The organism is Streptomyces sp. NRRL B-1347 (genome assembly GCF_000720325.1).
In the GTDB taxonomy this organism is placed as follows: Bacteria; Actinomycetota; Actinomycetes; order Streptomycetales; family Streptomycetaceae; genus Streptomyces.
Genome location: NZ_JOJM01000019.1, coordinates 114,111 through 159,289 on the forward strand (window position 1 = coordinate 114,111; position 45,179 = coordinate 159,289).

Sequence of the window (45,179 nt, forward strand, 5' to 3'; positions counted from 1 at the left end):
CGCGAAGGTCGCCGAGGAGCTGGGCAAGCTCAGCAAGAGCGAGAACACGGCCCAGAAGCAGCTGGAGGCCGGGGACGTCGGCAAGGCCATGCGCGAGCAGGACAGCTGCAAGGCAGGAAGCTCGCCTTCGGCGACCTGACGGCTCGGCAGGCCGCGGGGCCCACCGGCGTGTAGGGCTCACCGGCGTGTGGTGCTCACCGGCGTGTAGTGCTCACCGGTGTGTAGGGCTCGGCGACGCGCAGGGCGCGGTGGCCCGTAAGGCTCGGCGACGCCCGGTCCGCGAAGTGTGATGAGGGTGCCTCCTGGGAAGGAGGCACCCTTTTCGTGTCCTGCGTCCTGTGTCCTGCGTCCTGCGTACGCGCCGCCGCTCGGCTTCTAGGCGCGGACCGCCGTGGCAGCCACCGTCGTGTACCGCATCGTGAAGCCGCCCCCGGCCGCGTCCACGGCGGCTCCGACGCCCGCGAGGACCTCCTCCAGGTGGGCCGCCGGGAGGCCGGTGTGGCCTCCGGTCGTGGGCAGCTGGTCCAGCCACTCGTCCCGGGTGTAGTGCCGCTCCCAGGTGAAGCGCCACTGCTCCGGCGCGCCGAACGCGCCCGCCGCCCGCATCCCGTCGGCGGCCTTCCGGGCGAGGGTCGCGTACGCGTCCACGGCGGACATCGTCCACTGGCGGGCGGCGAGCGAGTCGGGCAGCAGGCGGCGGTAGACCCCGACGAAGGCCTCCACGAGGCCGGCCGGGGGCTCGCCCGCGTTCCAGAACACCGCGAGGCGGCCGCCGGGCCGCAGCGCGCGGGCCGCCTGCCCCGCGCCCGCGACCGGGTCCACCCAGTGCCATGCCTGGCCGGAGACGACCGTGTCGAAGGTCCGCCCGGCCGGGTCCCACTCCTCGAACGCCGTGACCTCGACCGTGAGGCCGCGCCGTCGTGCCAGGGCGGCCATCCGCGCGTCCACCTCGACCCCGAGCACCCGGCACCCGGCCGCCTGGAACTGGCGGGCGGCGATGCCGGTCCCCGTGCCAACGTCGACGACGGCGGGGCCGGGGCTCGCGGCCACGACGCGGGCCACCAGGGCCCGGGGGTAGTGGGGACGGGCCCGGTCGTAGCGGGCGGCGTCCGTGCCGAACGACTCGGCCACGTGGCGGTGTTGATGGGGCGTCGGCTCGCCGAGGGGGCCCTGTGCCGCGGGCCCCGGCGGTAAAGTGGGCATGCGCCCACTATGAGTGGGCGATCGCCCACTCGTCAACGGGCCGGCGGCCGCAAGGTCGCAAGGCCACAGAACCGCAGAACCGCAGAACCAACGGCCACAGGGGCCGCAGAAACAGAAGGGAGAGACCCGGTGCCCACAGGAGTCGCCATCCGCGACGCGCGCGAGCAGCTCTTCGACGCCGCCGAGCGCGTCCTGCTCCGGGACGGGCCGAGCGCCCTGACCAGCCGGGCGGTCACCGCGGAGGCGGGCTGCGCCAAGGGCGTGCTGCACCGGCACTTCGCCGACTTCGACGCCTTCCTCACCGAACTGGTCCTGGACCGCGTCGCCCGGGTCGACCGCCAGGCCGCGGAGCTGTGCGCGGCCGCCGGGACCGGCACCGTCGTCGGCAACCTCGCCGACGCCCTGACGGAGCTGTTCGGATCGGTCGCCGTGGCGGTGGTCGGCCTCGTCACCTCGCGGGACGAGCTGCGCGCCCGGCTGCGCCGGACGCGGCCCACCGGGGTCCCGGTGCTCGCGGAGGCCACCGCCATGGTCGCCGCGTACCTCTGCGCCGAGCGCGAACGGGGCCGGCTCGCGGCCTACGCCGACGTCGACACGCTCGCACCCACGCTGATCGGCGCGGGTCACCTGCTGTTCGCCGACCGCAAGGGCGCCGCGCCGGAGGCCCAGGCCGTCGAGAAGGTCGTGCGTACGGTCGTCGCGGGCGTCGTGCGCGGACCGCTGGCCTGAGAACGGGTCACAATGTGGGCGTGAGCCATGCCCTGCCTTTGTCTGATCGTTCCGATGTCACCGCGCGCCTCAGGGAAGCCCTCCTGGAGGCCGACTTCACCGCGGACGGACTCCTCGAACTCCTGGGGGCGTCCGCGTACGCCGCGCTCGCGCGCAGCGAGACCGTGCCCGCGCTGCGCGCCACCCGGGGCGACGGCGACCTGGAGACGCTCGTACGGCTCTTCCTGTTGCAGCGTTCCGTGCCGCACACACGCGTGGAGCGCGTTCTGCCCGTCGGCCCTCTCCTGGAGTGCGGTTGGCTCGCGGAGGACCGGGCGCCGGGCGAGGACGGCGCCCTCAAGGCCACCGTCGACGTACGCCCGTACGGGGGGCCCGCCGGTGAGGACTGGTTCATCGTCTCGGACCTGGGGTGCGCGGTCGGCGGGGCCGGGGGCATCGGCAGCCGCGACGAAGGCGTGGTGCTCGGTGTCGGCGGTGCCTCCACCACGCTCGCCGGGGTCACCGTGCGCACACCCGTGGCCAGCGCCCTCGACGTCGGTACGGGCTCCGGCATTCAGGCGCTGCACGCTGCCCAGCACGCCACCCGGGTCACCGCGACCGACCTCAACCCCCGTGCCCTGCACATCACCCGGCTCACGCTCGCGCTCTCCGGAGCGCCGGACGCGGACCTGCGGGAGGGCTCGCTGTACGAGCCGGTCGAGGGCGAGACGTACGACCTCATCGTGTCCAACCCGCCGTTCGTGATCTCGCCGGGCGCGCGGCTCACGTACCGCGACGGCGGCATGGGCGGGGACGATCTGTGCCGCTCGATCGTTCAGCAAGCGGGGGACAGGCTGAACGAAGGGGGGTACGCGCACTTCCTCGCCAACTGGCAGCACGTGGAAGGCGAGGAGTGGACCGAGCGCGTCCGCTCCTGGGTGCCGCGCGGCTGTGACGCGTGGATCGTGCAGCGCGAGGTGCAGGACATCACGCAGTACGCGGAGCTGTGGCTGCGCGACGCCGGGGACCACCGCACCGACCCGGCGGAGTACGCGGCGCTGTACGACGCGTGGCTCGACGAGTTCGAGGCCCGCAAGACCAAGGGCGTCGGCTTCGGCTGGATCACGCTGCGCAAGTCGGGCGCCGCGGAGCCGTCCGTGACCATCGAGGAGTGGCCGCACCCCGTCGAGCAGCCCCTCGGCGAGACGGTCCGGGCCCACTTCGCCCGCCAGGACTACCTGCGCGCCCACGACGACGCCGCGCTGCTCGCCGACCACTTCAAGCTCGCCGCCGACGTGGTGCAGGAGCAGGTCGGCATGCCGGGCGCCGAGGACCCGGAGCACGTCGTGCTGCGCCAGCACCGCGGCATGCGGCGGGCGACCCGCGTGGACACCGTGGGCGCGGGCTTCGCCGGCGTGTGTGACGGCACGCTCGGCGCCGGCCGCATCCTGGACGCCATCGCCCAGCTGATGGGCGAGGACCCGGTGGCGCTCAGGGACCGCACCCCGGCCCAGATCCGGCTCCTGGTGGAGCAGGGATTCCTGGAGCCGGTGGGGCAGTAGGGGCGGCCGTGCCGACCGGGGGCGCGTCTCGTACGGGCCCCGGTCGGTCACGTACGCGGCGTGAGCAACTTCTGTACGCAACGTGACGAGGGCCTGTCACCACGGGGAGCCGATCCTCCTACCCACCCGGAGCCAGCCCTTCCGCGTATGGAACCGGCCATTGTCGTCCCGCCCCGCCGCCCGTCGTTCACCCGGATTTCGTGGTTCCGCCGCCTGGGCGTGCCAGCGTCCCCAGCCGGGGCATCCCACAGGTGCCACGCAGGGGACGGCACGGGGAGGCCAGGCCATGGAGAGCGGACCAGCGATCTTCGCCGGGACGGTGTTCGCGCTGTTCGGCGCCGCACTGCTGCTGTGGACCGGCACCCGGGTCGCCCATCGCGCCCCCGTGGCGCACGGCGTGCAGCAGACCGCCGCCGCCACGCTGGCCTCGCTCGCGGGCCTCGGCGCCCTGGCCCTTGCGGTGTGGTCCTTCACACGCGTGTGAGGCCGGGCGGGCGGCGCGTCGGCCTCCGGCCCCTCGCCGGGCGCCCCGCCGTGTCCCTCCGCGTGCTCCGCGCGCGGGTGCCCCTTCCCGGAACTGGGGCTCCGCCCCCGGACCCCGGAAGCGGCCTGCGGCCGAGCGCGTAGCACGAGCGGCGGCCACTGGGCGGTCGGCGCCCGCCGGGCCGGGGCACAGTGCACGGTTCACGGCCCCGGGGCCAGCCCAGGCGGCAGGAATGGCGGTAGTCGGGTTACCGTTCGAGTGGCCGTTGCGGGCTTTTCCCGTTTGACACGGGGGCGGGATGTACCGTCACACTCCGCAGCGACAGCGCAACCGCAAGCGCAGTCGCGGCGACCCCCCAGGGGGCGCCGGGCACCGCACTGCCAACCGAGCGTCGACCGGAGAGAAGAGCGAAGTTGTCCCCGACCAGCGAGACCGCACAGGGCGGCCGCCGACTCGTCATCGTCGAGTCGCCTGCCAAGGCGAAGACGATCAAGGGCTACCTCGGCCCCGGCTACACCGTCGAGGCGAGCGTCGGGCACATCCGTGACCTTCCCAACGGCGCCGCCGAGGTCCCCGAGAAGTACACGGGCGAGGTCCGCCGCCTCGGCGTGGACGTCGAGCACGACTTCCAGCCCATCTACGTCGTCAACGCCGACAAGAAGGCCCAGGTCAAGAAGCTCAAGGACCTCCTCAAGGAGTCCGACGAACTCTTCCTCGCCACCGATGAGGACCGCGAGGGCGAAGCCATCGCGTGGCACCTCCTCGAGGTCCTGAAGCCCAAGGTCCCGGTCAAGCGCATGGTGTTCCACGAGATCACCAAGGACGCGATCCAGGGCGCCGTCCGCAACCCGCGCGAGCTCAACCAGCGCATGGTCGACGCCCAGGAGACCCGCCGCATCCTCGACCGCCTGTACGGCTACGAGGTCTCGCCGGTGCTGTGGAAGAAGGTCATGCCGCGCCTCTCGGCGGGCCGCGTGCAGTCCGTGGCGACCCGGCTCGTCGTCGAGCGCGAGCGCATCGCCTTCCGCTCCGCCGAGTACTGGGACCTGACGGGCACCTTCGGCACCGGCCGCGCCGGTGACCCGAGCGACCCCTCGCAGCTGGTGGCCCGCCTCACCACGGTCGACGGCAGGCGCGTCGCCCAGGGCCGCGACTTCGACTCCCTCGGGCAGCTGAAGAGCCAGAACACGCTGCACCTGGACGAGGCCAACGCCCGCGCCCTCGCCGCCGCCCTGGAGAACACCGATTTCTCCGTACGCTCCGTAGAGTCCAAGCCGTACCGCCGCTCTCCGTACGCCCCGTTCCGTACGACGACGATGCAGCAGGAGGCCTCGCGCAAGCTCGGCTTCGGCGCGAAGGCCACCATGCAGGTGGCCCAGAAGCTGTATGAGAACGGCTTCATCACCTATATGCGTACGGACTCCACGACCCTGTCCGACACGGCGGTCACGGCGGCCCGCAAGCAGGTCACGCAGCTGTACGGCAGCGACTACCTGCCGGACAAGCCGCGCACGTACGCCGGGAAGGTCAAGAACGCGCAGGAGGCGCACGAGGCGATCCGACCGTCGGGTGATCGTTTCCGCACGCCCGCCGAGACCGGTCTGACCGGTGACCAGTTCCGGCTCTACGAGCTGATCTGGAAGCGGACCGTCGCCTCCCAGATGAAGGACGCGACGGGCAACTCGGTCACCGTGAAGATCGCCGGCCGCACCGCCGACGGCCGCGACGCCGAGTTCAGCGCGTCCGGCAAGACCATCACCTTCCACGGCTTCCTCAAGGCCTACGTAGAGGGCGCCGACGACCCGAACGCCGAGCTGGACGACCGCGAGCGCCGCCTGCCGCAGGTCTCCGAGGGCGACGCGCTGTCCGCCGACGACATGTCCGTCGACGGCCACGCCACCAAGCCCCCGGCCCGCTACACCGAGGCCTCCCTGGTCAAGGAGCTCGAAGAGCGCGAGATCGGCCGCCCGTCGACGTACGCGTCGATCATCGGCACGATCCTCGACCGCGGCTACGTCTTCAAGAAGGGCACGGCCCTGGTGCCGTCCTTCCTCTCCTTCGCCGTGGTGAACCTCCTGGAGAAGCACTTCGGGCGGCTCGTCGACTACGACTTCACCGCCCGCATGGAGGACGACCTCGACCGCATCGCGCGCGGCGAGGCCCAGGCCGTGCCGTGGCTGCGGCGCTTCTACTTCGGCGAGGGCGAGGGCACGGGCGGTGCCGCCGACGCCGGGAACGGCGACGGGGACCACCTCGGCGGCCTCAAGGAGCTCGTCACCGACCTGGGCGCGATCGACGCCCGCGAGGTGTCGTCGTTCCCCGTGGACCAGGGCATCGTGCTCCGCGTCGGCCGCTACGGCCCGTACATCGAGCGCGGCGAGAAGGACTCCGAGAACCACCAGCGCGCCGACATCCCGGACGACCTGGCGCCCGACGAGCTGACCGTCGAGTACGCGGAGGAGCTGCTCGCCAAGCCGAGCGGCGACTTCCAGCTCGGCACGGACCCGGAGACGGGCCGCGAGATCGTCGCCAAGGACGGCCGCTACGGCCCGTACGTCACCGAGATCCTCCCCGAGGGCACCCCGAAGACCGGCAAGAACGCGGTCAAGCCGCGCACGGCCTCGCTCTTCAAGACGATGTCCCTGGACACGGTGACGCTCGCGGACGCGCTCAAGCTGATGTCGCTGCCGCGCGTCGTCGGCACCGACGCCGAGGGCGTCGAGATCACCGCCCAGAACGGCCGCTACGGCCCGTATCTGAAGAAGGGCACGGACTCGCGCTCCCTGGAGACCGAGGACCAGCTCTTCACCATCACCCTCGACGAGGCCCTGGAGATCTACTCCAAGCCGAAGCAGCGCGGCCGCGCCGCCGCCAAGCCGCCGCTCAAGGAGCTCGGCGAGGACCCGGTCAGCGGCAAGCCCGTCGTCGTCAAGGACGGCCGCTTCGGCCCGTACGTGACGGACGGCGAGACCAACGCGACGCTGCGGGCGGCCGACTCCGTGGAGGACATCACCCCCGAGCGCGGCTACGAGCTGCTCGCGGAGAAGCGGGCCAAGGGCCCGGCGAAGAAGACCGCCAAGAAGGCGCCCGCGAAGAAGGCCACCGCGAAGAAGACGGCGGCAAAGAAGACCGCCGCCAAGAAAACGACGGCAAAGAAGACGGCCGCCAAGAAGACGACGACTACGAAGAAGGCCGTCGCCAAGAAGACGGCCGCCGTGGAGAGCACCGACTAACCGTCCGGTTCGACGAGCACCGACTGACCGTCGGTTCGGCGAGTACCGACTGATCGTCGGTTCGACGCGTACCGACTGACCGTCGGTTCGACCGTTGGCCCACGCCTGCCGAGCCCCTGACCGTTCACGGCCAGGGGCTCGCGTGGTGCCGAGCGCCCCGGCGGCCTTCCGGTACTCCCCATGGGCGACGCCCGTATGTTCGGGCGTCGCCGCTGCGAAGGCCTGGCCTCCAGATAGGCTGGACGGATGACGCGTGCCGAGCAGCCACCCGCCATGACCACGGTTCCCGACGACTCCCTGGCAGCGGATTCCCGCGAACGCGCGGTGCGTGCCCTGCTGCGCGTACCGCAGCTGAAGCGGTTGTGGAGCGCGCACCTCGTCGGGAGCGTCGGTGACGCCCTGGCGCTGCTCGTCCTCGTCGTCCTCGGGCTCCAGGCGGCCATCGCCGAAGGGGCCTTCGGCGGCGGCTACCGTGGCGTCGCGATCGCCGTGACCGCCGTCTTCGGAGCCCGCGTCCTCGCGACGCTGCTCTTCGGGGCGGTCCTGCTCGGCCCGCTGACGACCCTCACCTCGCCCGACGGGCCCCTCGACCGCCGCTGGACCATGATCGGCGCCGACGGCGTGCGTGCCGCGCTCCTCATCTGCGCCCCCCTGTGGATCGTCTGGACGCCGGCCAACGCGCTCGCGCTGCTCCTGGTGACGTCCTTCGTCGTCGGCGTCAGCGAGCGCTTCTGGACCGTCGCCCGCGAGAGCGCCGCGCCCGCGCTGCTGCCCAACCCGCCGCCGGAGGGCGCCGCCGTGCGCCCGCTGCCCGACCACCTGGACGCGCTGCGGCGCCTGTCGCTGCGCACGGGGTTCGTGGCGCTGCCCCTGGCCGCCGTCGCCCTCGTCGCGGTCGGGCTCGTCAGCAACCTCCTCGGCTCGGGCGTCGACTGGTTCGAGCGGCACCAGGTGGGCCTTGCCGCGTTCGTCGCCGCCGGGCTGTTCGCCGCGTCCGGCTCGGTCGTGTACGCCATCCGGCTGCCCGGCACGCAGACGCCGCGCCCGCGCAGCCCCCTGGAGGGCCTGCGCAGGCCCCGAACGGGCACCGGCACCGACAAGGGCCGCACCGGCGCGATCCCGCTGCTCGTCGCCGCCTGCACCGCCGTCGCCGGGGCGGTCGCCGCGGCCGTCGCGGTCACCGTGCTGCACGCCAAGGACCTCCAGGGCGGGCCGGTCACGTACGGCCTGTTCGTCTTCGCGCTGACCGGTGGCACGGTCGCAGGCATCCGCCTCGCGCCCGCGCTGCTGCCCTCGCTCTCGCGCCGCCGGCTGCTCGCCCTCGCCATCGCCGTGACCGGCGTCGCGCTCCTCGCCGCCGGGCTCGTGCCGGACGTGACGAGCGTGCTGCTGATCCTGCTGCTCGCGGGCGTCGCGGCGGGCGTCGCCGCGAACACCGGGCACGCGCTCCTCGACCAGGAGGTCGAGGACTACCGCAAGGCCCGCACCACCGAGCACCTTCAGGCGGCCGTACGCCTCTTCGTGGCGCTCGCCGTACTGGTGGCGCCGCTGCTCGCGGCCGTCATCGGGCCGCACCGGATGGTCAACGGCAAGTTCGTCTTCGACCACGGCGGCGCCTCCTTCACGCTGATGCTGGTCGGCGCGCTGCTCCTGCCGGTGGCCGCGCTCGTCCTCGCCAAGGCCGACGACCGGCAGGGCGTACCGCTGCGCCACGACCTGCGGGACGCGCTGCGTGGCGGCGACGACCCGGTGCAGACGCCCGCCGACTCCGGCTTCTTCATCGCCCTGGAGGGCGGCGACGGCGCGGGCAAGTCCACCCAGGCCGAGGCGCTCGCCGACTGGATCAGGGCCAAGGGCCACGAGGTCGTCGTCACGCGCGAGCCGGGCGCCACGCCCGTCGGCAAGCGGCTGCGGTCGATCCTCCTCGACGTGTCGTCGGCCGGTCTCTCGCACCGCGCCGAGGCACTGCTGTACGCCGCCGACCGCGCGGAGCACGTCGACACCGTCGTACGGCCCGCCCTCGCGCGCGGGGCCGTGGTGATCTCCGACCGGTACATCGACTCGTCCGTGGCGTACCAGGGCGCGGGCCGCGACCTGTCGCCCACCGAGGTGGCCCGCATCAACCGCTGGGCCACGGGCGGCCTGGTCCCGCATCTGACGGTCCTGCTCGACGTGGCCCCCGAGGCCGCGCGCGAGCGCTTCACCGAGGCGCCCGACCGCCTGGAGTCCGAGCCCGCCGAGTTCCACGCGCGCGTGCGGTCCGGCTTCCTCACGCTTGCCGCCGCCGACCCCGGGCGCTACCTGGTCGTCGACGCCGCCCAGGAGCCGGAGGCCGTCACGACGGTCATCCGGCACCGGCTCGACGTCGTCCTGCCGCTCTCCGAAGCCGAGATCAAGGCCCAGGAGGAGGCCCGCCGCAAGGCGGAGGAGGAGGCCCGGCGCCGCGCCGAGGAAGAGGCGGCCCGCAAGGCCGAGGAGGAGCGCAAGGAGCGCGAGCGCCAGGAGCAGCTCGCCAAGCTGCGCGCCGAGGAGGAGGAGCGCAAGCGGCGCGAGCTGGAGGAGGCCCAGCGCCGCGAGGCCGAGCGCCAGGCGGAGGAGGCTCGGCAGCGCGCCGAGGAGGCCCGCCGCAAGGCCGAGGAGGAGGCCAGGCGCCGCGCCGAGGAGGAGGCGGCCCGCAAGGCAGCGGAGGAAGCGCGGCTGCGCGCCGAGGAAGAGGCCCGGCGCAAGGCCGAGGAAGAAGCCCGGCTGCGGGCCGAGGCGGAGGCCCGGCGCCTGGAGAAGCAGCGCAAGGCGGAGGAGGCGCTGCGGCGGGCCGAGGAGGCCCGGCGGCTCGCGGAGGCGGCCGCTTCCGCGGCGGCGTCCGCGGCGGTGACGGCCACGGCCGCGGAGGCGCCTCCGGTTCCGGCCGCGCCGCCCGCGCGTCCTGCCCCGGCGCCGAAGCCGGACAAGCGGTCCCCGTCCGCAGACCGGTCCTCTTCGGCCGGGCAGTCCTCCGCGGTGGATTCCGGCAGGCCGACCTCGCCCGACAACGAGACCACCGTGGCGACGCCGGTCGTGGACCCGAAGACGCTGGGCGCCGCCGACGAGACGGCGAAGCTGCCGCAGGCCACGCAGGGCCCGGTAGCGGGCTCCGCCGACGAGACCACCGTGCTGCCGCAGGTGACCGTGGACGGCGCCGCGGACGAGACGACCGTCCTGCCCGCCTTCCGGGACGACGCGCCTGCACGGCACGAGGCGGGCGTACGGGACGACGCGGCAGTCCGGGATGACACGGGCGTACAGGGCGAAGCAGGCGTACAGGACGAAGCAGACGTACGGGGCGACGTGTCGGACCGGGTGCCGCCCGGCTACTTCCGCGACGAGCGCGCGCACCACGCCGAGCCGGACGACCTCGGCCCGAACGACCGTACGCGCGAGCTGCCGCAGGTCGACGAGAACGGCGCCCCGCGGCGCCAGCGCTCCGAGTGGGCGGAGGAGACGCCGATGGACGACCTGCCGTCGCTCGCCGACGAGCTCCTCGGGTCGCGCGAAGGCGCGCATGAGGGGGCGCACGAGGGCGCGTACGAGGACGAGCCGGAGGACCGGGGCAAGCGCCGCCGCCGTTGACCGTGCGGCGGGGCATAAGCGCAGGTCAGCGAGTGCGCGGCCGGGGTTGTCAGTGCCGTGCCCCACAATGAGTTCCGACAGCGCGACGTGCGTTGTGACGGCGACCGCGTTCCACGGTGACGTGCGTGCGACGGCAAGGCGAAGGCGGTGACCCATGCCGGTATGGGACGACCTGGTGGGCCAGGAGAAGGTGAGCGTCCAGCTTGCGGCCGCCGCGCGCGACGCCGACGCCCTGGTCACCGCCGCCGACACCGGCGCCCCCGCACCCGAGTCGTCGAAGATGACGCACGCCTGGCTGTTCACGGGCCCGCCCGGCTCCGGCCGCGCCGACGCCGCCCGGGCCTTCGCCGCCGCCCTGCAGTGCGTGAGCCCGGACCGCGCGCTCGGCGGCGAGCCCGGCTGCGGCTTCTGCGACGGCTGCCACACGAGCCTGATCGGCACGCACGCGGACGTGGAGGTGGTCCGCACCGACCTCCTCTCCATCGGCGTCAAGGAGACCCGCGAGCTGGTCCGCCGCGCCCAGCTCTCACCCGCCGTGGGCCGCTGGCAGGTCATCGTCCTGGAGGACGCCGACCGCCTCACCGAGGGCGCGGGGAACGTCCTGCTGAAGGCCGTGGAGGAGCCCGCCCCCCGCACCGTGTGGCTGCTCTGCGCGCCCTCCCTCGAAGACGTGCTGCCCACGATCCGCTCCCGCTGCCGCCATCTGACGCTGCGTACGCCGTCGGTGGCGGCGGTCGCCGACATGCTCGTGCGCCGTGACGGCATCGAGCCCGACGCCGCCGCGGCCGCCGCCCGCGCCACCCAGGGGCACATCGACCGGGCCCGCAGCCTCGCGACGGACGAGCGCGCGCGCCAGCGCCGGGCCGCCGTGCTCAAGCTGCCGTTGCGCGTCGAGGACATCGGCGGCTGTCTGCGGGCCGCGCAGGAGCTCATCGACACGGCCGCCGACGAGGCCAAGCAGGTCGCCGAGGACGTCGACGCCAAGGAGACCGAGGACCTGAAGGCGGCGCTCGGCGCGGCCCAGGGCGGCCGGATGCCGCGCGGCACGGCGGGCGCGATGAAGGAGCTGGAGGACAAGCAGAAGCGCCGCAGGACCCGTACGCAGCGCGACAGCCTCGACCTGGCCCTGATCGACCTGGCCGGGGTCTATCGGGACGTCCTCGCGCTCCAGCTGGGCTCCCGGGTGCCGCTGGCCAACACGGAGGTGCAGGACATGCTGGAGCGCCTGGCGCGCGGCACCTCGCCGGAGTCCACGCTGCGCCGCATCGAGGCGATCGGCGCCTGCCGCACGGCGCTGGACCGCAATGTGGCACCGCTGCTCGCGGTGGAGGCGATGACGGTGGCGCTGCGGGCGGGGTGACTGTCCGCTGCCGGTGGGCAACCGCCGCCGGGAGCCGGGAGCCGGGAGCCGGGAGCCGGGAGCCGCGAGTCGCGGGTCGCGAGTCGCGAGTCGCGGGTCGCGAGTCGGGAGGCCGGGGTCGGGGCCCGTGCCGGGGCCGGGGAACCTCGCGCCGGACGGCCGACGGTCACCCAAAAGGGCACGCATGGTGATCGCGCGACACCGGAGCGTTACTCTCGCGTGATGGGAACCACCAGCCGCGCCCGACACCCCCGCCCCCCAGGTCGCCCTCGGGCGCCCCGCCGTCGCCGCGGTGCCCTCGCGCTGCTGGCCGCCGCGCTGCTCATCTCCGGCTGCTCGTCGGGCGGTTCGGGCGATCCCACGGCGAACGTCGCCCTGGCCGCGCTGCCCCGTGCCACGCCCAAGCAACTGGCGTCGTACTACGAGCAGAAGCCGCGCTGGCGCGACTGCGGAGTGCCCGACTTCGCGTGCGCGACGCTGCGCGTGCCACGCGACTACGCCGCCCCGGACGCGGGCGACCTGCGCCTCGCCGTGTCCCGCAAGCGGGCGACGGGCAAGCCCGGCGACCGCCTGGGCTCGCTCCTGGTCAACCCGGGCGGCCCCGGCGGCTCGGCGATCGACTACCTCCAGTCGTACGCGGCGCTCGGCTACCCCGACAAGGTCCGCGCCCGCTACGACATGGTGGCGGTCGACCCGCGCGGCGTGGCCCGCAGCGAGCCCGTCACGTGCCTGGACGACCGCCAGATGGACACGTACACGCAGACGGACGTGACGCCCGACGACAAGGCCGAGACGGCCGGGCTCACCGCGTCCTACCGGAAGTTCACGGCGGGCTGCGAGCAGCGGGCGGGCGGCCTCCTGAAGCACGTCTCCACGGTCGAGACGGCCCGGGACATGGACATCGTGCGCGCCGCCCTGGGCGACCGGAAGCTGACGTACGTGGGGGCGTCGTACGGCACGTTCCTCGGCGCGACGTACGCCGGGCTCTTCCCCGACCGGGTGGGCCGCCTGGTCCTGGACGGGGCGATGGACCCCTCGCTCACGGCCCGCCGGATGAACGAGGACCAGACGGCGGGCTTCGAGACGGCCTTCCAGTCGTTCGCGAAGGACTGCGTGGCGCGCGCCGAATGCCCCCTCGGCCGCAAGAGCCCCGCGGACGCGGGCCGCCGCCTGAAGGCCTTCTTCACGGACCTGGACCGCGCCCCGATCCCCGCGGGCGACCCGGGCCCGGCCGGCGGCCGCACGCTCGGCGAGGCGCTCGCCACCACGGGCGTGATCGCCGCGATGTACGACGAGTCGGCGTGGCCCCAGCTGCGCGACGCCCTGGACGCGGCGATGCGCGACCGCGACGGCTCGGCCCTGCTCGCCCTCTCCGACAGCTACTACGAGCGCGACGGCGACGGCGCGTACTCGAACCTGATGTACGCCAACGCCGCCGTGAACTGCCTGGACCTCCCCCCGTCCTTCGCCTCCCCCCAGGACGTGAAGGCCGCGCTCCCTGCCTTCAGGAAGGCCTCGCCCGTCTTCGGCGAGGGCCTCGCGTGGTCGGCCCTGAACTGCGCGTACTGGCCCGTGAAGGCCACCGGCGAGCCCCACCGCATCGAGGCGAAGGGCGCCGCCCCGATCCTCGTCGCCGGCACCACCCGCGACCCCGCCACCCCCTACCGCTGGGCCAAGGCTCTCGCCTCCCAGCTCTCCTCGGGCCGCCTCCTCACCTACGAGGGCGACGGCCACACGGCGTACGGCCGGGGCAGCCGCTGCGTCGACGACACGATCAACGCCTACCTCCTGGAGGGCCGCGCCCCCCGCACCACCAAGCGCTGCGCGTAACCCCAGCTCACACCCCTCCGCCCACCCGCGCGGAGGGGTGTACGGAGCACCCCCGGAAACTGTGTAGACTTGCTGACGTTGCTGATCGCACCATAGGTGCGGGACGCGCGCCGCCTTAGCTCAGATGGCCAGAGCAACGCACTCGTAATGCGTAGGTCTCGGGTTCGAATCCCGAAGGCGGCTCCGCTGGGACCCCAGGTCGTGTAGATCACGGCCTGGGGTTCTTTTGTGTTTGCGGGTGTAGCGCACGTGCTCGGTGGGTGGGGGTGTGTGCAGTGGACAGATCCGGGGCCTGATCCGTGTGCTGTGGCGTCATGTACGGCGGCTGTGGGGGTCTGCCTACGATGCGCCGACGACGAGAGGTGGCGCGGGATGGGTGTGGGTGGGCGCGGGGAGAGGGCGGGCGTCGGGTTCTGGGCCGTGGCTGCGGAGTGGCCGGAGCGGGTCGCGGTGGTGGACGTCGATGGCGCCACGATGACGTACGGGGAGCTGGAGCGGCGTGCGCACCGGCTGACGCGGGCGCTCGCGCGGCTCGGGGTGCGGGCGGGGGAGTGCGTCGCCGCGATGCTGCCCAACAGCCGCGCCTTCTTCGAACTGCGGCTCGCCACCGGGCAGTCGGGGCTCTACTTCACGCCGTTCAGCCATCACTTCACCGTTCCCGAGGCCGAGCACGTGCTCGTGGACAGCGGGGCCCGGGTCGTGGTGGTGGACGCGGGGCTGCTCGATGTCGCCGGGCCCGCGCTCGACGCGGCGGGGGTGCCGCCCGAGCGGCGGATCGTGTGGGGCGGCGTGGCGCCGGGCTGGGTGGCGTACGAGGAGCTGCTCGCCGCCGAGCCCGCCACGCCCCCGGCCGAGCGGCGCGCGGGCGGCGTCATGCTCTACACCTCCGGCACGACCGGCCGCCCCAAGGCCGTGCGCAGGCAGCTGTCGGCGGCGCCGCCCGGGCCCAGCCCGTACGAGCTGGACTTCATGACGCGGTGCGGTGTCGGGCCCGGGCCGTTCACGCAGCTGTGCGCTGCGCCGCTGTACCACGCGGCGCCCGGCCTGTTCGCGAACATGGCGCTCCAGCTCGGCCACACCGTCGTCCTCGCGGAGCGCCCGTGCACCGAGGACTGGCTGCGGCTCGTCGACCGGCACGGTGTGGACTTCCTGTTCACCGTACCTACCGTTCTGCACCGGCTGCTGCGGCTGCCCGCCGCTGTCCGCGAGTCGTACGACACGTCCAGTCTGCGCGCCGTCGTGCACGGGGCCGCGCCCTGTCCTGAGGACGTGAAGCGGCGCGCCATCGACTGGTTCGGGCCCGTGCTGTACGAGTTCTACGCGGCCACGGAGGGCGGGGTGACCGCCGTGACCAGTGCGGACTGGCTGGCCAGGCCCGGCACGGTCGGCCTGCCGATGGCCGACGTCGACATCCGCGTCCTCGACGAGGACGGGCGGCCGCTGCCCGCGGGGGAGACGGGCGGGGTGTACTTCCGGCCGGTGGTGCCGTTCGCGTACCACCAGGACCCGGACAAGACCCGGCGGTCTATGCGCGAGGAGTACTTCACGGCGGGGGACCACGGGTACCTGGACGCCGACGGCTGGCTCTACCTGCGCGACCGGCGCACCGACCTCATCGTCTCCGGGGGCGTGAACGTGTACCCGGCCGAGGTCGAGGCCGTGCTGCTCGCGCACCCCGAGGTCGCCGACGCGGCCGTCGTGGGCGTGCCGGACGAGGAGTGGGGGCAGCGGGTCGCGGCCGTCGTGCGGCCCGAGGCCGGTGCGGCCGCCGCCGACGGGCTCGTGGAGCGGCTCGTCACGCACTGCCGGGGCGCGCTCGCGGGGTTCAAGGTGCCGCGGGTGATCGAGGTGCGGGCGGAGGTGCCCCGGTCGGAGGCCGGAAAGGTGCTGCGGCGGGAGATCCGGATCACCGCCGAGGGGTTGTAGGTCCGGATCGCCGTCGAGGGGTTGTGGGTCCGGATCGCCGCCGAGGGGCTGTAGGTCCGGATTACCGTCGAGCGGCCGTAGGTCCGGATCGCCGTCGGGCGGTCGTAGGTCCGGATCGCCGGCGGGCGGCCGCAGTCACGTCCCCGTCGACGTCAACCACGCCGCGACGTCCGTGAGTTCGTCGCGGTACAGCCGCTCCGGGTCCGTGATCTGGGGGCGGAGCAGGCCGTCGATCTCCAGTGTGACCAGGCCGTGCAGGCGGCCCCACAGGCGCAGTGAGCGGGCGAGCGTCGCGGGGGTGAGGTCCGGGAAGGCGGCGCGCGCCACCTCCGTGAAGGCCGGGTCGAAGTCGTCCCAGGAGTACGGGGATCCGGCGTCGGCCCGCGCGGTCGCGGCGATCTCCACGATGCCCAGGCACAGTTCGTACTCGGCCTCCGTGCTGTCCGGCGTCTGCGCGTGCGGGCTGCGGCCGCTGAAGAGCAGCCGGAACTCCTGCGGGTGCGCGAGGGCCCACGCGCGGTAGGCGAGCCCGTGCGCCAGGGCGCGCCCGGCGGGCTCCCGCGCCCCCTCGCGGGCCGTGCGCAGATGTGCGGCGAGCGCGCGGTAGGCGTCGGCGGCGAGCGCCGCGAGGAGGGCCTCGCGGGTGTCGAAGTAGCTGTAGAAGGTGCCGGGCGCCATGCCCATGTCCCGCGCGATCCCGCGCAGTGCGACGGCGTCCGTACCGCCCTCCACCAGGTGTTTCAGCGCGGTGGCCTTGATCTCGGCGGTGGTCTGGGCACGGTGGCGCGCACGTCTGCTGGCGCCTTCCTTCGGGCTGGTCATGGACACCATGGTACGGCGGGCAAAGATTGAACACTGTTTGGAGTTTGGTCGGTGTTCGGCATACGGTCGTGGCGTACGGCGACGGCGCGACCCGCGCCGGCCGCCGCGTACCCACCCATGCCTTAAGGAGTGCCATGACCACGCACGCGTACGGACCCGGCCCGATCAAGGGCTACGACGTCGGCCCCCTCTCCATGGAGGCCGCGTTCACCTCGGACTTCCCGCTCGCGGACGGCGTCGGCGTGCAGGAGATCGTCGACAAGCAGGAGGTGGAGCGGCGCGTGATGGACGCGCGGCCCGGCATGTACGCGAAGTACATGCCGAGCCGGTTCGACCCGTTCGGCGGGCGGCACTTCACCGGCGGCCGGTACCTCTTCGAGACGTGGGCCGACGTGCTCGACTACGAGCGGTTCACCAGCCAGGAGCTGGAGTTCGAGCCGGGCGTGAAGTTCTGGAGCCGCCCGTTCTTCCTGGACGTGGAGCGGTACGTGTGGCGGGTCGCGGGCGCCCACAACTTCGCGCCGCTCGACGCGCACCGCGTCAGCCGCTTCGAGCGGTTCCGGTACGAGGGCGACGCCGAGGCCGCCCTCGACCGCGTCTGGGCGCGCGTGCGGGACGAGGCCGGGGCCCGGGGTCTCGGCGGCGCCTGGCTGCTGCATCAGCCCGAGCACCGCCTGATCGGCCTGCACACGATCGCCGCCGGGGCCGACGAGCTGGCGGGCCCGTCCCTGCTGGGCCCGCTGCTGCCCGCGGCCCTGCCCGCCGAGCCCGTCTTCGACCGGGTCAGCGCGGTGCTCTCGCTGTGGCTGCCGAAGTCCCGGCACGCGGGCGGCGCGCCCTCGGCGTACCCGATGTCGCCGCCGCTGCCGCTGCCCACGGTGGCTCCGCAGGAGGTGTAGCCCGCCCGCGTGCCCGCCGCGCCGCCCTCGCGGGGCCTACATCCACACCCCGGTGAGGAAGGAGTAGGCGTCCGTCAGCTTGGCCGGGCCCTGCACGAGCTTGCCCTCGCTCACGATGACGAACTCCTCGCCCTTGACGAGGAAGAAGTGCATCTCGTCCTCGACGGAGACGGCGGTGGCCGTGTCGAGGTCCGTCCGGAAGGCGTCCGGCGCGTGCGGCAGGCGGAGTTCACCGGTGGGGCGCAGGGAGCCGTCGGTGACCACGATCGTCTCGCCGGTGAAGAACGCGACCGTCTCGCCCTTGGCGTCGGCGATGGTGGCCGCCTTCACCGGAAGGCGTTCGCGCAGCTCCCGCGGCAGGATGCGCGGCGTGTCGCTCGCCGACCGCTCGGAGAACTCCAGGAGTTCGTCGCGGATGAGGGCCGCGTGGGTGTGGCCGCTGCCCCGGCGCGCGGGCAGGACGTCCTCGTAGTCGGTGCGGAAGCCCCGGGGCGGCCGGGTGAACTGCTCGCTGATCTTCTTGGGGCCCGCCTCGATGCCGTGGCGCTGGGAGAAGCGGATGAACTCGTCCCCGCGGAAGCCGTCGAAGCGCAGATAGGGGGCCTTGGGGTCGGTGACGACCTTCGCCATCGTCTCGAAGACGCCGCCGCCCGCGTCCAGGACGCCCTTGGCGAGGCCCGTCAGGCCGCTGAGGGTGGCGCCGATGGCGCCGCCGTAGCCGGAGACGACCGACGCGGTCAGCGCGTCGAAGCCCTTCGGCTCGCCGCGCGCGGGCACCCGTTCCAGGCGCCACGCCTGCGTGCCGCGGTCCTCGCCCTGCCGCGGCTCCGCCTGCTCCAGGGTCGCGTTCGCCTCGTGGCTCTCGCCCTTCACGGCGAGCACCTTGTCGCTGTAGCCGTTCGTCAGCGCGTACACGTCCTCGCTGACCTGCTGCGGGCGCCACAGCTGCGAGGCCAGCAGGTCGTCGCGCGACTCCGCCGCGCACTGCTGGATCGCCGAGCCCGCGCGGCCGCGGCCCGCCATCACGTCCATCAGGTACGTGCTGTGCACGTTCCGCAGGGTCCACGCGCCCTCGCGCGCGCTGTGCGGCCGCGCGTGCCACAGCTGGCCGTGCCGCGCCGCGCCTTCGCCGTGCAGTTCCTCAAGGACGACCTTGGCGCTCTGCTTGGCCCCGGCCCCGGGCTGCACGGTCGCGTACAGCCCGCTCGCCTCGTTCTTGATGAGGTAGATGCCCTCGGATAACGCTGCCACGTCGGCCTCCTGGTACGTCGGGCTGATACGTCGGGGAGGGTGCGCGAGCCAGCCTAGAAGCGGGCACCGTGATCCCGATACGGCACGGTTTCGGACGTTATTGACCCCGCAACCAGGGCACGCGCCCGCGCGGTCGCGCCCCGGGCCCGCGCGGGGCGCGGCGTCAGCGGTTCAGGTAGGCCAGGGCGGCCAGGACCCGGCGGTTGGCCGTTTCCGACGGGGGGAGGTTCAGCTTGGTGAAGATGTTGCTGATGTGTTTGGCGACGGCCTTCTCCGTGATGAACAGGGCTTCCGCCGAGCCCGCGTTGGAGAGGCCCTGGGCCAGGCACTCCAGGACCTCGCGCTCGCGGGGGGTGAGGGAGGCGAAGGGCTCGTCGCGGGACTTGCCCGTGACGAGCTTGGAGACGACCTCCGGGTCCAGGGCCGTGCCGCCGGCCGCGACGCGCTCGATCGTCGCGATGAACTCGGCGCCGTTGGAGACCCGTTCCTTCAGGACGTAGCCGACGCCCTCCGAACCCGTCGTCAGCAACTCGTGGGCGTACAAAGGCTCCACGTACTGGGACAGGAGCAGTACCGGCAGGCCCGGGACCTCGGTGCGGGCGGCGACCGCGGCCCGCAGGCCCTCGTCGGAGAACGTGGGCGGGAGGCGGACGTCCACCACCGCCACGTCGGGGCGCAGGCCGGTGAGCGCGTCGAGCAGGCCGGGGCCGTTGTCGACGGCGGCGACGACCTCGTGGCCGAAGGCCCGCAGGAGGCGGGTGACGCCGTCCCTCAGCAGGAAGTGGTCTTCGGCGAGGACAACGCGCACGGGACCTCCAGGGTCATCAGGGTGGGGCCGCCGACGGGGCTGCTGATGGCGAGGACGCCGTCGAAGTGGGCGAGGCGGCGCTCGATGCCGCGCAGGCCTGTGCCGAGGGCGGCGTCCGCGCCGCCGTGGCCGTCGTCGGTGACCGTGACCCGCAGGGAGCCGTCCTCGTACCGCAGGTCGATCCAGGCGCGCTCGGCACCGCCGTGCTTGGCGGCGTTGGTGAGCAGCTCGGAGACCGCGAAGTAGACGGCGGACTCGACCGAGGGTTCGGGGCGGGCCGTCAGGTCGACGGCCACCTCGGTCCGCAGCGGGCTGATCATCGCCAGGGAGCGTACGGCATCCGCGAGGCCGCGGTCGGCGAGGACCGGCGGGTGGATGCCCTTGACCAGGTCGCGCAGCTCCTTGAGGGCGGCCGTGGAGGACTGCCGGGCCTCCACGAGCAGGTCGCGCACGGCGTCGGGGTTGGACTCCAGGAGGTGTTCGGCGGCGTCGAGGGTCATGCCCATCGCGACGAGGCGGGCCTGCGCGCCGTCGTGGAGGTCCCGCTCGATGCGGCGGATCTCGGCCAGCTGGGTGTCGGCGGCGTCGGAGCGGGTCGTCCGCAGGTGCTCGACGCGGGCCGCGAGCAGCGCCGCCTCGTCGGGCGCGAGCATGACGCGCAGATAGCGGGCGTGCTGGCGCACGACGCGCGGGCCCGCCCAGAACAGGGCCAGCGGGAAGGCGAGCGCGGCGAGCACGCCCGCGAGGCCCGCCGTCGCCGTGTCGTAGACGGGGATGAAGAGGTACCAGACGCTGCCCCAGTCGTCGGAGAGCCGCGGTCCGAACACGGCGGTGAGCAGCCCCCACACCCCGCTGAGCAGGCACAGCGTCGGCACGAAGGCCAGCGCCCCGCCGACGTACGGGTCGACGGCGACCCAGCGCCAGTCCCGGCGGACCTGGCTGCCCCGGTCAAGGAGCTGTGCGCGCAGGTCCGCGGCCGTCTCCGCCGGCGGGTACGCGACGGGGATCTCGACGCCCGACCACTCCAGGGCGAGCGCGCGCTGGCGGTCCGCGAGCCCGCGGGTGGCGCGCACGGTGCCGGGCAGCAGCCGCAGGCCGAGCCGGGTGGTGAGCGCGCCGTACACGAAGCCCAGCCACAGCGACAGGCAGAAGGCGCGCAGCGACAGGCGCCAGAGAGTGAGGGAGCGGCGGAAGCCGGTGGGGCCTATGGGGGTCATGGCGGCCATTATCGAAGGCGGGATGGCCCGAAGTCGGTGGTAAAAACTCCCCTCTTCGGGCCGTGGGCCGGTCTTCGGGCCGCGGGCCGACGGCATCGCCGCCCACGCCGGACGCATCGCCGTCTACGCCGGACTCAGCGCCGCAGCAGCTCGCGGATCGCCTCCGTGACCGTGGCCGGGGACTCCTCCGCCATGAAGTGGCCGCAGTCCACCGTCCGGTGGTCGAGGTCCGGCGCCCACGCGCGCCACAGGCCCGCCGCGTCGAAGCCGAGCGCCGCGCCCCAGTCCTGCTGGAGGACCGTCACCGGCATGCGCAGCCGCCGTCCGGCGACGCGGTCGGCCGTGTCGTGCTCGACGTCCGCGAAGGACGACGCCCGGAAGTCGGCCACGATGGAGGGGACGGCCGCCCGGCACGCCGTCAGGTACGCGGCCCGCACGTCGGCGGGGAGCGCGCCCGGGGCCTTGGCCCACAGGTCGAGGAAGTGCCCGAAGAAGCCGTCCGGGTCGGCCGCGATCATCCGCTCCGGGAGCCCGGGCGGCTGCGCCATCAGGTACAGGTGGAAGCCGACGGCCGCGCTCGTGCCGCGCAGCACGTCCCACATGTCGAGCGTCGGCACCACGTCGAGGGACGCGAGGTGGGTGACCGCGTCCGGGTGGTCGAGTCCCGCCCGGATCGCCACGAGGGCGCCCCGGTCGTGGCCCGCGAGCGCGAACCGCTCGTGCCCGAGCGCTCGGGCCAGGGCCACGACGTCCGCCGCCATGGTCCGCTTCGCGTACGTCTGTCCGTCTGCGGCCTCGGCCGGTTTGTCGCTGGCGCCGTAGCCGCGCAGGTCCGGGACGATGACGGCGTGGTCGGCCGCGAGATCGGCCGCCACGTGCCGCCACATGAGGTGGGTCTGCGGGAAGCCGTGCAGCAGGACGACGGGCGCAGCGGCCGGATCGCCGCCGACGGCCGCGTTCAGGTGGACGCCGTCGGCGACGGGGACGCGGTGCTGGGCGAAGCCCTCGATGCGGGGTGCGGTGGACGCGCTGTGCGTGCTGGGGTTCATGCGGCCAGCGTGCGGGGCGCGAATCAGCGGTGGATCAGCGTGCGCTGAGCGGCCGGGCCCCCGCGGGTACGTTGAGGGGGTGCCGGAGGAGGAAAGAGCGACGTCGGAGGCGGTGCCGGGGCCGGTGGACTTCCAGGTGCTCGGGCCGCTCGGCGCCCGCGACGACCAGGGGCGCGCCCTCGACCTGAAGGGGCCGCGGCACCGTGCCGTGCTCGCCCGGCTGCTCGTCGCCCGGCGCAGGACGGTCCCCGTGAGCTGGCTCGTCGACGACCTGTGGGACGAGCCGCCGCCGACCGCCGTCGGCACGATCCGCACGTTCGTGGGGGCGCTGCGCAAGGCCGTCGAACCCGGGCGGGCCCGGCGGGCGCCCGCCCGCCTCCTGGTGACGGCCGGGCCCGGCTACGCGCTCCTCGCCGCGCCGGACGCGGTGGACGCCTGGCGGTTCGAGACGGCCGTACGGGACGCGGGCCTGCTCCTCGACGGCGGCGGCCCGGTGCCGGGGGAGGCGCTCGCCGCCCTGGACGGGGCGCTCGCCCTGTGGCGCGGCCCCGCCTACGCCGAGTGGGCCGACGCCGACTGGGCCCGCGCCGAGGTGGCCCGCCTGGACGGCCTGCGCCTGCTCGCCGTGGAGCGCCGCGCCCGCCTCGCCCTCGCCCTCGGCCGGGCCGCGGAGGCGGCCCTGGACCTGGAGTCCCACGCCGCGGCCCACCCCTGGCGGGAGGAGGCGTGGGGCCTCCTCGCCCTCGCGCTGTACCGGGCGGGGCGCCAGGGGGACGCCCTCGCCGCGCTGCGCCGGGCGCGCGCGACGCTCGCCGGGGAGCTGGGCGTGGACCCGGGCGAGGGGCTGCGGCGCCTGGAGGCGGAGATCCTGGCGCAGACGGTGCCCGCCGTACGGGAAACGGCTGCCCCCGGCCTACGGGACACGGCGGCCCCCGCCGCACCCGACCCGAGCGACGCGGCCGCGCGGGACACGACCGCCCTCGCCGCGCGGGACGCGGCCGCCCTGCTCGGCCGGGCCGCCGAGACCGCCGCTCTCGAAGCCGCCGCGCACACCGCCGCGCGCACCGGCCGGTTCACCCTCGCCCTGCTCTCCGGCGAGGCGGGCGCGGGCAAGACCGCTCTGGCCCGGGACCTCACGGACCGCCTGGGCGCGGCGGCCTGGACGGCGGCCTGGGGGCGGGTGCCGGAGGGCGAGGCCGTCCCTGCCGGGTGGCCCTGGGCGGAGGCCCTGGGGGAACTCGGCATGCCCGTGGGGGAGTTGACTGCTGTCCCGGACGGGCCCGGCGGCGGTGACCCGGCCGCGCGGCGGCTGCGGCGGCGCCGGTGGGTGGGCGAGCGGCTTGCCTCCCTCGCCGCGCGCGGGCGGCCGCTGCTGCTCGTCCTCGACGATCTGCACTGGGCCGACGAGGAGTCCCTCGACCTGCTCGCCGGGCTCGCGGCGGCGCCGCCCGCGGCGCCCGTGCTCGTCGTCGGCACGTACCGCGACACCGAAGTCCCGCCCGTGCTCGCCGCGTTCCTGGGGCGCGCGGCGCGGGCCGAGCCGGTGCGGGTGCGCGTGGCCGGGCTCGCCGAAGGCCCCGTACGGGACCTGGTGGCGGCTGTCTCCGGGCGGGACGTCGACGCCGCGACCGCCCGCGCCGTGCGCCGCCGCAGCGGCGGCAACCCCTTCTTCGTGCGCGAACTCGCCCGCCTGTACGCCGCCGACGGCGCCGCGGCCCTGTCCCGGGTCCCCGTCGGCGTACGGGACCTCGTGCGCGCCCGCCTCGGCACCCTCGGGCCGGAGGCGCGCACGGTGCTGCGGCTCGCCGCCGTCGTCGGGGCGGAGGCCGACCTGGACGTGCTGTGCGCCCTCGCCGGTGCCGAGGAGGTCGTCCTGGACGCGGTGGAGGCGGCGACCGCGGCCGGGTTCCTCGTCGCGCCCGACGAGGGACGGCTCGCCGCCGAACAGGTGAGGTTCGCGCACGCGCTGGTCCACGAGACGGTGTACGACGACCTGTCGCGGCCGCGCCGCGCCCGGCTGCACACGGCGGTCGCCGAGACCCTGGAGCGGCTGCGGCCCGAGGCTTCCGACGCCCTCGCCCACCACTACGTCAGCGCGGGCACGCGCGCGACGGCCGCCCGCGCCGTCACCCACGCGAGCCGCGCCGCCCGCCGCGCCGAGGCCGCGGGGGCGCCGCACCGGGCCCGGCGGCTGTGGGGCGCGGCCCTCGACGCGTACGACCGCGGCGCGCCGGAGCGGGACCCCGCCGCACGCCTCACCCTGCTCATGGGCCTCGTCCGCGGCCTCGCCGTCACCGGCGGTCTCGCCGCGGCCCGGCGGTACCGGGCGGAGGCGCTGGACGCCGCCGAGGCCGCCGGCGACCCGGAGCTCACGGCCCGCGTCATCGGCGCCTTCGATGTGCCCGGCATCTGGGCCCGCAACGACGACGAGGAGCTGTCCCGGCGCGTCGTGGCCGCCGCCCGGCACGCCCTCGGCGCGCTGCCCGACGACGGGACGCGGGCCCGCCGGACCACCCGCTGCCGCCTCCTGGCGGGCGTCGCCATGGAGACCCGCGGGGACACCACGGGCGCGGGCGCCGACGCGGCCCGCGCGGCGGAGGCCCTCGCGCGGGAGCTCGCCGCCGAGGCCGGGGACGAACACCCCGACCAGGACGCCGCGTTGCTCGCGTACGCGCTCAACGGCCGCTTCCTGCACACCTTCCAGCGCCCCGGACACGCCCCCGAGCGCGCCCGCGTCGGCGCGGAGCTGGTCGCCCTCGCCGCCCGCCACGGGCTCGTCGGCTTCGAGGTCCTCGGCCACCTCATGCTGATCCAGGCCCACAGCGCCCGCGCCGACTTCGTCCGCGCCGACGCCGCGGCGGCCGCCGCGGACCGGCTCGCCGAGCGGTACGGGCTGCCGCTCGTGGGCGTGTTCACGTCCTGGTACGCCGCGCTGCGCGCCGCCGTCGCCGGGCGCGCCGACGAGGCGGAGGCCGCGTACCGGAGCGCCGCGGCGCGGCTGCGCGGCAGCGGGATGAGCGGTATGCCGGAGGACGGGCTGCTGCGCCTCGCCCTGGCGTGCCTGGGCGCGACGGCCGACGCCGACGTGCCCGAGTCGGGGCAGCTCCTCGACGTACGGCTCTGTCTGCGGGCCCGTGCCGCCGCGCGCTCGGGGGACACGGCGGCCATGGCGGACGCGTACCGGCTGCTGCTGCCCGCCGAGGACGAGCTGGCGGGCGCGGGCAGCGGCCTCGTCGCGCTCGGGCCCGTCGCCCAGGAGCTCGGGGACCTGGCCGTGGCCCTGGGGCGGCCCGCCGCCGCCCACTACCGGGCCGCCCTCGCCGTCGCCGAACGCGCCGGGGCCCCGCACTGGGCGGCCGCCGCACGGACCGCGCTCGCGGCGGTGCGAGGATGCGGCGGTGAACTCTGAAGAGACGTGCGCGTACGTACGCTTCGAGTCGCCCCGGCGTCACGAACGCGGCCACTTCCCGGGCGTGTTCGCCCTGGCCAACGGGCTCGCCAGGGACGGGCGGCTGACCGCGGCGCAGCAGCGCTTCTGGCGCGCGGGCAACGACTGGTACGACGCCGCGTACACGACGCCCGACGCGTCCTTCTACGACCCCGAGCGGTACCCCGGCGCCGTCTCCTGGTTCAAGGCCACCGCCACCCACCTCATCGAGCGGGTCCCCGGCTATCTGGAGCTGCTCGCCGCGCACGGCGTGCCGTGCCGGGAGGTGCGGTCCGCCGATCCCGGGCGGGTGATCTACGAGGACGACGTCCAGGTCGTCGTCGTACCGCACGGCTGAGAGGCGCGTACCGCGCTGTCGAAGCCTTCGTACGAAAGGTTCGTACGAAGGGCGCGTACGAAGGGTGCGTATCGCCCGTCCGCGGGTTATGAGGATCCTGTCAGGGCGCGGACGCGGCGACCGGAATCGGGCGGCCGCCGCCTATGCTCGGGCGCATGTGCGCATTTGTCCTGGTCGCGGAGGACGACGAGAAGCAGGCCGACCTCATCCGCCGCTATCTGGAGCGCGAGGGGCACACCGTCGGCGTGGCCCACGACGGGCGCACCGCGCTGGAGCGGGTCCGGCTGCACGACCCCGACCTGCTGATCCTCGACGTGATGATGCCGGAGATCGACGGGCTCGGCGTGACCCGCGTGCTGCGGTCGGACCCGGCGCCCGGAACGCAGGGGCCCGGGCGCGGCACCGGCACGCTGCCCATCCTCATGCTCACCGCCCGCTCCACGGAGGACGACCTGCTGCTCGGCCTCGACCTGGGCGCCGACGACTACCTCACCAAGCCGTACAGCCCCCGCGAGCTGATGGCCCGCGTCCGCACCCTGCTGCGCCGGGCCAGCGGGGCCGCGCACCGGCCGCCGCCCGAGGCGGACCCGATGGTGCTGCGCGCGGGCGGCCTCGTCGTGGACGCGCTGCGGCACGAGGTGACCGTGGACGGGCAGCGGGTGGAGTGCACCCCGGGCGAGTTCGAGCTGCTCGCCGCGATGGCGGCGGAGCCGGAGCGGGTGTTCACGCGCCCACAGCTGCTCGACCGGATCCACGGCTCGTCGGGGTACATATCGGTCCGCACCGTGGACGTGCACGTACTGAATCTGCGCAAGAAGATCGAGGACAATCCGCGCACGCCGCAGCGGCTCGTCACGGTCTTCGGGGTGGGGTACAAGCTGGTCGCGTACCGGGATCCGGGCGCGGCCGCGGGCGGGGCGGCGGGCCGTCGTGGGGCGTAAGGCCTGGCGGCGCGGCGAACGGCCGCCGGCGGGCGGGGGCCCGGCCGGGGACGCCCTGACCGGGGACGCCCTGACCGGGGACGCCCTGACCGGGGACGCCCGGACCGGTGAGGCCCGGACCGGTGAGGCCCGGACCGGTGAGGCCCCGGTCCGCACCCGGATACCCGTGCGCAAGAGCCTCCTCACCCGGCTGCTCGCGGTGTCCGTGCTCGTGTCCGTGCTGTCCATCGCCGCCACCGCCTGGCTCGCCGCGCAGACCACGTCCGGGGCCATCCGGCAGGAGCAGGGGCAGGTGCTCGCCGACGACGCGCGGATCTACGACCGGCTCCTCGGCCTCGCCGCGGGCACGCCCAACTGGCGCGGCGCCGACCGCACGGTCCGCGAGCTCTCCGCGGAGACCGGCCGGCGCATCGCCCTGACCACCCAGGACCGCGAGGTCATCGCCGACTCGGCGGCGGGCGAGAAGGGCGCGGCGGCCGGCTCCCGGCTGCCCGCGCGGGCGTCGGCGGTCGTCGACCCGCTGGCCGTGGACTCCACCCTCGCCGCGGGGCGCGACGACGACACGGCGATCGGCCTCGGCGCGGGCCGGGCCCTCGGCACCGGCACCGGCAAGGGCGCCGGTGCCGTGGACCGCATCGACCCGCGCGCCGTGGGGCCGTTCCGGCTGCCCGCCGAGGAGCGGGCGCGCCTGCGGGCGATGGCGGAGAAGTTCGTCGGCTGCGCCCAGGACACCGGCGTGTCCGCCAAGAGCGTGGAGGGGCCGAGCGGACGCACGTACCTGGAGACGGCGGGCGACAGCGACGAGGTCATCGACTACCGGTGCGGGGCCATCGCCCTGAACGAGCCGACGAAGACCGAGCGCAAGGCGCTCGAAAAGGTCAGCGAGCTGGCCGGCGCGTGCATGCGCCGCAAGGGCACCAAGCCCGTGAAGCTGGGCCTGACCATGTCGCGCGGCGGCTCCCCGTGGCTGTACGCGGTCTCGCCTCCCGGCGGCGTTTCGCAGCCGCCGCGGGAGGGGGGCACCAAGGCGCCCGCGCCCGGCGGGGACGTGGTGGCGTCCCCCGCGCCGTCGGTCACCGGCCCCGCCGCGGCCGCCGACCCCGTCGAGGCGCTCGCCGCCAACTGCGTGGACAGCGCGCGCCGCGAGCAGCTCGGCCCGTACGTCTCCTCGCCCGCGCTGCTCTTCATCACCAGCCCGGACGGCAGCCGCCCCTCCGAGAGCGGCTTCCGGCTCTCCGGCGCCAACACCGCGCGGCTCGTCGGGCTCGCCGCGGCCGTGCTCGCCCTGACCGTCGCCGTCACCGCGTTCGCCGCCACCCGCCTCACCCGGCCGCTGCGGGCGCTCACCACGGCCACGCAGCGCATGAAGACCGGCGAGGCCACCGAGCCGGTGCCCGCGCGCTCGGCGGGCGAGATCAGCCAGCTCGCCGCCGCCTTCAACGACATGGCCGCGCACCGCAAGGCCCTGGAGGAGCAGCGCAAGGCCATGGTCAGCGACGTCGCGCACGAGCTGCGTACGCCCCTTTCGAACATCCGGGGGTGGCTGGAGGCCGCCGAGGACGGTGTCGTCGCCACCGATCCCGAGCTGGTCACCTCGCTCCTGGAGGAGGCGCTGCTCCTCCAGCACATCGTGAACGACCTCCAGGACCTCGCCGCCGCCGACGCCGGGACGCTGCGGCTGCACCGGGAGCCCGCGTGCGCGGCCGACCTCGCCGAGCAGGTCGTGGCCGCGCACCAGGCGCGGGCCGACGCGGCGGGCGTACGGCTCTCCGCCCGCGCGGAGGGCGACCCGTGGCTGACCGCCGACCCGCTGCGGCTGCGGCAGGCCATCGGGAACCTCGTCTCCAACGCGGTCCGGCACACGCCCGCCGGGGGCAGCGTCACGGTCACCTCCCGCGTCGTCTCGGGGCGGGTGGCCATCGAGGTCGCCGACACGGGGACGGGGATCGCCGCCGCGGATCTCCCGCACGTCTTCGACCGGTTCTGGCGGGCGGACAAGTCGCGTACGCGGGCCACGGGAGGGAGCGGGCTCGGGCTCGCGATCGTACGGAACCTCGTGCAGGCGCACGGCGGCACGGTCACGGCCCGAAGCCTCCCCGGCCACGGCACGACCTTCACCCTCGACCTCCCCATCACCTAGGCCCCGGCCGATGAGATCCAGCCCGTCCGGCGTTTGAGGACAAGCGCGTCAGCGCGGGGTTTGAGGCGGAGCCGACGATCCGGGAGAGGGGAGGGAGGCCCGGCCGCTCAGGGGCCGTGGGGGCTCGGCCCCGGCCGCCGGGGGCCGGGGGCGGCGGAGGTTTGGGCGGACCCGGCCGCGGCGGCGACACTCCCCCGAGCCACGCGCCAAGCGCATGCACCGGCGGGGCCAGGTCCGATGCAGGGATCAGATCAGGCCGCGCCAACAGATGGCTAACATGGGCCCAACGGCCCCCGTTTTGGCGTGGCCGCGACAGCCAACGGGGGCTGCGGGCACTGGGGGAGTAGGGCACGCATGGCAGGCGGACTGCGGTTCGGGCTCCTCGGCGTGCCCGCCGTGTACGACGCCGAAGGCGAACCCCACCCGCTCCGCAGCCCCAAGGCCCGCGCCCTGCTGACCGCCCTGCTCCTGGAACCGGGCCGCGTGGTCTCCGCCGACGCGCTCAAGGAGGCGCTGTGGGGCGCGGAACCGCCCGCCTCGGCCCACGCCTCGCTCCAGAACCACGTCACCCGCCTGCGCCGCCTCCTCGACGACCCCGCCCGGCTGCACGCCGTACCACCGGGCTACCGGCTGCGCGTGGCCGACGGCGAACTCGACGTCCGCGTCTTCGAACGGCACGCCGCCGGGGCCCGCGCCGCGCACGCCGCCCGCGACTGGGACGCCGCCGAACGCGCCGCCGTCGCCGCCCTCCGCCTGTGGCGCGGCGCCCCGCTCTCCGGCCTGGCCACGACCACCGCGGGTGACGCCCTGGTGCAGCGCCTGGAGGAGGCCCGCCTGCTCCTCCTGGAGTGGCGCTACGACGCGGCCCTGGAGCGCGCCCCCGGACAGGGGGCGGAACTGGCGGCGCTCGTACCGGAGTTGACGTCGCTCGTCACCGAGCACCCGCTCCGCGAGTCGTTCCACCGCCAGCTGATGCTCCTCCTGCACCGCACCGGCCGCCAGGCCGAGGCCCTGGCCGTGCACCGCGCGCTCCGCCGCAGGCTGGTCGAGGAGCTGGGCGTCGAGCCGGGCGACGGCGTGCGCGCGGCCCACCGGGAGATCCTCAGCGGCCCCGAGCCCCACGCCGCCGCCGCACCCCCGGCCGCGCAGCCGACCCGTGCCGTCCTCGCGGGCGGCCGCCCCACCACGTCCCCGCCCGGCCGCGCGCCCCGGCCCGCCCAGCTCCCGCCCGCGCCCTCGCACTTCACCGGCCGCGAGGACACGGCCCGTGAGCTGCGCGGACGGCTCACGGGCGGCGGCGAGGGCGGACCGACCGTGGTCGTCGTCTCGGGCATGGCGGGCGTGGGCAAGAGCGCGCTCGCGCTGCACGTCGCGCACGGCCTTCGGGAGCACTTCCCCGACGGCCAGCTCTACGTCAACCTGCACGGCGCCACCCCGGGCGTCGCCCCGCTCACGCCGGGGCAGGCCCTCGCCGCACTCCTGCGCGACCTGGGCGCCGAGGCCCGGCACGCGCCCGAAGACCCGGACGCGGCGGCCGCGTTGCTGCGCTCGCTCCTCGCGCCCACCCGTACGCTGCTCGTCCTCGACGGGGCCGCGAGCGCCGCGCAGGTGCGGCCGCTGCTGCCCGGAGGGCCCGGCTGCGGCACCCTCGTGACCAGCCGCTCCCCGCTCACCGCCCTCGACGGCGCCGCCCGCTTCCCGCTGCCGCCGCTGTCCGCCGACGCCAGCACGGCGCTCCTGCGCGCCGCGTCGGGCCGGGACGACCTCGGCGCGGGCCACCCGCTGGTGCGGCTCACGGGCCGCCTCCCGCTCGCGCTGCGCATCGTCGCGGCCCGGCTCGCCGCCCGCCGCGCCCTCACCCCGGACGCCCTCGCGGGCCTCCTGACGGACTGCGAGGGCCGCCTCCGGCACCTGGAGTACGACGACTTGAGCGTGCGGCGCTCCCTCGACGTCGCCCTGGAGGCGCTGCGCACCTCCGACCGCGAGAGCGACCGGGACGCCGCCCGCGCCCTCGGCGTCATCGGCGCGCTCGACCTGCCCGCCTACGGCGGGCCGCTGCTGGCCCGGCTGCTGCCCGCGCCGCGCTGCCGCGCCCAGGCCGCCCTGGACCGCCTCGTCGACGTCGCCCTCCTCGAAGAGACGGCGTACGGCCGCTACGCCCCGCACGACCTCGTACGGGACTTCGCCCGCGCCCACCGGAAGGCCGTCGGCGCGGACGCCGGGACCGTCGGCGAGACGGCCCTGCGCTGGTACGGCGACACCGCCCGCGCGGCGCTGCTCGCGATCGCTCCGGACGGCCGGGACCGCGAGGACCGCCTCGCCGTGCCCGCGCCCGCCCCCGACGCCCCCTCCCGCGACGGCTTCGGCTCCTTGGACGCGGCCTTCGCCTGGGCCGACGAGGAGCTGGACAACATCGTCGCGCTGGCCGAACGGCACCCCGGCGACACCACCGGGCTCGTCCCCGCCCTGGTGCGCCACCTCTTCCCGTATCTGCAACGCCGCGGCCGCCTCACCGAGTTGGGCACCCTCGCCGCGATCGCCGTGGACACCGCGCGGCTGCACGGCGACCCGGCCGTGACGGCCCAGGCGCTCACCGACCTCGCGGGCCACCGCTTCATGACGGGCCGCGCGGGCGAGGCCCTGGCCCTGAACGACGAGGCGCTCGCCCTGTGGCACGCCATCGGCCGCGCGTCCTGCGTGCGCCGCGGCCTGAACCACCGGGGCCTGCTGCTCGACGGCCTCGGCCGCCGCGCCGAGGCCGTGGACGCCCTGACCCGGGCCCTGGATCTGGCCCGGTCCCTGGACGACCCGCTCAGCGAGGCCATCACGTTCAGCCACCTCGGCAACCTCTACGAGCACAGCGACGCCCGTCTCGCCATCGTCCACCACGAGCGCAGCCTCGCCATCGGCGAGCGCATCGGCCACGCCGTCGTCCGCCAGTCCGCGCACTGCAACATCGGCTACGCCCGGCTCACCCTCGGCGAACCGGCCGCCGCCCTCGGCCACTTCGAGGTCAGCCTGCGCGTCCACGGCGAGTACGAGGACTGGCACGGCGAGTCCCACACCCGCCTCGGCCTGGTCCGCGCCCTGCGCGCCCTGGGCCGCACCGCCGACGCGGACCGCGCCTGCGCCCTCCTCCTGGAGCGCGCCGCGCACCGCGGCGACACCCACATGACGGGCCTGGCCCGCCACCAGCACGGCCTGCTCCTGCACGCCCGGGGCCGAACCCAGGAGGCCCACGCGCAGTGGCGGTCGGCCCTCACCGCCCTGGAGTCCCTGGACGGGGCGAGCCCGAAGGTGGTGGCGGAGCTGCGAGAGCTCACGGGCGGGGCAGCAAGCCCGTCCGGCGCTTGAGGACGAGCGCGCAGCGCGAAGAAGGCCCGGTCTGAGGCGCGCCGCACCCCTCACTTGGCATCGGCATAGCACCGTACGACCGCCGTGGTGAACGGAAACCGCACCGGGGTCTCGCCGAACGCGATCCGGCCCGCCAGGTCCCCGGCCTCGCGCACCGCGGCCGCGACCTCCTCCGCCTCCTCGGCCGGGCAGTGCACGATCACCTCGTCGTGCTGGAAGAAGACCAGCTCGGCGCGGAGGTGGGCGGTGGCCCGGCGCAGCGCGGCGAGCATGAGCAGGGCCCATTCGGCGGCGCTGCCCTGCACCACGAAGTTCCGCGTGAAGCGGCCGCGCGCGCGGGCGTTGGTCGAGGCGTACCCGGGGGTGAACGCGTCCTCGCGCGGGGCGTCGTCGGGCTCGGCGGCGTCCTCCTGCGGCAGGCCCGCTTCGCCGAGGGCGTCCTCGCCGGAGCCCGCGGCGGGCGGGCTGGTCCGGCCGAGCCAGGTCCGGACGAGCCGGCCCTCCTCGCCCGCGCGCGCCGCGTCGTCGACGTACGCGACGGCCTGCGGGAAGCGGCGGCGCAGCGCCGCCAGGTTCTTCAGGCCGTCGCCCGACGTCTGGCCGTAGACCGCGCCGAGCAGCGCCAGTTTGGCGTGCTCGCGGTCGCCGGAGAACGCGCGGTCCGACAGGCGCGTGTACAGGTCGTCGGGGCTGCCCGCGACGTCCATCAGGCCCCGGTCGCGCGAGATGGCGGCCAGGACGCGCGGCTCCAGCTGGTCCGCGTCGGCGACGACGAGCCGCCAGCCCGGGTCCGCGACCACCGCGCGGCGGATGACCTTGGGGATCTGCAGGGCGCCGCCGCCGTTCGTGGTCCAGCGGCCGGTGACGGTGCCGCCCGGGGTGTACTCCGGCCGGAAGCGGCCGTCGCGCACCCAGTCCTGGAGCCAGGACCAGCCGTGCGCGGTCCACACGCGGTACAGCGACTTGTACTCCAGGAGCGGGCGCACGGCGGGGTGGTCGAGCTCCTCCAGCTCCCAGCGCCGGGTCGAGCGGACCTTGACGCCCGCCCGCGCGAACGCCTTGATCACGTCGGCGGGCAGGTCGGGGCGCACCCGGTGCCCGAACGCCGCCGACACCTCGTCGGCCAGCTCGGCCAGGCGCCGGGGCTCGCCACCGCCGCCGTACCGCTCGCCGAGCAGCTCGGTGAGGACGTCGCGGTGGACGTCCGCGCGCCACGGCAGCCCCGCCCCGTTCATCTCGGCGGCCACGAGCATGCCCGCCGACTCGGCGGCGGTGAGCAGCCGCATCCGCCCCGGGTGCGCGGTCGCCCCATGCCGCCTCAGCTGCTCCGCGTACACCTCCAGGAGGGCGTCGAAGGGCAGCGGGGCCGCCGCCGACGGCTCGAACAGCGAGTCCTGCGCGCCGGGCACCGCGGCGCGGGGCGGCGGGTCCGGGGGCACGGGTCTTCGCTCCATGCGCGCCCAGGCGGCCGCCGCCGAACGGGGCTCGCCGAGCCGCCCCTCGTGCGCGAGCAGCAGGGCCTCGGCGATCTCCACGTCGTAGCACCGCTCGACGCGGACGCCCGCCGCGAGCAGCCGGGGATAGACGCCCGCGGTGGAGCGCCACACCCACCGGCCCACCCCGGCCCGCCGCCGCACCGCGTCGACGAGATCGCCCTCGCGCACGACGGGCCCGACGGGCAGCCCGTCGTCCCCCAGCGGTGCCACGAGCACCCCCGGCCCGTCCTCCGCGATGGCCCACCGTTCAGCTTCCACGACTCGACGATCGCACCCGCCACTGACAATCGGGCCCCGGACCTGGGGCGCCGTCCGGCAGGACCTCGCATGGCCCACCCCGCATGCCGCCCCCGCGCACCCCTGCCACGCTCGGTGCCATGCGCGTCGCCCTGGCCCAGACCGACTGCGTGCTCGGCGCGGTGGACGAGAACCTGGAGGTCGCCCGCGAGTGCGTGGCCCAGGCGCGGGCCCAGTCCGCCGACCTCGTGGTGTTCCCCGAGCTGAGCCTGCACGGCTACCACCTGGGCGCCCTGAAGCGGGACACCTCGCTGCCCGCCGACGACCCGCGCCTGCTCGGCCTGTCCCTGCTCGGCCCCGACGTCCTGGTCGGCCTGCACGAGCACACCAGCCTGCGCGCGTACAACACGTCGGGCTACTACGCGGCGGGCGCCCTGCGGCACGCGCACCGCAAGCTGTACCTGCCGAACTACCTGGCCTGGGAGGAGCGCAAGCACGTCAGCCCCGGCCAGCACCTGCGCGCCTACGACCTGCCCGGCGGGCACGGCCGCGCGGCCACCCTGATCTGCAACGACGCCTGGCAGCCGGTGCTTCCTTGGCTCGCGGTGCAGGACGGCGCCGAGGTCATCGTCATCCCCACCAACAGCGCGGCGAGCCTCGACCCGGAGGCGATGGACACGGGCCTGTACTGGGACACCCTGCTGTCGTACACGGCCCGCATGCTCCAGTGCTGGGTGGTGTTCGTGAACCGCGTCGGGAACGAGAACGGGGCCACGTTCTGGGGCGGTTCGCGGGTCGTCGACCCGCGCGGCACGGTGGTCGCGCAGGCCCCCAAGTGGGAGCCGGGCCTGGTCACGGTCGACATCGACCTGCACGAGGCCCGACGCCAGCGCCGCGCGGTCCCGCTGGTGGCGGAGGCCCGCCTGGGCCTCGTCGACCGAGAGGTCCGCCGCCTGATCGACGAGGGCGGCGACTCTTGAGTCCGTTCGCCGCGGGCCATCGTCCCGCAGGGCCTCAGCCGTCCGAGGCCCGATGGGCCCGCGGCACCCGCCACGCCCCCGCCACGACGGCCACCACCCCGCACACCCCCGCGCACAGGCCCATCACCGCCCAAGGAACCACCACGTGCCCCGGCACCGAAAGCCGCGCAAGGGCCAGCGCGAGCCCGCCGAGCCCGACCGCCGTCACCGCGAGCCCGAGCACCGCCCCCACCGCCACCGCGAGCGCCGCCTCCCCGGCCGCGACGAGCCGCAGCTGACCGGGGGTGGCGCCCACGAGCCGCAGGGACCGCAGCTCGGGCGCGCGGACGGGCGCGGTCATCAGCAGGGTGCCGGCCAGCGAGATCGCCGCGTACGCGAGGCAGAGCGCGAGCAGCATCAGCAGCCCGAGCCGGGTCTGCTGCCGCATGCCCGGGTAGGCGGCGGCGAGCCAGTCGTCGACCGGCCGCACCTCGCCGCCGCTCGCGCGCAGCGCCCGCGCCACGGCGGCGCGGTCGGCCCCGGCGCGGAGCCGCACGTCGAGGCGGTCCACGGGCGCGGCCGGCGCGTTCCGGGCGGTCACGTACGCGCCGTTGTCGCCGGTGCCGCGCGCGAGGACGGCCACGATCCGCAGCCGGGCCCGCCGCCCGTCGCCGAGCCACACGGCCACCCGGTCGCCGACGCGGTGCCGCTGCCACTCCTCGTCGACGACGATCGACCGGTCGTCGAGGTCGCGCACGTCGCCCGCCACGACCGGCAGCCGGGTCACCGCCGCGAACGCCGCGGGGTCGGCCACCGCCCGCGCCTCGGACCGTACGACCGCCGATCCGTCGTCCTCGCGTACGAACACGGCGGTGGTCGCGGACGCGGCGACGGTGGCGCCCGGCACCGGGCCCACGGGCCGCAGCCCCGAGCCGGTGCCCGCGCCCGTGACGACCAGGTCGGCGGCGGTGCGCTGCCGGGCCTCCGCCGCCTTCGCCGCGCCGACCGTCGCGGCCGAGCCGAACAGACAGCCCGCGAGCGCGACGGTGACGAGGACGGGCGCGGCGACGGCGGCGGTCCTGCGCACCCCGGCGCCGCTGTTGGCGCGGACGACCCGGGCGAGGGCGGCCGCGCGGCGGGCCCGGCCGGGCCGCGCGGGCACGGGCCAGCGGAAGAGGGCCACGACGTGCCGCACGAGGAGCGGCGCGAGCGCGGCGACCGCCGTCGCCAGGATCATCGGCTGGGTGGTGTACGTCTTGCGCTTGAGCAGCTCCGAAGGCTCCGACCAGAGCGTCCAGCCGAGCAGCCCGAGCGCCCCCGCGAGCAGCGCGGCGCCCATCACGCGGCGGCCGCGCGGCATGACGCCGGTGTCGAGCGACGCCTCGCGCAGCGCCTCCACGGGGCTGACCCGGGCGGCGCGGCGCGCCGCGCTCCAGGCCCCGGCGACGGCGACCAGGAGCCCGGTCCAGAAGGCGAGTTGATACGGCCACCAGGTCCAGCGCAGGCCCTTGGCCACCGTGAACCACGGCGGCGCGACCTCCGCGTCCACCAGCGCCCGTGCCAGGTGCGGCGCGCCCCAGGCCCCGAGTCCGCAACCGGCGGCGGCCGCCGCGGCCCCGACCACCAGGGCCTCGCCGAGCAGCCACCGCCGCACCTGCCCGCGGCTCGCCCCCGCCGCCCGCAGCAGCCCCAGCTCCCGGCGGCGCAGCGCCACCACGAACGCGAACGTGGACGCGGTCACGAACGCCGACACGAACACGGCGACGCCGCCCGCCGTGCCGAGGAACGCGTTCACGGCCACGAGCGCCCGCCCGTCCCGCTCGGCGCCGGGGTCGACGCGGGCGCGGTCGGCGCCGGTCAGGACGCGGGCCCCGGTGCGCGACGCGGCGACGGCGGCCCGCACCTCGCCGACGGGCGCGGTCACGCCGACGGCGTCCGGCCCCCCGGTGACCCGCACCGGGCCGAGCCGCCGCAGGGTCGCGAGCAGATCCTTGTCCACAGGGTGTGGATGAGCGAGCCGCTTGCTGACGCGCTCGGTCCCGGGCCCCCGGCGCACCGGCACGCTCAGCGTGTCCTGCCCGGCCACGACGACGGGCGACCCGGCGAACCGCCGAGGCTCCCGCTCCGCGCCGCCCGTGCTCGCCGCGAGGCCCACCCCCGTCGCGGCGGTCAGCGCGACGCCCAGGGCGAGGGCGACGAAGGCGCCGAGGAACCCGGCCCAGCGAGAACGGAGCGAAGCAAAGATCATGCCTCAAGCGAACCGTCCCGGGGCCGCCGCCTCACGCCCCCTGGCGGGCGGATCGGAGGTAGGGCCAGACCTACCCTTAGGGGTATGGACTCGGTGATCGACAAGGCGTTCGCGGCAGCACTGTACGCGGGCGCGGCGGCCTCCGGGACCTCCGGAACCGGCGACGGCGACCAGCAGGCCGGGGGAGCGAAGCGCCGGGACGGCCGCAGGCGCCGCGGCCGCGCGTCCGCCCGGGACGGCCGCGGCCCCGCCCGCGAGGCCCTCGTCGACGACGCCCTCGACACCGCCGCTTCCCTCCTCGCCGCCGCCCCATCGGCCGACGCCGAAGTGGCGCGCCGCGGCGAGGAGTTCGTGCGCCGCGCCTGGGAGCGCGGCTGGCAGCCCGCCGACGTGGTCCGGCTCGTGCGCCGCGACCTCGACGAGGACCACGTACGCCTCGCCGCCGAGCTGATCCGCGCCGAGACCCGCCGCTACGCTCCGGGCCAGCTGCCCGCCCGCTGGCCCGCGCAGCTCGCCGAACTCGACGCGCTCGCCCCGTGGCGCGCCCCCGACCGCTTCACGCGCGCCACCGCCCTCCTCACGCTCTACCGCCTCCTGCTCCGCCTGCCGCCCGTCGAGCCGGTCGGCCCGCCCCCGGGCGCCCGCACCCCGCTGGACACCCCGCCCGCGCACGACGAGCCGCGCGCCCTCACCCGGATCCGCGCCCTGCTCGCCAAGGCCGAGGCGACCGGATACCCCGAGGAGGCGGAGGCCCTGACGGCGAAGGCGCAGGAGCTGATGGCCCGGTACAGCGTCGACGAGGCGCTGCTCGCCGCGCGCACGCATGCCGCCGGCACGCCCGCCGCCTGCCGCGTCGGCGTCGACGCCCCGTACGAGACCGCGAAGGCGATCCTCCTCGACTCCGTCGCCACCGCGAACCGCTGCCGCGCCGTGTGGAACGAGGCCTTCGCCTTCACCACCGTCGTCGGCTTCGAACCCGACCTGGACGTCGTCGAGTTGCTGTACGCCTCCCTCCTGGTCCAGGGCACGGCGGCCATGACCAGGGCGGAGGCCGACCAGCGCGCGGGCGGCCGCAACCGCACCAAGACCTTCCGCCAGGCCTTCTGGATGGCGTACGCCCAGCGCGTCGGCGCCCGCCTTGAGGCCGCGGCCGCGCCCGTCACACACGAGGGCGGGGACGGCGCGCTGCTCCCGGTGCTCGTGGCGCGGGACGTCTCCGTCACCGACCGCACGGAGCGGATGTTCCCGGAGACCACCACGACCCGCGTACGGGGCGTGCACGACGGCGCGGGCTGGGCCGAGGGCGCCGCCGCGGCGTCGACCGCTAACCTTCACGCACGTGTGAGGCTTCCGAACAAGAGGGACTGACATGCGCATCGGAGAACTGTCGGAACGCACCGGCACGTCCCGCAGACTGCTGCGCTACTACGAGGAACAGGGCCTGATCGTCGCCGATCGGACCCCCAACGGCTACCGCGACTACGACCCGTTCTACGTAGACCGCGTCCTGCAGATCCGCGGCCTCCTGGAGGCCGGGCTGCCCACCCGCATCATCAAGCAGATCCTGCCCTGCCTGAACAAGCCCCGGACCATCCACTTCCCGGACGCGACCCCGGAGATGCTCGCCACCCTGGAGCACGAACGCGACCGCATGACGGAACGCGTCGAATGCCTGACCCGCAACCGAGACGCAATCGCGGACTACTTGGCAGCAGTAAGAGAAACCCGAGCAGAACAACCCGCCTGACGACCCCCCTCCCTGTGGGCGCCCGCCCCGCCCCCTCCCTGCGCCCGCCCCGCCCCCTCCCTGTGGGCGGCTGGTCCGCCCAGGGGGCGAGTGGGGCATCCCCTGCTCGAGCGAAGCCGAGAGCTTGGGGAGGGGCGGGCACAGGGGCGGAGCGCTGCCGCAACCCTCATCCGCTTTGACCCGCACCACAGCGGCCGCGCACCGAGCCACAGCACAGAAACCCCCAAACCCCTGCGTACCATCACGGAGTGACCTGGTGGCGAGCCCTGAGACAAACGGCCCACACAGGCCTGTCCGTGGAGCGCCGCCGCCTGGAACCCCTCGTGGCCCTCCGCGGAGCCACCGGCCTGGCCATCGTCATCGGCGCGAGCCTCGCCCTGTTCGGCCCCGCCGTGGCGGCCAGCTCCGCGTTCGGCGCGTACCAGGCGGCCATCGCCACGTTCCAGCGCAGCTGGCGCCCGCGCCCCGAACTGGCCATCGCCTCCGGCACGAGCCTCGCCGTCTCCACCTTCCTCGGCTACGCGACGGCCTCCCACCAGCCCCTGTTCCTGGCCCTGCTCGCCCTGTGGACCTGCCTCGCGGGCCTGAGCTGGGCGGCGGGCCCCACGATCGGCCTCATCGCCACGTCCAACGTCGCGATCATGCTGGTGACGATCACCCTCCCCACCTCGATCGAGGCGGCCGCGGGCCACGCGGCGATGATGGTGGCGGGCGGCCTGGTCCAGGCGGCCCTGGTGGTCCTCTTCCCGGTGCGCCGCTGGGGCGCGCACCGCGACGCCCTCGCCGACGCGCTGGCCGCCGAGGCCGACTACGCGCGGCGCCTGCGCCACGACCCGGTGGCGCCCTTCGACCCGGTCCCGCTGATGGCGGCCCGCGACGCGGCGACGATCACCCCGCGCCAGGCCCGCACCCGGCCCGCCGAACTCCACGGCGCCCGCGGCCTCGCCGAACGCATCCGCCCGGTGCTCGCATCGCTTGCCGACCCGGCGATGGGCGTCCCCGAAGAGGGCCCCGAACGCGCCCGCGCCCGTGAACTCCTCGCCGCGGCGGCCGACATCCTCGACGCCGCGGCCCGGGCCATCCGCCACGGCACCCCCGTCCACCTCCCGCCCCCGGCCGTGGCCGCCTTCCAGACCCCCGACACCGGCGCCATCCTCCAGGGCCCGCCCCACAGAGCGGCGACCCGCCTGGGAGCCCTGCTGAAGGACGTGGTGGAAGTAGCGGGCGGCCGCGCGGCAGCTTCCGTTTCCGCTGTGGGCAATCGTCCCGCAGGGCGAGTGGGGCATCCCCTGCTCGAGCGAAGCCGAGAGCTTGGGGAAGGGCGGGCACAGCCCGAGGTGCCGAGCAACCGTGCCACCAAGGCACCGGACAAGAACCTCCTCCGCCCCGGCCTGGCAGCCCTCGTCCCCGCCGCCGCCAAGGCCATGCGCACAGAGCTCCACAAGCGCGACTCCCCCGTCACCCGCCACGCCCTCCGCGTCACCACGGTCACCACCGCGAGCTACGCCCTGGGCACCTACCTCCCCCTCGGTCACGCCTACTGGGCCCCCATGGCCTCGGTCATGGTGATGCGCCCGGACTTCTCCCAGACGTACTCCCGCGCGGTCGCCCGCTTCGCGGGCACCCTCGTGGGCGTGGCCCTGGCCACGGGCCTGGTCCAGCTCACCCACCCCGGCACCTGCCTCTCCGCGGCCCTCGCCGTCGCGTCGGCCGGATTCATGTACCTGCTGATGCGCACGGGCCAGTTCGCCGCCCAGGCCTGCGTCGCCGCGTACGTCGTGTTCCTGCTCGGCATGGGCGGCGAGGAGTGGACGCAGACGGTCCCGGAGCGCGTCTTCCTGACGCTGCTCGGCGGCGCCCTCGCGATGCTCGCGTACGCCTTCTACCCGGCCTGGGAGACCCCGCGGCTTCGCACCCGCCTCGCGGACTGGCTGGCGGCGGACGGCCGGTACGCCGCCGCCGTCGTCGGCCACTACGCCGAACCGGCGGGCAAGTCCTGCCCGGACGTCCGCGAGGCGCTGCTCGCCGCCCGCGACGCCCGCGTCGCCTGGCAGGAGGCGGCCGAGCGCGCCCAGCGGGAACCCGTGCGCCACCGAGGCCTGTCCCGCGCCGCCGCGCAGGACGCCGAGCACGCCCTGGTGCAGATCGGCCGCGTCGCCATGCTGATGGAGGCGCACCTCCCGGAGCGCGGCGCGCCCCCGGTCCCGGCCGCGGCCCGCTTCGCCCAGGCCCTGCGCACCGCGACGGCGCAGGGCGCGAAGGCCGTGCGCGAACGCCGCGTACCCGCCTGGGACCCGGTGCGCGAGGCCCTGGCCGCCTGGGACGGCGAGGGCGTCCCCGACCGCGTCGTCCGCCGGGGCACGAAGCTGTTGCTCCAGGCCCTCGACGAACTCTCCGACGCCCTGGCCACCACGCCCCCGCCGATGCTGGTGGACGGCACCGACAGCGGCGTACGCACGACCCAGCGGGAGCCCGTCGAACCCGGAGAGCCCGGAGAGCCCGGAGAACCCGGAAAGCCGAACGGGCCGCAGGACCCGAAAGCCCCACGACCCGAAAACGCCGAAGACACCAAAGACACCAAAGACGCCAAAGGCGCTGAAAACGGCAAAGACGGCAGCAGCCGCTAGCCGTTCACCCGCTCACCCCGCTCGCGTCAGCCCTGCGGAAGACCGGCCGTCGGCAGCCCTTCGGGCAGCTTCCCGCCCTCGGCCTTCACGAACTCGTCCTTGCCGTGGCCCTCCCAGAGGACCTTCAGGGTCGTACTGCTCACGGACTCGACACGGCCCTCGGAGCGTTCCGTACCGCCGTCGCTGCACTTCAGCTTGATCGTCCGCTGGCCCCGCTCGTTCCCCGCGGTGCCGTCGCACACCTGCCCGGTGCCGATCAGTGAGGCCCGGCCGCCGCTGATGACGAGCCCGACCGGCTTGCCACCGGACTGGGAGACCCAACTGCCCTCCAGGCTGCCGCCCTTGGTGCCGGAGTCCCCGGTTCCGCCGGAGTCGGCCGCTCCGGACGAGCCGCCGGAAGCGGCCCCCTTGTCCTTGCGGCCCTTGCCGCCGCCGTCGTCGCTGTCGCTGCTGCACCCCGTCAGGACGAGCGCGGCGGCGAGCCCCGCCACCGTCGCACCGACCGCCGCTCCGCGGACGCGCCTACGCACCGAAGTCCCCCAAGTCAGATACGGATCGAGCCCTGTTCCCTGCCGGTCGGCCGGGAAGCGCGCGCCAAGCTACCAGGAGGACTTGCGCACGCCGGGCAGGAATCCGGCGTGCGCCTGCTCCCGCAGCCGCACCCGGGAGAGCCCGAACGTCCGCAGGTATCCGCGGGGGCGCCCGTCCACGCTGTCGCGGTTGCGCACGCGCGTGGCGCTGGCGTCGCGCGGCTGGCGCGCCAATTCCCGCCGGGCCGCGAGCCGTTCGGCGTCCGGCGTGGACGGGCGGCGGATGATCTCCTTCAGCTCGGCCCGCCGCTCGGCGTACCGGGCGACGACCTCGCGCCGCTTCTCGTTCCTCGCGACCTTGCTCTTCTTGGCCATCAGACCTTCACCCCGCGCGCACGGATCCTGGCGACGGCGGCCTCGACGCCGATCACGTCGACGGTCTTGATGCCCCTGGCGCTCAGCCGCAGGCGCACGTACCGGCGCTCGCTCTGAAGCCAGTAGCGCTTGCTCTGGACGTTCGGGTCGAAGCGGCGCGACGTGCGCCGGTGGGAGTGGGAGACGTTCTTGCCGAAGCCGGGCTTCGCGCCGGTCAGCTGGCAGTGGGCGGACAAGGTGACGCACCTCTCGGTCGGTCTCGCTCCCGTCCATTTGGAAACGGGATTCATTTTCATATACTAGCCGTCATGGCTCGCAACGAACTCCGCCCGGTCATCAAGCTCCGGTCCACCGCCGGCACTGGCTACACCTACGTGACCCGCAAGAACCGCCGTAACGACCCCGACCGCCTGACCCTGCGCAAGTACGACCCGGTGGCAGGCCGCCACGTCGACTTCCGAGAGGAGCGCTGATCCCCGTGCGTCCCGACATCCACCCGCCGTACGGCCCCGTCGTCTTCCGCGACAAGGCCGCGGGCTTCGCCTTCCTCACCCGCTCGACGGCGACCAGCGACAAGACGGTCACCTGGGAGGACGGCCACACGTACCCCGTCATCGACGTCGAGATCTCCTCCGCGAGCCACCCCTTCTACACGGGCCAGCAACGCGTCCTCGACACGGCGGGCCGAGTGGAACGCTTCGAGCGGCGCTACGGGGACGCGACCCGGCCGCCCCGCCCCGCCGAAGGCAAGGCCCGCTGATGGGCGGCCCCATGGCGGTGGCCGTCGTGGCCGGGCTGCACTCGGAGGCCCGGGCCGCGGCCGTGGCGCGGCTCCTGGCCACCGTCCCCGACAGCGTCGCCCTGCACCACGACCTCTCCACCGCCACGACCGGCCGGGTCGTACGGACCGTGCGCGACGCCACCGGCCTCCTCTCCACCGGCGAGGCCCCCCTCGTCAACGACTGCGCCTGCTGCGCCCTCCGCGAGGACCTCGTGCCGGAGCTGGAGCGCCTCGCCGCGGGCGGCCTGACCCGGCTCGCGGTCGTCGAACTGTGGGACTCCGTGGAGCCGAAGGCGATGGCCGAGGTCATCGCCGGGTACGGCTCGCGGGCGCTGCGCCTGAGCGGCGTCATGACGGCCGTCGACCCGGGCCTGCTCCTGCCCTGCCTCGCCAACGGCGACGACCTCGTCGAAGCGGGGCTCGCCGCGGCCCCCGGCGACCAGCGCACGGTCGCCGACACCTGGGCGCGCCAGCTGGAGTACCCGCCGGTGCTCGCCGTCCTGGACACCGCGGCCGCCGACGCCGAGGACCGCGCGCTCCTCGCCCAGCTCCACCCGACGGCCCGCCAGGTCCCGATCGGCCACGGCGACCTGGCGGGCGCCGCGCTCGCGGGCTTCGACGTGGAGGCCGCGGCCGCCGCACAGCACCCGGCGTGCGCGCTGCTGCCCGCCGAGGCCGACGACAGCGGCGTCACCACGTTCGTGTGGCACCGCGACCGGCCCTTCCACCCCGAGCGCCTGTACGCGGCCCTGGAGGACCTCACCTGCGCCGCCGCCCGCAGCCGGGGTCGGTTCTGGCTCGCGGACCGGCCGGACACGCTGCTCGCCTGGGACGCGGCGGGCGGCGCGCTGTGCGTCGAGAACGCGGGGCCGTGGCTGGCGTCCCTGCCGGACGCCGCCTGGGAGCTGGTCCCGCCGGTGCGCCGCGCGGCCGCCGCGCTCGACTGGCACCCGGAGCACGGCGACTGCTGCCAGCACCTCGTGTTCACCTCGCCGGGCCTCGACCGCGACGCGCTCGCCCAGGTCCTGGAGTCCTGCCTGCTCACGGACGACGAGTACGCCGCCGGGCGCACCGCCTGGAAGGACCTGCCGCCCGCCTTCGACACCCTCCTGGAGGTCTGACCCCGTGTCCCCCCGCCGCCCCGACCGCATCCCTACGAAGCCCCGCCCCAACCCGCTGGACCGGGAGGGCATCACGTACATCGACTACAAGGACACCGAACTCCTGCGGAGGTTCCTCTCCGACCGCGGCAAGATCCGCTCCCGCCGCATCACCCGCGTCACGTCCCAGCAGCAGCGCCAACTGTCCCGGGCCATCAAGAACGCCCGGGAAATGGCACTGCTCCCGTACGCGTCGCGCTAGCGGCCCTCCGTCTCCGCCCGGGGCCACCGGGCCGCCGGGCCGTCGAGCTACCGGGCCGCCGGGGCGCCCGTGGTCGCGAGGGCGCCCCGGCGGTCACGAGGGGGCGCACGTGCAGCCCACACGCTTCGGTCCGGCCAGGGCCACGGCCCCGCGGGGAACCCCCCGGCGGATCATGCTCGTCCCCCCGGACGGCCCTTCCTGCCACCGGGCAGGACCCGCGGGCCCCGAAGCCAAGGAGAGGCGGCGCCCACCATGGTCAGCACCGGCGAACACGAGGACCGGCTGTTCGCCGCGCTGGCCAACGGCACGCGCCGCGAGGTCCTGCGCCTGCTGCGCGAGGGCGGACCGCAGCCCGTACAGGCGCTCGCCGTGCACTTCGACATGCGCAGGCCCAGCCTCTCGGAGCACCTGAGGGTGCTGCGGGAGGCCGGTCTCGTCTCCGGGGAGCGGGCGGGCCGCCAGCGCATCTACCGGCTCGAAGCGTTTCGGCTCGCCGAGGTGCGGGACTGGCTCGGCCCGTACGAGCGGCTCTGGCCCGAACGCACGTGTCGACGCACGTGCGAGCGCACGAGCGAGGGTCCGGAGTAACCCGCACCGCCCCCGGACCGTCCCCCGGGCCGCCCCCCCCTGGACCCCGCC

The 45,179-nt window shown here is 75.3% G+C and carries 35 protein-coding genes and 1 tRNA gene (1 of these 36 only partly in view); 25 read left to right on the forward strand and 11 right to left on the reverse strand.

The features are described 5' to 3' along the window. Positions 1-139, forward strand: the end of a protein-coding gene (locus tag IG74_RS0118435; RefSeq protein ID WP_030677889.1) for a hypothetical protein. 446 nt of this gene lie to the left of the window's left edge; 139 of the gene's 585 nt are visible here — the last part of the coding sequence; its start codon lies beyond the left edge, outside the window; it ends in the stop codon at positions 137-139. 236 nt (positions 140-375) lie between these two features. Here the strand turns inward: IG74_RS0118435 and IG74_RS0118440 are convergent, their stop codons facing one another. Continuing rightward, complete coding sequence (locus tag IG74_RS0118440; RefSeq protein WP_030677892.1) at positions 376-1,203, reverse strand: class I SAM-dependent methyltransferase; 828 nt, start codon at positions 1,201-1,203, stop codon at positions 376-378. Positions 1,204-1,332: 129 nt separating this feature from the next. On the opposite strand from IG74_RS0118440, the gene IG74_RS0118445 reads away from it, so the two are divergent. From IG74_RS0118445 to IG74_RS0118485, 9 genes are all read left to right on the forward strand, one after another. Further along, a complete protein-coding gene (locus tag IG74_RS0118445) occupies positions 1,333-1,932 on the forward strand; it encodes a TetR/AcrR family transcriptional regulator (protein ID WP_030677896.1) in 600 nt (199 codons plus the stop codon). A gap of 20 nt (positions 1,933-1,952) precedes the next feature. Next, positions 1,953-3,473 carry a DUF7059 domain-containing protein gene (locus tag IG74_RS0118450; RefSeq protein ID WP_030677899.1) on the forward strand — a complete coding sequence of 507 codons (1,521 nt, stop codon included), beginning with the start codon at positions 1,953-1,955 and terminating at the stop codon, positions 3,471-3,473. Between the two features lie 286 nt (positions 3,474-3,759). After that, positions 3,760-3,957: a hypothetical protein gene (locus IG74_RS0118455; protein WP_030677902.1), complete on the forward strand. Its 198-nt coding sequence runs from the start codon at positions 3,760-3,762 to the stop codon at positions 3,955-3,957. A gap of 413 nt (positions 3,958-4,370) precedes the next feature. Continuing rightward, entirely contained in the window at positions 4,371-7,190 is a 2,820-nt protein-coding gene (topA, locus tag IG74_RS0118460) for a type I DNA topoisomerase (RefSeq protein ID WP_030677905.1), read from the forward strand. Positions 7,191-7,436: 246 nt separating this feature from the next. After that, entirely contained in the window at positions 7,437-10,796 is a 3,360-nt protein-coding gene (gene tmk, locus IG74_RS0118465; protein WP_030677907.1) for a dTMP kinase, read from the forward strand. Between the two features lie 154 nt (positions 10,797-10,950). Continuing rightward, entirely contained in the window at positions 10,951-12,156 is a 1,206-nt protein-coding gene (locus IG74_RS0118470) for a DNA polymerase III subunit delta' (RefSeq protein WP_030677908.1), read from the forward strand. A gap of 222 nt (positions 12,157-12,378) precedes the next feature. Beyond that, complete coding sequence (locus tag IG74_RS0118475; RefSeq protein WP_030677910.1) at positions 12,379-13,986, forward strand: alpha/beta hydrolase; 1,608 nt, start codon at positions 12,379-12,381, stop codon at positions 13,984-13,986. Positions 13,987-14,095: 109 nt separating this feature from the next. Next, positions 14,096-14,169 (forward strand) — tRNA-Thr (locus IG74_RS0118480). A 237-nt stretch (positions 14,170-14,406) separates the two neighbouring features. Next, positions 14,407-15,912: an AMP-binding protein gene (locus IG74_RS0118485; protein ID WP_234334367.1), complete on the forward strand. Its 1,506-nt coding sequence runs from the start codon at positions 14,407-14,409 to the stop codon at positions 15,910-15,912. 135 nt (positions 15,913-16,047) lie between these two features. Here IG74_RS0118485 and IG74_RS0118490 read toward each other — a convergent pair whose 3' ends face one another. Next, positions 16,048-16,734 (reverse strand): TetR/AcrR family transcriptional regulator, encoded by a 687-nt coding sequence (locus IG74_RS0118490; protein WP_030677918.1) that lies wholly within the window; start codon positions 16,732-16,734, stop codon positions 16,048-16,050. A 134-nt stretch (positions 16,735-16,868) separates the two neighbouring features. Here IG74_RS0118490 and IG74_RS0118495 point away from each other — a divergent pair, with 134 nt between their 5' ends. Continuing rightward, positions 16,869-17,633 (forward strand): hypothetical protein, encoded by a 765-nt coding sequence (locus tag IG74_RS0118495; protein ID WP_030677921.1) that lies wholly within the window; start codon positions 16,869-16,871, stop codon positions 17,631-17,633. 36 nt (positions 17,634-17,669) lie between these two features. Here the strand turns inward: IG74_RS0118495 and IG74_RS0118500 are convergent, their stop codons facing one another. The 4 genes from IG74_RS0118500 to IG74_RS0118515 all read right to left on the reverse strand — a co-directional run bounded on the left by IG74_RS0118500 (position 17,670) and on the right by IG74_RS0118515 (position 21,958). Next, entirely contained in the window at positions 17,670-18,884 is a 1,215-nt protein-coding gene (locus IG74_RS0118500; protein WP_030677924.1) for an RICIN domain-containing protein, read from the reverse strand. A gap of 163 nt (positions 18,885-19,047) precedes the next feature. Further along, entirely contained in the window at positions 19,048-19,692 is a 645-nt protein-coding gene (locus IG74_RS0118505) for a LuxR C-terminal-related transcriptional regulator (protein WP_030677927.1), read from the reverse strand. After that, on the reverse strand, positions 19,656-20,909 hold the full coding sequence (locus IG74_RS0118510; protein WP_234334368.1) for a sensor histidine kinase: 1,254 nt from the start codon (positions 20,907-20,909) through the stop codon (positions 19,656-19,658). Before IG74_RS0118510 ends, IG74_RS0118505 begins: the two co-directional genes overlap by 37 nt. Before the next feature lie 134 nt (positions 20,910-21,043). Then, complete coding sequence (locus IG74_RS0118515) at positions 21,044-21,958, reverse strand: alpha/beta fold hydrolase (RefSeq protein ID WP_030677934.1); 915 nt, start codon at positions 21,956-21,958, stop codon at positions 21,044-21,046. A gap of 79 nt (positions 21,959-22,037) precedes the next feature. On the opposite strand from IG74_RS0118515, the gene IG74_RS0118520 reads away from it, so the two are divergent. From IG74_RS0118520 to IG74_RS0118540, 5 genes are all read left to right on the forward strand, one after another. Beyond that, positions 22,038-25,367, forward strand: a complete 3,330-nt coding sequence (locus IG74_RS0118520) for a BTAD domain-containing putative transcriptional regulator (RefSeq protein WP_234334369.1) — start codon at positions 22,038-22,040, stop codon at positions 25,365-25,367. Continuing rightward, entirely contained in the window at positions 25,357-25,743 is a 387-nt protein-coding gene (locus tag IG74_RS0118525) for a hypothetical protein (protein WP_030677940.1), read from the forward strand. Before IG74_RS0118520 ends, IG74_RS0118525 begins: the two co-directional genes overlap by 11 nt. Before the next feature lie 155 nt (positions 25,744-25,898). Next, positions 25,899-26,684 carry a response regulator transcription factor gene (locus IG74_RS0118530; RefSeq protein WP_030677943.1) on the forward strand — a complete coding sequence of 262 codons (786 nt, stop codon included), beginning with the start codon at positions 25,899-25,901 and terminating at the stop codon, positions 26,682-26,684. 160 nt (positions 26,685-26,844) lie between these two features. Continuing rightward, entirely contained in the window at positions 26,845-28,824 is a 1,980-nt protein-coding gene (locus IG74_RS0118535; RefSeq protein WP_030677946.1) for a sensor histidine kinase, read from the forward strand. A gap of 354 nt (positions 28,825-29,178) precedes the next feature. Beyond that, entirely contained in the window at positions 29,179-32,178 is a 3,000-nt protein-coding gene (locus IG74_RS0118540; RefSeq protein ID WP_030677949.1) for an AfsR/SARP family transcriptional regulator, read from the forward strand. A gap of 50 nt (positions 32,179-32,228) precedes the next feature. Here IG74_RS0118540 and IG74_RS0118545 read toward each other — a convergent pair whose 3' ends face one another. Next, the gene (locus IG74_RS0118545) at positions 32,229-33,932 is read right to left on the reverse strand and encodes a bifunctional 3'-5' exonuclease/DNA polymerase (RefSeq protein WP_030677952.1); all 1,704 of its coding nucleotides are present in this window, start codon (positions 33,930-33,932) and stop codon (positions 32,229-32,231) included. A gap of 119 nt (positions 33,933-34,051) precedes the next feature. Between IG74_RS0118545 and IG74_RS0118550 the strand changes: the two genes are divergently transcribed. Further along, positions 34,052-34,891 carry a nitrilase-related carbon-nitrogen hydrolase gene (locus tag IG74_RS0118550; RefSeq protein ID WP_030677955.1) on the forward strand — a complete coding sequence of 280 codons (840 nt, stop codon included), beginning with the start codon at positions 34,052-34,054 and terminating at the stop codon, positions 34,889-34,891. A 34-nt stretch (positions 34,892-34,925) separates the two neighbouring features. Here IG74_RS0118550 and IG74_RS0118555 read toward each other — a convergent pair whose 3' ends face one another. After that, the gene (locus tag IG74_RS0118555; RefSeq protein WP_030677957.1) at positions 34,926-37,118 is read right to left on the reverse strand and encodes an FtsX-like permease family protein; all 2,193 of its coding nucleotides are present in this window, start codon (positions 37,116-37,118) and stop codon (positions 34,926-34,928) included. Between the two features lie 84 nt (positions 37,119-37,202). On the opposite strand from IG74_RS0118555, the gene IG74_RS0118560 reads away from it, so the two are divergent. The 3 genes from IG74_RS0118560 to IG74_RS0118570 all read left to right on the forward strand — a co-directional run bounded on the left by IG74_RS0118560 (position 37,203) and on the right by IG74_RS0118570 (position 41,492). Then, positions 37,203-38,486 (forward strand): DUF2786 domain-containing protein, encoded by a 1,284-nt coding sequence (locus IG74_RS0118560; RefSeq protein WP_078868865.1) that lies wholly within the window; start codon positions 37,203-37,205, stop codon positions 38,484-38,486. A gap of 1 nt (position 38,487) precedes the next feature. Beyond that, a complete protein-coding gene (locus tag IG74_RS0118565; RefSeq protein ID WP_030677964.1) occupies positions 38,488-38,865 on the forward strand; it encodes a MerR family transcriptional regulator in 378 nt (125 codons plus the stop codon). Positions 38,866-39,113: 248 nt separating this feature from the next. Next, positions 39,114-41,492, forward strand: coding sequence for an FUSC family protein (locus IG74_RS0118570; protein ID WP_078868866.1), 2,379 nt, complete (start codon positions 39,114-39,116; stop codon positions 41,490-41,492). Positions 41,493-41,518: 26 nt separating this feature from the next. On the opposite strand, the gene IG74_RS0118575 is transcribed toward IG74_RS0118570, so the two are convergent. The 3 genes from IG74_RS0118575 to rpmB form a co-directional block, all read right to left on the reverse strand. Then, positions 41,519-42,022 (reverse strand): hypothetical protein, encoded by a 504-nt coding sequence (locus IG74_RS0118575; protein WP_030677970.1) that lies wholly within the window; start codon positions 42,020-42,022, stop codon positions 41,519-41,521. Between the two features lie 69 nt (positions 42,023-42,091). Further along, on the reverse strand, positions 42,092-42,397 hold the full coding sequence (gene rpsN / locus IG74_RS0118580; protein ID WP_030677972.1) for a 30S ribosomal protein S14: 306 nt from the start codon (positions 42,395-42,397) through the stop codon (positions 42,092-42,094). Then, complete coding sequence (gene rpmB / locus IG74_RS0118585) at positions 42,397-42,633, reverse strand: 50S ribosomal protein L28 (RefSeq protein ID WP_030677974.1); 237 nt, start codon at positions 42,631-42,633, stop codon at positions 42,397-42,399. Before rpmB ends, rpsN begins: the two co-directional genes overlap by 1 nt. Positions 42,634-42,705: 72 nt before the next feature. Between rpmB and rpmG the strand changes: the two genes are divergently transcribed. The 5 genes from rpmG to IG74_RS0118610 all read left to right on the forward strand — a co-directional run bounded on the left by rpmG (position 42,706) and on the right by IG74_RS0118610 (position 45,128). Continuing rightward, on the forward strand, positions 42,706-42,870 hold the full coding sequence (rpmG, locus tag IG74_RS0118590) for a 50S ribosomal protein L33 (protein WP_030361075.1): 165 nt from the start codon (positions 42,706-42,708) through the stop codon (positions 42,868-42,870). Positions 42,871-42,875: 5 nt separating this feature from the next. After that, positions 42,876-43,157, forward strand: coding sequence for a type B 50S ribosomal protein L31 (locus tag IG74_RS0118595; RefSeq protein WP_051855003.1), 282 nt, complete (start codon positions 42,876-42,878; stop codon positions 43,155-43,157). Continuing rightward, entirely contained in the window at positions 43,157-44,299 is a 1,143-nt protein-coding gene (locus IG74_RS0118600; RefSeq protein ID WP_030677978.1) for a CobW family GTP-binding protein, read from the forward strand. The genes IG74_RS0118595 and IG74_RS0118600 overlap by 1 nt, the downstream gene beginning before the upstream one ends. Positions 44,300-44,303: 4 nt before the next feature. Next, on the forward strand, positions 44,304-44,540 hold the full coding sequence (rpsR, locus tag IG74_RS0118605; protein WP_030677980.1) for a 30S ribosomal protein S18: 237 nt from the start codon (positions 44,304-44,306) through the stop codon (positions 44,538-44,540). Positions 44,541-44,792: 252 nt separating this feature from the next. Further along, positions 44,793-45,128 (forward strand): ArsR/SmtB family transcription factor, encoded by a 336-nt coding sequence (locus IG74_RS0118610; protein WP_051855004.1) that lies wholly within the window; start codon positions 44,793-44,795, stop codon positions 45,126-45,128. Positions 45,129-45,179 lie beyond the last annotated feature (51 nt).

Excerpts from the sequence above, each read along its gene's own strand:
- IG74_RS0118440 (WP_030677892.1), bottom strand. The coding sequence starts at position 1,203 with ATGCCCACTTTACCGCCGGGGCCCGCGGCACAGGGCCCCCTCGGCGAG.
- IG74_RS0118530 (WP_030677943.1), top strand. The coding sequence starts at position 25,899 with ATGTGCGCATTTGTCCTGGTCGCGGAGGACGACGAGAAGCAGGCCGAC.
- IG74_RS0118470 (WP_030677908.1), top strand. The coding sequence starts at position 10,951 with ATGCCGGTATGGGACGACCTGGTGGGCCAGGAGAAGGTGAGCGTCCAG.
- tmk (WP_030677907.1), top strand. The coding sequence starts at position 7,437 with ATGACGCGTGCCGAGCAGCCACCCGCCATGACCACGGTTCCCGACGAC.
- IG74_RS0118610 (WP_051855004.1), top strand. The coding sequence starts at position 44,793 with ATGGTCAGCACCGGCGAACACGAGGACCGGCTGTTCGCCGCGCTGGCC.
- IG74_RS0118510 (WP_234334368.1), bottom strand. The coding sequence starts at position 20,909 with ATGACCCCCATAGGCCCCACCGGCTTCCGCCGCTCCCTCACTCTCTGG.
- IG74_RS0118515 (WP_030677934.1), bottom strand. The coding sequence starts at position 21,958 with ATGAACCCCAGCACGCACAGCGCGTCCACCGCACCCCGCATCGAGGGC.
- IG74_RS0118560 (WP_078868865.1), top strand. The coding sequence starts at position 37,203 with ATGGACTCGGTGATCGACAAGGCGTTCGCGGCAGCACTGTACGCGGGC.
- IG74_RS0118600 (WP_030677978.1), top strand. The coding sequence starts at position 43,157 with ATGGGCGGCCCCATGGCGGTGGCCGTCGTGGCCGGGCTGCACTCGGAG.
- IG74_RS0118565 (WP_030677964.1), top strand. The coding sequence starts at position 38,488 with ATGCGCATCGGAGAACTGTCGGAACGCACCGGCACGTCCCGCAGACTG.
- IG74_RS0118550 (WP_030677955.1), top strand. The coding sequence starts at position 34,052 with ATGCGCGTCGCCCTGGCCCAGACCGACTGCGTGCTCGGCGCGGTGGAC.
- IG74_RS0118540 (WP_030677949.1), top strand. The coding sequence starts at position 29,179 with ATGGCAGGCGGACTGCGGTTCGGGCTCCTCGGCGTGCCCGCCGTGTAC.
- IG74_RS0118495 (WP_030677921.1), top strand. The coding sequence starts at position 16,869 with ATGACCACGCACGCGTACGGACCCGGCCCGATCAAGGGCTACGACGTC.
- rpmG (WP_030361075.1), top strand. The coding sequence starts at position 42,706 with ATGGCTCGCAACGAACTCCGCCCGGTCATCAAGCTCCGGTCCACCGCC.
- IG74_RS0118490 (WP_030677918.1), bottom strand. The coding sequence starts at position 16,734 with ATGACCAGCCCGAAGGAAGGCGCCAGCAGACGTGCGCGCCACCGTGCC.
- IG74_RS0118555 (WP_030677957.1), bottom strand. The coding sequence starts at position 37,118 with ATGATCTTTGCTTCGCTCCGTTCTCGCTGGGCCGGGTTCCTCGGCGCC.
- IG74_RS0118475 (WP_030677910.1), top strand. The coding sequence starts at position 12,379 with ATGGGAACCACCAGCCGCGCCCGACACCCCCGCCCCCCAGGTCGCCCT.
- rpsN (WP_030677972.1), bottom strand. The coding sequence starts at position 42,397 with ATGGCCAAGAAGAGCAAGGTCGCGAGGAACGAGAAGCGGCGCGAGGTC.
- IG74_RS0118455 (WP_030677902.1), top strand. The coding sequence starts at position 3,760 with ATGGAGAGCGGACCAGCGATCTTCGCCGGGACGGTGTTCGCGCTGTTC.